We start from the raw sequence: 56,112 nt of genomic DNA on the forward strand, positions 1-56,112 counted from the left end.
GCCACCAGTAGGACCATACACAGCAGCCCGGCGCGCCTTGCGTGCCGGGCTTCCTACATACTGCGAAAGGAGTCGACCTTCATGAAGACCATCGCCGCCCGCATCCTCGATCAGAAGAAGATCCCCTACGAGCTGGTTTCGTTTCCGTGGAGCGAGGAGGAGATGGATGCCGTCAGCGTGGCCCGGCGGATCGGCCTGCCCCCTGAGCAGGTCTTCAAGACCCTGGTGGTGCGGGGCGACCGGACCGGCGTGCTGGTCGCATCCATCCCCGGCAACGGCGAGCTGGACCTGAAGCGGCTGGCGGCCGTCAGCGGCAACAAGAAGGTGGAGATGGTCCACGTGAAGGAGATCCATGGTCTCACCGGCTATATCCGGGGCGGCGTCTCGCCCCTGGGGATGAAGAAGCAATACCCGTACTACCTGGACGAGACGGCGGAGATCATCGACCGGCTGGCCGTCAGCGCCGGGCAGCGGGGGCTCCAGCTGGTGCTGACCGGGCCTGACCTGATCCGGGCGACGGGGGCCACACTTGCCCCGCTGACGAGGTGAAGTGGTACCGATCACTCCCACCGGAACAGCCGGGCGGCCAGCAGGGCAAACACCGCCAGGCAGCCGGCGAGCACGGCGCAATCCAGCCAGAGGGGGTGGAGGCCGGGGGCGCCCAGCATCGCCTGCTTCAGGGCGTCGTTCAGGTAGGTCAGCGGCATCGCCGCTGCGACCGGCCGCAGGAAGTCAGGCAGCATCTCCAGCGGGAAGAGCGTGCCGGAGAGGAACATCATCGGAAACTGCACCACCTGACCCAGCGCGATGACCGCCTCGTTGGTGCGGGCCAGGGCGGCCAGCAGGCAGCCCAGCGCGACGAAGAGCAGCGAGCCCAGCAGCACGACCAGGATGAGCGCCGCCCAGCTTCCCTGCACCCGCATGCCCTGGGCGAGCATGCCGTAGGCCAGCAGGAGGGCCGCCTGCAGGGCGCCGGTGATCACCCGGAAGGCCAGCTGGCCCGCCAGCAGCACCGCCGGCCTGAGCGGCGTCGCGCCGACCCGGCGAAATACCTTCTGCACCCTGAGCTGCACCAGCGGCGGGGCGGTGCCGAAGACCCCCAGCCAGAGGATGCCGAGCGACAGCATCCCGGGCACGTAGAGCTGGGCAGGGGGCACGCCGCCCGCGCCGGCGGGGTCCCCGGCGAAGAGCATGGTGAAGAAGGCGGCCATCACCACGGGCAGCAGCAGCGTAAAGAGGAGAGCCATCCAGTCACGGCGAAACTGTCGGGCAGTGGCAGTGTAAATCGCTCCCAGCGCGTGCATCACGCGGCACCTCCTGTCTCAGCCTGGAGCCGGCGGCCGGTCAGCCGCAGGAAGAGGTCTTCCAGGGTGGCCTGCCGCACCGTGAAGCGCTCCAGCGGGAAGTTCTGCTTGCGGCTCAGCTCCAGCAGGCCGGCCACCATGTCGGGGATCTGGGTGGAGTAGAGGGTGCAGGTGCCGTTCTCTGCCACCAGCCGGGTGACCCCCGGCAGGGCCTGCAGGCGGGAGGGCTCGAGACCCGGGTGCGCCGCGAACTCCACGGCAGCCTCCGCGAAGGCCTCCCGCACCAGGTCGTCGGGGCGGCCCTCGGCGAGCATCCGCCCGCGGTCGATGACCGCCACCCGGTCGCAGAGCCGCGCCGCCTCCTCCATGTAGTGCGTGGTGAGCACCACCGTCTTGCCCCGGCCCTGCAGCGTGCGGACCAGATCCCACACGTCCCGGCGGGCGGCAGGGTCGAGGCCCGTGGTCGGCTCGTCCAGGAAGATCACGTCGGGGTCGTTGACCAGGGCCAGGGCCAGCGTGAGCCGCTGCCGCCAGCCGCCCGACAATCGGGCCGGATCTGTCTTCTGGAACTCGTTGAGGCCCAGCAGCTGCAGCACCTCCGCGGTGGGCAGGGCGCGGGGGAAGAACGAGCGGTAGAGGTCGATGGTCTCCCGCACCGTCAGCCCCGGGAAGAGGCCGGTGGACTGCAGTTGCACGCCCAGCCGGGCCTTGATGGCGCTGCTCTGCGTCGCGTGCGACATCCCCAGCACCTCGACGACGCCCGCGTCGGGCTGCTGGATGCCCTCGATGCACTCCACCGTGGTGGTCTTTCCGGCCCCGTTGGGGCCCAGGAGGCCGTAGACTTCGCCCCGCGCGACTGCGAACGAGAGGCCGTCCACGGCCCGCCTGTCGCCGAAACTCTTGGTCAGCTGGTGGCAGCGGATGACGGGCTGATTCACGTCGGGCTTCCTCCTTGTGTGTGCTTTCACAAGGCAAGTATCGCATGCTCCCCGCCCCCCGACATCGTACGTCCATCTGTACTTTCGTACACTGTACGGCCGTTCAGCCGAAGGGAGGAGCCGCCATGGCCCGCCACACCCGCGTGTTCTTTTACTCGGTCTACCTGGTGCTGGGTCTGATCTGGGTGTCGACCGTGGCCTGGCCTGCATGGCGCCCCGCCTCCGAGGCCGTGCCCTTCACGCTGCTGCTCCTGCTGCACGGCGTCCTGCACGCCCTGATGGACCGGCTGGAGGCCCGGGGGTGGGCCGCGCCGTACCTGGTGGTGCAGATCTTGCTGGCGGGCGTGCTGGTGTGGCTGGGCGAGGGCTCGCCGATGACTGAGGTGCTCTTTGCCCCCATTGCCGGAGAGGCGATCGGCCTGTTTCCGGACGGGTGGCGGCGCAGCCTCGCCCTGGGCGGGGTCGTCGCGGGGCTGGCGGGGGCCATCGCGGCGCTGCAGGATCCCCTGCCGATCCTGACGCGGCTCCCCTTTACGGGGCTCGCCTTCGGGTTTGCCGCGCTCTACGTCGTCCTCTACCTGCGGCAGATGCGGGAGCGGGAGCGGGCCGAGTCGCTGGTGGCGCAGCTGCAGGAGGCGCACGTTCAGCTCCAGGCCTACGCCGCCCGCATCCAGTCGCTGCGCCTGCCGGTGGAGCGGCTTGACCTCGCGGCCGAACTGCGCCGCGAGCTGGAGCGGGCGCAGGTCGACGGCGGCTTCACCGGCGCCCTGGAGGTGGGCCCGGGGGACACGGCGCCGGAAGGAGAGGCCGCGGTGCAGCATTACTACATCGCCCGGAAAGCCATCGCCAACGCCGTGCGGCACAGCCGGGCGAGCCAGCTGCGGGTGCGGCTCTGGGGCGAGGACGGGCGCGTCTGCCTCAGCGTCGCCGACGACGGCGTCGGCTTCGACCCGGAGGCCCCGCGCCTGCCGGGCCACTTCGGCCTGACCGGCGCCCGGGAGCGCGCCCGCGCGGTGGGGGGCGAGCTGCACATCGAGAGCAGCCCGGGTCAGGGCACGACGCTGTTTGCCGCCGTGCCGCTGCGCCCGGCCGGAGGCGCCCGGGCGGACGGGGCTGCCGGCGGCGGAGACGCCGGACGCTTCGGAGAGGAGGCTGGGCCGTGATCCAGGTGCTGATTGCCGACGACCACGAGGTGGTGCGGGAGGGGCTGCGGGCGCTCCTGGAGATCCAGCCCGACATGGCGGTGGTGGCCGAGGCCGCGGACGGCCAGGAGGCCGTGGAGCTGTGCGAGCGGCTGTCGCCGGACGTGGTGCTGATGGACCTGCGCATGCCCCGAATGGACGGCCTGGCCGCCATCCGGGCCCTGCAGCAGCGTTGCCCGCAGGCGGCGGTGGTGATTCTGACCACCTACGACGACGACCAGCTCATCGTGGAGGGACTCCGCGCCGGCGCCCGGGGTTACCTCCTGAAGGATGCGAGCCGGGATGCGATCCTGGAGGCGGTGCGCGCGGCCGCCCGGCGCGAGGCGGTGCTCTCGGCCGAGGTCATGGCCCGGCTGGTGGAGCGGCTGGATCCGGCTGCGGCACGCCCGCCCGCCGGGGAGCCGTCGCCGCTCTCGGAGCGGGAGACCGAGGTGCTCCGCCTGGCTGCCGACGGCCTGCGCTCGAAGGAGATCGCCGACCGGCTCCTCATCACGGAGCGCACGGTGAAGGCGCACCTCACGGCAATCTTCACCAAGCTCGACGTGACCAGCCGGGCGGAGGCGGTGGCCCGGGCGATGGCGCGGGGATGGCTGTGAAGGGAGATGGCGAGATGAGCAAGGCATGGACGTACCTGGAGCGGCTCACCCGGTATCCTCACCGGGCGGTCGGCAGCGCGGAGGAGGCGGCCGCGGCCGAGGAGGCGGCGGGCTGGCTGCGGGACATGGGCTACGACGTGGAGATCCAGCGCTTCCGGGCGCCGCGCGACACGCTCTACCTCGGGCCCGCCGTGATCATGGCCGGCTACCTGGCCGCCGCGGCGATCGCGGCCTGGTGGCAGCCCTGGGTCGGCCTGCTGCTGGCCGTGCTGCTCCTGATCCCCCTGGTCGGGGAGATGTCCGGGAAGGGGCTGGATCTGGATGCCTACACACCCAAGGTGGGCTCGCAGAACGTGATCGCCCGGGCGGCGGGGCAGGGCGATGAGCGGCTCACGGTGGTGGTCTCGGGCCACCTGGACACCCAGCACGCCACCTGGCTCTTCCACCCCCGGATTGCCCCTCACGTGCAGACTTACCTGAACCTGGCCTACGGGTCGCTGGGGCTGATGTTGCTGGGGCTGGTGCTCCGGGCGGTGTTTCCCGGGGCCGGCTGGCCGCTGTGGCTTCTGGGCGCGGGCGCCGCTGTGCTGTCCCTGCACATCGCCTTTCTGCTCGCCTGCGCCTTCAGCGGGGGCTACATCAACGGCGCCAACGACAACACCACGGGCGCGGCCCTGACGCTGGCCCTGGCGGAGCATTTCGCGGCGCATCCGCTGCCGGGGGTTCGCTTCCACTTCGTGCTCACCGGTGCGGAGGAGGTGGGCACGCGGGGCATGAAGGCCTTCCTGCGGGCGTACCGCTACGACTCGGCGTCCACCTATTTCATCAACCTGGACAACCTGGGCGGCGGCACCCTGACCTACCTGGAAGGCGAGGGGATGACGCTCTACCACCGGTTCGGGAAGGACCTGGTGGAGCTTGCCCGCGCCATGGCCGCCGAGCGGCCCGGGCAGGTGAAGGCGCGCCCCAACCTGCTCCTGCCCACCGACGCGATGATTCCCGCTGCGCACGGCTATCAGGCCATCAGCTTCCTCGCGTTCCTGGAGGACGGCTCGCTGCCCAACTACCACTGGTACACGGACACGCCGGAGCACGTGGACCGGGAGCTGCTCTCCTTCACCGAGGACTTCATGAAGGAGTACATCCGGCGGCTGGCTGAGGTCAGGGCCGCCTCCTGACGGCGCCCCGACACAAATAAAGAAGGCGAGCGGCAGGATCGCTCGCCGTTTCTTGTTGCGGGGGAAGGAGGGCTACACGCGCTCCGGCGCCGCTTCGGCCATGGACTTCAGCAAGGTGGCCCGCTCGTCCCGGGCCGCCGGCGCGCCGATGTTGAACCGGTCCAGCAGCGTTCGGATCTCCTCCGGGCTCTCCAGCCTTCCGATGAGCACCTGCACCAGGAGGCTCAGGCAGCTGCCCCGCGACATGGGCAGGCCGCGGCGCCGGTCATCCCGGTAGATCTGGTGCGCCAGCGACCGCACCAGCTCCTGCGACTGTTCGAGGGCGTCGGCCAGGTCTCGCAGGTTCCTGACGCCCAGGTACTGGAGTTCCTCGACCCGGGCCTCGAGCACCGCCTTGGTCGGGCCCATGAGCGGCCGGCCGCGCATCTCGGAGATCTCTGCATCCAGGGCCTGAATCAGTGCGGAGCGCCGGATGAACGTCTCCAGCGAGATCGGATCGAGGGCCACGTCCTCGGGATGGTCGTGCATCTTCGCGACCACCTGCGTGGAGTAGAGGCTCAGCTCGTCCCGCAGCCGCATGAACTGGTCATCGGCCAGCTCCAGCAGGCCTGCCAGCATGGAGAACCGCCGCCGGAGGCTGTTGGGAATGCCGCCAGCGACCTTGTAGCCCAGGTCGTGCTCGATCTCGGCCCAGGCGTGCTGGAGGATCGAGCGCACCTGAATCTCGCAGCGCAGGCCGGCGAAGCGGGCGTACTCCGGTCTTTCCAGCATCTCCGGGGGCAGGCAGCAGACACGGTGGACGGAGGAGTAGCCGAACCAGTGCGGGTCGTAGGGGCGCTTGTCCTCAGAGTGGTCGGGATCGACGTCCAGGTGGCGGTCGATCACCCGCACCACCCGGTCGACGTCATCGGCGAAGTTGGTGACGACGCGCACGCCCACGAGGTCGGTCACCTCGGTGAGGTGCTCGTAGTCCTTGCCCGGGCGGGTCAGCTTTTCCGCCAGGGCGTCGACACTCTTGACCCGATAGGTGATGCTGTTGATCGGTATGTTCGCCTCGGCGAGGAGCTGGCCCAGCATCTGCCGCACACACTGACCGAAGGCGCGATACAGCGCTTGCTGCGAGCGAAAAGTCTCGACCCATTCCCGCTGCTTGCCATTCATGAGCCGCACCACCTCCTCTGCGCAGCCGACGTGCACCGGGGGATAAGTTCAATGGATGCCGGGCAATCTCCTGCGCGCAAAAAGGGGGCGGTCCTGCCGGACCGCCGGAGAAAGAGAAGCAGAAATCACACAGAGGGGGTTCAACACACAAGTTCAATGTACCGCAGCTCTGTTACAGTCCTGTAACAATTTCGCGACGATGTGATGAAAAGTGAGTTAGCAGTTCATGTCACGCGTCAAACCCAACGGCTGTACGGCGCCGCAGAATGTACCAGCCGAGCACCGGATGATCGCATGCTATACTGGTTATGCTCATGAGATTAAACCTTTGGCGTTAAAGATGTGACGGCCACGAAGCGCGCCTTCGTGGCTGCCATTTATCCGCGCATGGGTAGGGGGGATGCGTAGTGAACCTGCGGCAGTTTCGGTGGCCGGTCGCGCTCGTGACCCTGGCCGTCACGCTTGCCGGGCTGTTCGGCGCGGGCCGGCTGGTGCGCAGCCAGACGATCGACCAGCCGCTCATGACGGCCCTCGCGGGCCTGGAGGGGCTGGTCTCCTACCAGGTCGTCCAGGCAGGGGATGTTCCGGAAGTTGAGATCCACCCCGCCCCCGATGCGAACCTGCGGGAGATCTACACCGAGGTGGACCGGCGGCTGCGCCAGATCCTGAAGGGCAGCCCGTATGGGATTACCGTGCTCGGCAGCCCCACCGCAGCGCTGGAGCGTGCGGCGGAGCGGATGAACCTGTACCTGCAGGAGGCGGTGGCCACCGGCGCGTTCGCGGCCATGGCCGACCGGATTGCCGCAGAGGCCGCCTCCATGGGGGCTGAGGCACAGGTGGCGGTGGACGAGCGGCGGGTCTACCTGACCGTGCGCCAGGGCGACGCCTACCTGTACCGGGTCGTCGAGCGGCCTGCCTGGCCGCCCGTCGTGCCCGCGGGAGGAGGGATGGGGCTGTGAAGAGCTTTCCCGTGAAGGAGGTCCTCCTGGGCGCGGCCGCGGCGGTGCTCGCCTATCTGGGCATCAGCGGGGTGAACGTGCTGCCCGTGGTGTTCCTGGCGGGCCTGGCCTGGCTGATGTACCAGTCCGCCAGCCTTCGCAGCCCCTCTGCGACCGCGGTGCGCAGCCCCCGCACCGTGGCGGTGCCTGAGGTCAGGTTCGAGGACATCGGCGGACAGGCCGCCGCGAAGAAGGAGTTGCTGGAGGCGATTCAGTTCATCGCGGACCGGGAGCGAATCGCCCACATGGGCATCCGGCCCCTCAAGGGCATCCTGCTCACCGGCCCGCCCGGCACGGGCAAGACGCTGCTGGCCAAGGCGGCGGCGCACCACACGGACTCGGTCTTCCTGGCGGCTGCCGGCTCCGAGTTCGTGGAGATGTACGCGGGCGTTGGGGCGCAGCGCGTGCGGGAGCTGTTCCGGCGGGCGCGCGAGACCGCCCGGAAGGAGCGGAAGCGGTCGGCCATCATCTTCATCGACGAGATGGAGGTCCTCGGCGCTCGACGGGGCTCCCACAGCACCCACATGGAGTACGATCAGACGCTCAACCAGCTGCTCACCGAGATGGACGGCATCGCGGTGGACGAGGACGTGCAGGTGCTGGTGATGGGCGCCACCAACCGGGTCGACATGATGGACCCGGCGCTGCTCCGCCCCGGCCGGTTCGACCGTACAGTCAACGTGGACCTGCCGGACAGGGAGGCGCGGCTGGCCATCCTCCGGCTGCACACCCGCAAGAAGCCGCTGGGCGCAGACGTGGACCTGGAGGCCATTGCCAGGCAGACCTTCGGCTTCTCCGGCGCCCACCTGGAGTCGCTGGCCAACGAGGCGGCGATTCTGGCCCTGCGGGAGGGGCTCACCGAGGTGCGGCAGCGCCACCTCGTGGAGGCCGTGGACAAGGTGATGCTGGGCGAGAAGCTGGACCGCAGGCCGACCCCGGCGGAGAAGCGGCGGGTGGCCGTCCACGAGGCCGGCCACGCCCTGGTGGGCGAGTGGGTGGATCCGGGCTCGGTGGCCACCGTCACCATCACCCCGCGGGGGCGGGCGATGGGCTACGTCCGCACCAGCCCTGCCGACGACAAGTACCTGTACACCCGCTCGCAGCTGGAGGCCCGCATCCAGGTGGCCCTGGCGGGCTTCCTCGCGGAGGAGCTGGTGTTCGGCGAGGCGTCGACGGGCGCATCCAACGACTTCGAGCAGGCGGTGGGCATGGCCCGGCACATCCTGCACGCCGGCCTGAGCCCGCTGGGCATCGTCGACGCCGAGAACCTGAACAGGGGGCTGGAGGGGGCGGTGGTCCAGCAGATCATCGCCGACCAGCGGGAGCTGGTGGCCTGGTTCCTGGCCGAGCGGCGGCCTGTGTTGGAGCAGGTGGCGGACACCCTCGTCGACGTCGAGGTGATCGACGGCGAGGAGATCCGGCGGCTGCTGGCCGACGCCCCGCCCCTGCCTCCCGTGCAGGGGCCGGTTCTGCCCGAAAGCGCATAGATGCTGTTGACGCGAGCGGCGCCTGTGTGCGCCGCTTTTCCGCGGCCGCCTAGTGCGGTCCGGGGGGCTGCCACGGGGCCCAGCTCATCTCCCCCTGCGGGTCCGGCGGCTGCCAGGGCGGCGGGGACTGTGCCGCTCCGCCGCGGGGTCCGGCCTCGGTGGAGGATGCCGCCGCCGGCTGTCCGTCTTGCTGGCTCTGTCCGCGCTGTCCGCCCGGCGCGGTCTGTCGGGACTGTGCGGATTGCCCCGGCTGTTGGCCCCGGCCGGCTTGCTGTTGTGCCGGCTGCGGGCGGTTTCCCCGGGTCTTGGGCGCGCCGGCGCCGGTGGCCGGGTTCTGCTGCTGCGCCTGCCCCGCCGCCTTCTCCTGCAGTCGCGCCTCCGCGCGCGCCTCCTTCAGCACGGCTTCCATCTGCTTCTGGATGCGCTGGGTCTCCTCGAGCACCGTCTTCAGCTGCTTCAGGTTGGCCTCGAGCTCCTCGGCCAGCTCCTGCTTGGCAGCGTGCAGGGCCGTCAGCATGCATGCGGCCGCATCGCCGTACAGTTCGGGCAGCCAGGGCTGCTGCTGGCCCTCCTGCGGGCCTGCCCCCTGCTGGCTTGCGCCCTGCTGGTTTGCGCCCTGCTGGTTTGCGCCCTGCTGGCCAGAGCCTTGCTGACCAGAGCCTTGCTGACCAGAGCCCTGCTGGCCCCCAGCCTGCTGGGTTCCGGCTTGCTGCGGACATCCGGCGGGCTGGCCGCCGGCTGCGTTCTGCTGCTGTGGGTCGCCGGCATCCTGGCCGGGCCTCCTGATCAGGCGGCGCACCGGCCGCTGACGGCTGTTGTTCTGCACGTGACCGCCTCCTCAGACTCCGATGTTTCTGGTTCACGCCTGCATGTCCGGCTGCCGGCACTGCCTTCCTCTGAGCCAGGAGGCGGCCAGCAGCAGGGCCGGTATGCCCAGCCCCAGGCTGAGCGAAAACGGGGTCCACAAGGTGGTGGAGAAGAGGAACAACCAGGGCAGATTGGGGATGAGCGCCATCAGGATCAGCGCAACGGCGGCCAGGGCGGGCAGGAGCGGCCTTTCGTTGGCCATCCCGAGGGCGAAGCCCGCGGCGTTGGCCGCCAGCCACAGATGGGTGGCCGTCTTCACTATCATTCCCAGCAGCCAGATGGAGATCAGGATCACATCGAGCCGTTCGACGAATTCGCCGATGGTGATCTGCTGAAACAGGGAGTAGACCGGAAAGTTGAAGTCGGCCACGAACTGGTGCCCGAACACGGCGAGCGAGAGGGCCGTGAACAGCATGAGGGCGAGGGTGGCCAGGGCCGCCCCCGCCGCGAGCCCTCTGCCCGCGCGGTGCGCCTGGTCGACCAGTGCGGCAAGGGCCAGGAACGTCCACGACTCCGCATACCAGCCGATCGGGGGCCAGGCGGCGACGAAGAGTTGCAGCGGTGAGTGCTCGTAGAGGGGGAGGAGGCGCAGCGGGTGGACGAGCCCGGAGAGCGTCGCCAGGGCCAGCAGGAAGATGACGACGTTGGCGAGCACGAAGAACACGGAGAGGCGCGCCAGCACCTCTGCGCCGCAGTAGGCGCCGTACACAGCCACCACTGTGAACGGCACGGCCAGAGCCAGGAGCGGTGTGGCCGGCAGGATCGCCACCGGGATGACCTCCGCGACGTCCCGCAGGCTCAGGGCCGTGAGCGCCGTGCTGATCAGGGCCACAAGCAGCGCCAGCGCCCGCCCGAAGAACGGGCCCAGGAGGTGGCAGGCCAGCTCACCCAAAGCCTGGTGGGGGTGGCGGCGGGCCAGGAGGCCGAGCATCAGCGCAATGGGAAGGGCGGCCACGAGGAAGGAGGCCAGCGGCGCGAGCCAGCCGCCGCTCTGCCCGGTCTTCGCCAGGTTGGCGGGCAGAACCAGCTCCGCCGCCGCAAAGTGCAGCGTGAAGGCCAGGGCAGCGAGTTGCTGGTGGCTGATGCGTGCCTGCCGCACCCGGGACCCCTCCTTTCCGCGCTACAGGGGATTGCTCATCAGCCCCGTGGTCTGCAGCCGCAGGTCGACCGAGACGGTGACGGGCGTCTCCCGCCAGGTCTCGCCCCACCGCCTCTCACCCAGCTGCCGCCACACCGCCGGGTAGAGGGCGCGCACCTGCTCGCCGAAAAACAGCGGGTCGGCCTCGGCGGCCTGGAGCTTTTCGATGACCCTGACGATGAGGTTGTGCAACTCTTCCTCAGCGCGCCGGACCAGCTGTTCATGGACCTCGTGCTGCATAAGGGGGCGAGTGCACTGGATCTCCGTCACCCGCAACCGCCCCGTGAGCGACACCGTAAATGCGGGTCGGCCGCCCTGCAGAGTCGGCCGGATCCGGCGGCCGGCCTGGAGGATGCGAAACGAGACGTCCTCCTGGCCGGGCTCCTCCCCGCAGGGGACGGTGAGCACCCCCTCGCGGCCGTGGCCCCGCAGCCACTTGATCGCCCGCACCTCGCGGGCGTCCAGGTATTCGATCACACGGTCGTTCCGCAGGAGCACGGCGCCGCCCAGTTTCGCCGCGTAGCGCTGGCCTTCCGGCCCGGTGTCCGGGTTCTGGATCAGGTCCACCACCGGCAGCATGGGGGTCCGGTAGGTGGTCGCCCGGGCGGAGAAGAACTCCCAGAGCCGCATTTCCAGGCCGACGCGCGCGTGGGCGATCTCCGAGAGGGCCTTGGTCTGCAGCGATTCCATGATTGGTTCGGTCTCCAGCAGGGTCCGGACGGAGCCGCCCCGCACCATCATGATGTTCCCCTGCAGGCGGAACTCAGGCGCACGCAGGATGAAGTCCAGGGTGTTGCCCAGGCCCTGCTCCGCCAACCGCTCGCCGACCACGACGATCACCGTGTGGGTGAGATTGATCCGCCTGGGAAGGCGCAGTTCGATGTCGCGGAGGACGCCGGCGAAACTGCGCCCCTGTCCGGAAACCACGATCCGGCTGGGCAGCGACTCGCCTCCCTGCTGGCCCTTGCCCCCGCCCGCAGCGCCGGACCCGGCCACGCCCAGGGTGACCTCGTAAACGCCCTCCTCCACCAGGTCGATGCCCAGCGCGATGACCAGTGCAGTGTCGTTGAGCTCGCGCCGGCTCCAGCACCCCGTGAGGAGCGGCAGGAGCAGCAGGAGCGCGATGGCCCGCCTCATGGCGACCCTCCCCGGCCCGGCCGGGGTCCGGGCTGCGGCTTCAGCCCCTGCCCGGCCCTGTGGGCGTCCAGCTGTTCCACCGCGGCGGAGCGGCGCCGCTGCAGCCAGTGGGGGATTCGCAGGAAGGTGTCGCCCATGTCGGCGGGGAGCAGCGGGCCGAAGGGCGCCAGGTACGGCGTGCCGAAAGAGCGCAGGCTGAGCAGGTGGATGAGCAGGGCCGCCCCGCCCAGCGCGAGGCCGTAGGCGCCGTAGGTGCCGGCGAGCAGCAGCAGGGGAAACCGGAGAATCCGGAGGGCCACCGTGGCGGAGAAGTCGGACAGCATCAGCACCGCCAGGGCGGTGACCGCCACCGTGATGATCATGGGGGCGGAGACGATGCCGGCCTGAATCGCGGACTCGCCCAGGATCAGGGCCCCCACGATGGAGACCGACTGCCCCAACTGCGAGGGCATGCGTACACCGGCCTCCCGGATGATTTCGAAGCCCAACTCCATGATAAAGGCCTCCAGCACGGCCGGGAAGGGCACCCCTTCGCGCGCCGCCATGATTGAGAGCAGCAGGTTGGTCGGGATCATCTCGCGGTGAAAGGTCGTCAGGGCCACGTAGAGAGAGGGGGCGAAGAGCGCCACCAGGGCGAACAGGACGCGCAGCCCCCGCACCAGGACCACGGCGGGGAAGCGTTCGAAGTAGTCCTCGGGGGAGTGGATCAGGTCGATCAGGGTCGAGGGGGCCAGCAGCACCCAGGGGCTCCCGTCGACGATCACGGCGAAGCGCCCCTCCAGCAGCCCCCCGGCCACCGCGTCCGGCCGCTCGGTGGCGCGGATCAGCGGAAAGATGGTCCAGGGGGTGTCCTCTATGAACTCCATGAGCTGGCCGCTGTCCAGCACGCCGTCGACCTTCACCCGGCGGATGCGCCGCTTGGCCTCTTCGACGAGCGACGGCTTGCAGATCGTGGCGAGGTAGGCGACGGCCACCCGCGTGCGGGTGAGCTCGCCCACGGTCAGCAGGTCGACGCGCAGCCGCGGATCGCGGATGCGCCGGCGGATGAGCGTCAGGTTCACGTTGAGCGACTCGACGAAGCCCTCACGGGGGCCCCGCACCACCCGCTGGGTCTTGGATTCGCTGATGGCCCGCTGCGGGCCGCCGGCCACGTCGAAGCCCAGCGCCCGGGGGGCCCCCTGAATGAAGAGCACGGCCTTTCCCTCAGCGATGCCCTGGGCGGCCTCGTGAATCCGCGCAATCTCATCGGTTTCGGGTGCGGGGATCTGGCGCTCCCCGACCCAGCGCACTGCGTCGCCGGCCGCGCCGCCGACCGGGGGCGCGGCGCCCGCGTTCAGCAGCGCGTGCAGGATGCGTTCCAGCAGCTTCTCGTCCGCCATCGTCGGCAGGTAGGCCACCGCCGCCGGCACCGGCCCCGATCCCGGGTCCGGCTGCGGTCCGGGCCCCCGCCCGAGTAAGATGCGGCGGAAGGTCAGATCCTGGCAGTGTCCGAAGTAGAGATGGAGCAGGGCCTCCACCTGGGCAAGGTCGATGGGGACGGGAAGCGCCTGGTTCAGGTGGACGAGTTCAAAGAGCTGCGCCTCTGCGCGGGCCGACACGGCCATCCTGCAGGCAAGGCGGAACTCGCGGGGCAGGCCGAGGGCACGGAAATAGGCCGCAACCTGCTGCGAATGCCGGGCCACCCCGTGTCGTCGCAGGCCCTGCGGCGTGCCGCCGCCGGGCGAAAAGCGGTACCGCACCTCTAACACCCCCAGGCCGCCGCTGCGGGTAGTATGCGTCTGTCGCTGCGGGCCGCATGCTTCCGGCCCGCGGGCGCAGGAGTGGAGGCGTCTCCCGGCGAAACGTCCGTTGGCGGGGGGAGGATGTAACGTGATCGCCGAGCTGGTCTTCGTAGGTACCGAACTGCTCCTGGGCGAGATCCTGAACTCCAACGCCCAGTACCTGGGCCGGCAGATGGCCATGCTGGGCGTCGACGTCTACCACCAGGTGGTGGTGGGCGACAACGCGGCGCGGCTGAGGGCCGTCTTCGAGCAGGCCCTGGGCCGGGCCGACCTGGTGATCGCCTGCGGAGGGCTGGGCCCGACCGACGACGACATCACCCGCGAGGTGGCGGCCGAGGTGGCCGGGCGGCCGCTGGAGTTGGACGAGGGGCTGGTGGCCGAGCTGGAGGCGTGGTTTGCCGGCCGCGGGCGGAAGATGACCGCGAACAACCGCCGCCAGTGCATGGTCCCCAGAGGGGCGACGGTCCTGCCCAACGACCGGGGCACGGCTCCGGGGCTGATCATCCCCGCAGACGGGGGCAAGACGCTCATCCTGCTGCCCGGGCCCCCGGGCGAGATGCGTCCGATGTTCGCCAGCCACGTGGTGCCCTACCTCACCGCCCGGAACGGGGGCCGGCCGCTCAGGCTGGTCACCCGGACCCTGCGCTTCGTGGGCATCGGCGAGTCGGCACTGGCCGACGGGCTGAAGGACCTGCTGGAGAACCAGACCGATCCCACGATCGCGCCTTACGCCAAGACCGGCGAGGTCCACCTGCGGCTCGCGACCCGCGCCGCGGACGAGGCGGAAGGCCGCGCCCGGATCGCCCCGGTGGAGGCGGAGATCAGGGCCCGCTTCGGCCGGTTCCTCTACGGGGTGGACGAGGAGAGCCTGGCGGAGGCGGTGGGCCGGCTGCTGGCGGAGCGGGGGCTTACCCTGAGCACGGCCGAGTCCTGCACCGGCGGGCTGGTGGCCCGGTACATCACGGACGTGCCGGGGTCGTCCCGGTACTTCGGCATGGGTTTCGTCACCTACGCCAACGAGGCGAAGGTGCGCTTCCTCGGCGTGCCCGAAGAGCTGCTCGCCGCGCAGGGCGCGGTGAGCGAGCCGGTCGCGCGGGCAATGGCGGAAGGGGCGCTTCAGCGGTCGGGCGCGGACGTGGCCGTGGCCATCACCGGGATCGCCGGGCCGGACGGCGGCACGCCCGTAAAACCGGTCGGCACCGTCTGGTTTGCCCTGGCCGCGCGAGGCTTCCAGGGAGACGGATCGGGCGAAGTGCCGCTTCCGGCCGGGGTCTGGGCGGAGACCGCGCGGCTTCACGGCGACCGGGACGGGGTGCGGGAGCGGGCGGCGACCCACGCTTTGGCTCTGGTGCGGCGGTACCTGTTGGGATACTTGGGTTGAGCATGGGCGGGCCGTGACCGGGCCCTGCCATTCTTTGTTAAACCCCTTTATGAAGACCCTTGACACAAGCACCAGATTGAGGCAGAATAAGGGCGGAAGCCGCTGGAAAGCGGCTATTCCTCAGCAAACTTCGTTAACCGGCTTTACGAAAGGGTGAAGTGCCGTGCTGGTTGGGCCGGAGCTGATTCGGGCCATCAACAAGCAGCGGGTGCTGCGCCTCGTCCGGTCTGCCGGCGCCATGTCGCGCGCAGACCTGGCCGAGCGCACGGGGCTCACCCGGCCTACCGTCTCCGCCGTGGTGGCCGAGTTGCTGGAGGAGGGCTGGGTGGAGGAGATCGGCACCGGCGAGTCCTCCGGCGGCCGGCCGCCGATCCTGCTCAGGTTCAACCCCCGCGCCCGCTGGGTCATCGGCGCCGAGCTGGGGGCGGGCCACGTGCGGGCGGTCTTGGCCGACCTGGCCGGGAACGTGTTTGACCGCGTGAAACAGCGGGTGGAGTCCCACGACCCCCTGGTGGAGGTCGGACAGCTGGAACGGGCCATGAAGCACCTGCTGGCGCAGGTCCCGAAGAAGGGCCCGCCGATTCCCGTGGCCGGCATCGGCATTGGCATCACCGGGGTCATCGACACCGAGGAGGGCATCTGGCGGTACTCGCCGCACTACAAGGTGCGCGACCTCCCTGTGGCGCAGATGCTCCAGGAGCGGCTGCTGCTGCCGGTGTGGCTCGAGAACGACGCACGGGCGATGGCGTGGGGCGAGCGCTCCTTCGGCGCCGCGAAGGGCGTCGACAATCTGGCCTTCATCCGCGTGGGCGTGGGCCTCGGCGCCGGCATCATCATGGACGGGCGGCTGTACGGCGGCGCCTACCAGGGCGCCGGCGAAATCGGCCACATCATGGTGAAGGAGCGGGGGCTCCGCTGCCGGTGCGGCAGCGACGGCTGCCTGGAAACGGTGGGCAGCGCGGTGGCCATCGCCCGGCGGGCGGTGCAGCGCATGGCCCAGGAGGAGACCCTGATCCGCGACCTCTGCGGCGGCGACCCGTCTCAGGTCATCGCGACGACGGTGATTGAGGCGGCGGATGCAGGCGACCGCGTCGCGCAGGAGATACTAGCCGAGGCAGGTCGGTATCTCGGCATCGGCATCGGCTCCATGATCAACCTGCTCAACCCTGCCATGGTGATCATCGGCGGCGGCACCAGCCGGGCAGGTGACCACCTGATCGAACCGCTGCGGCAGGCCGCCCTGGAGCGCACACTGCCCGCCCTGCGGGAGAAGGTGAAGATCGTCCGCACTGCGCTGGGCGAGGATGCGGGGCCCCTGGGGGGCGCCGCGCTGGTCATCGAAGAGCTCTTCCGGGCACCGACGCTGAAATAGGGAGACCAGTCAAGAAGGAGGAAAATGAGTATGACGCTTCGCATCGGCATTAATGGCTTCGGCTCAATCGGTCGGCGTGTGCTGCGTATCGCCCTGAACCGGCCCGACGTCGAGGTCGTGGCCATCAACGACCTGACGCCGCCGGCCACCTCCGCGCACCTGCTGAAGTACGACTCCAACTACGGCATCCTCGACGCCGAGGTCTCCGCCACCGAAAACTCCATCACCGTGGGCGGGAAGGAGATCCGGGTGTACTCCCACAAGGATCCCGCGCAGATTCCCTGGAAGGAGCACGGCGTCGACATCGTGATGGAGTGCACCGGCCGCTTCCGCGACAAGGAGCAGGCTGAGGTGCACATCACTTCCGGCGGCGCGAAGAAGGTCATCATCTCCGCGCCGGCGAAGAATGAGGACATCACCATCGTGATGGGCGTGAACCATGACAAGTACGACCCGGCGAAGCACCACGTCATCTCCAACGCCTCCTGCACCACCAACTGCCTGGCGCCGGTGGTGAAGGTGCTGAACGACACCTTCGGCGTGGTGAAGGGCATGATGAACACCATCCACGCCTACACCAACGACCAGGTCATCCTGGACTTCCCCCACAAGGACCTGCGCCGGGCCCGGGCCGCGGCCCTCTCCATCATCCCCACCACCACCGGCGCGGCCAAGGCCGTCGCGCTGGTCATCCCCGAGGTGAAGGGCAAGCTGACCGGCTTCGCCATGCGGGTGCCCACCCCGGTGGTCTCGGTGGTGGATTTCACCGCCGAGGTGTCGAGGCCGACCACCGTGGAGGAGGTCAACGCCGCCCTGAAGGCCGCCGCAGAGGGGCCGATGAGGGGCGTGCTGGCCTACGAGGAGGCGCCGCTGGTCTCCACCGACTTCAAGGGGAATCCGCACTCCTCCATCGTCGACGCCCCGTCCACCCTGGTGCTGGGCGACAACATGGTCAAGGTGATCGCCTGGTACGACAACGAGTGGGGCTACTCCAACCGCATGGTCGACCTGGCCGCCTACATCGCCTCCAAGGGCCTGTAGCTGTGTGCGCGCCGCCCCCCATCGACGTGGTGGGGGGCGGAATCCGCGTTTGAGAGGAGGGTTTCTGCCGTGCGCATCGCCCTGATCGCACACGACAACCGCAAGCAGGACATGCTGAAGTTCGTGAAGGAGCACAAGTCGGCCTTTGAGGGGCACGAGCTGTTCGCCACCGGCACCACCGGGCGGCTGATCCGGGAGCAGACGGGCCTGCAGGTCCACTGCTTCCTCTCGGGCCCGTTGGGCGGGGATCAGCAGATCGGGTCCAGGGTGGCCACCGGCGAGATGGACATGGTCATCTTCCTGCGGGACCCGCTGACCGCCATGCCCCACGAACCCGACGTGCAGGGGCTGCTCCGGCTCTGCGACGTGCGGGACATTCCGGTGGCCACCAACCTGGGCTCTGCCCGCATGTTCGCCGACGATCTCATGCGGCTGAAGAACGTGGAGTAGCGGATGGCGAATCGTGGCATCCCCGCGTGAGCCGGTGTGGGGTTTGCGGAGGCGCCGAAAAGGGGAAAGATGCCGTAGGGGCGTTCGCACCGCCGGCGTCGGCCGGTGTATTCCCGGCCGGCCGTGTGGACGAAAGGCGGTGCAGCCGTACCCGATCCTCACGCCGCGGCGTCAACAATACGATCCCCCCAAATGTGAGGACGCGAACGTGGCCCTTCACGAGCGTGAGAGAATGCGTTAAAATGAAGGGAACATTGTGTACGGGCCCGGGAATTGAGGAGAGATTTGTGATGAATGAAACAAAGTTGACCTTCCGAGACCTGGAACTGTCGGAAAAGGTGCTCAGGGCACTGGACGATATGGGGTTCGAGGAGCCTTCGCCCATCCAGGCGCAGGCCATTCCCTCCTTGCTGCAGGGCAAGGACGTCATCGGCCAGGCACAGACCGGAACCGGCAAGACGGCCGCTTTCGGCGTGCCGATCGTGGAGCGGCTGACGCCCGGCCAGCGGGTCGTGCAGGCCCTGGTGCTCACGCCGACCCGTGAGCTGGCGATTCAGGTGGCCGAGGAGATCACCAAGATCGGCCGGCACGCGCGGGTCAAGACCATCGCGATCTACGGCGGCCAGTCCATTGAGCGGCAGATCCGATCGCTCCGGTTCGGGGTGGACGTGGTCATCGGCACGCCCGGCCGCATTCTGGACCACCTGGGGCGGGGCACCCTGGACCTGTCCCAGGTGCGGATGGTGGTGCTGGACGAGGCCGACGAGATGCTGGACATGGGCTTCATCGAAGACATCCAGAAGATCCTGGAGGCCACGCCCGACGACCGGCAGACCCTGCTTTTCTCCGCGACGATGCCCCCCGAGATCCGGCGGCTGGCCGGGCGCTACATGCGCGACCCCATCACCATCTCGGTGACGCCGCAGCAGCTCACCGTACCGCAGATCGACCAGTACTTCTGTGAGGTGCGCCCCTCGTTCAAGACCGAGGCGCTGACACGCATCCTCGACATCGAGGACGTGGAGCGGGGCATCTGCTTCTGCCGCACCAAGAAGGGCGTCGACGAACTGGTGGAGGCGCTGCAGGCGCGCGGCTACCAGGCCGAGGGCATCCACGGGGACATGAACCAGGCTCAGCGGAACCGGGTGATGAGCCGGTTCAAGGAAGGCTATGTGGAGCTCCTGGTCGCGACCGACGTGGCCGCCCGCGGGCTGGACATCTCCGATGTGACCCACGTGTTCAACTACGACATCCCCCAGGACCCGGAGAGCTACGTGCACCGCATCGGCCGCACCGGCCGCGCGGGCCGAACCGGCACCGCCATCACCCTGGTCACGCCCCGGGAGTTCCACCAGCTGCGGCTGATCGAGCGGGTGACCAAGACCCGGCTCCAGCGGCGGCCCGTGCCCTCGCTGACCGACGTGGCCGAGAAGCAGCGGGAGCAGCTGAAGGAGCGGCTGATCAGGATCCTGGAGGAGGATAAGCTGGGCGAGTTCAAGCAGCTGGCCGAGGACCTGATGGCCGAGTACGACCCCAGCGACCTGGTGGCGGCCGCCCTGAAGCTGGTGTCGGGCGACGGCAAGCCCACCCAGCAGGTGCAGACGGAATTCGGCGACACCGGGGCAGAGGCCGGGATGGTCCGCTTCTTCCTCAACGTCGGCCGTTCCCAGATGATCCAGCCGGCGGACATCGTGCGCACCATCGCCCAGGAGGCCAACATTCCCGGGTCTTCCATCGGCCTCATCAACATTTACGACCGGTTCACCTTCGTCGAGGTGCCGAAGGAGGTTGCCGGCCAGGTGATGCAGGCCATGCAGGGCGCCACGATTCGCGGGTACCAGGTGAACATCGAGCCGGCCAAGCCGCGGTAGCGGCGGCCAGGGCGACCTGCGGCCCCTGACCGTTTTCGGACGGTCGGGGGCCGCTTTGTCACTGTTCGGGGCGCCTGCCTCCGGCTACGATGGCGGGGGAGGGATGGCTGTGGAGTCCGTCTACATGATTCGGCTCACCCGCAAGCCGGGGTGCGTGATCACCGAGGAACTCATGCAGGCCCACCGGGCGCACCTGAAGAGGCTGGCCGACGAGGGGCGGCTGGTGCTCTGCGGGCCCTTCGCCGACAAGACCGGCGGCATGACCATCATCCGGGCGGGCTCGCTGGCCGAGGCGGAGGCCGTGGCCGCCCGGGACCCGCTGGTCGCCTCGGGGATGGAGGACTGGGAGGTGCGGGAGTGGGTCGTCACCGGCGGTGAGGGCAGGCCGACGGAGGGGGGCTTCCGTTAGGGATTCAGCAAGGCGCCGGTTGCAGACGACGGACGCCGGGGCGGCCCATGCAACAGCAGGGCCGCCCCGGCGCCGCGCGCCACAGGCATGAGCAGGGCGGGGCCGCAGACCGGATCCTTCTCGATGTACTTACTGCCCCGCCTGGAGAAGATGGCATTCGTCGCCTCCCTGACGCTGACCCTGTTCGTCATCGATTCCTTCCGGTTGCTGGCCTACTGGTCCCTGGACGTGCTGCACCCGCGCCACGTGCTGCTGAGCCTGCTGTGTTCCCCGCTGATGCTGCTGGGCGGCTGGCTGGGAAAGCGCCTCAACGGCCGTCTCTCGGCGCGCGGGTTCGTCACGGCCCTGTCGCTGCTGATCGCCGCGACGGGGTTGGCCCTGCTGCTGTCCTGAGCCCTTTGGCACCTGCCTGTGAGGTGATGTGATGCGGCCTGTGAAACTTCAGATCCGCGGGCTTACCGCCGTCTACCGCACGGCCCGGGAGACCGTCACCGCCCTGGACGGCATCGACCTCGACGTCCACGAGGGGGAGAAGATGGTCATCCTGGGGCCGTCTGGCTGCGGCAAGTCCACGCTGCTCAAGATCGTCGGGGGTTTCGAGGCGGCGGCGAAGGGATCGGTCTTCCTGGACGGCCGGCCCGTCGCCCGCCCCGGCCCCGACCGTGCCTTCGTCTTCCAGGAGTTCGACCAGCTGTTTCCCTGGCAGACGGTGGCCGGCAACCTGGCCTTCGCGCTGCGGGTGGCGCGGGGCACGACGGGCGCTGATGCCCGGCGGCAGATCGCTGAGATCCTGGAGCTGGTGGGACTCAGCCGCTGGGGCGACTTCTACCCGCACCAGCTCTCAGGCGGCATGAAAATGCGGGTGGCCATCGCCCGGGCGTTGGTGCTGAAGCCGAAGGTGCTCCTCATGGATGAACCGTTCGCCGCCCTCGACGCCCAGAGCCGCGCGCAGCTTCAGGCTGAGCTGAACCGGATGCACGCGGAGACCCGGCAGACGCTGCTCTTCGTCACCCACTCCATCGAGGAGGCGATGGTGCTGGGGGATCGCATCGTGGTGCTGTCTGCGGGGCCCGGCCGGGTCAAGCGGACCCTGGAGCCCAGCGTGACTGGCCTCGCCCTGCTGGAGCGCTCAGAGGGGACGGAGCTGCGCCGGCTGATCCGGCAGCTCCTGGAGCAGGAGAAGAATGCGGGTGAGAGGGCCTCATGAGGAGCGGGCTGAACAGGCTGGCGGTCCTCCTGATCCTGCTGCTCCTCTGGGAGGGGTACGTGCGGGCAGCGGGCGTGAGCCCCCTGCTGGTGCCGGCCCCCAGCCGGGTGCTGCTGGGCTTCGGTGAGTACATCCAAAACGGCAGTCTGGTGCGCTACACCCTGCAGACCCTGCAGATGGTGCTGACAGGCATGGCCATCGGCATTCTGATTGCCTTCGGGCTGACGGCCCTGGCCACCGCCAGCCGCTGGGGGCGCGACTTGCTGCTGACCCTGACGTCCATCATGAACCCCCTGCCTGCCATCGCGCTCCTGCCGGTGGCGCTGCTGTGGCTGGGGATCGGCCCACGCTCGCTGCTCTTCGTCATCGCCAACTCGGTGGTCTGGTCCCTGGCGCTCAACATGCACACGGGCTTCGAGACCGTGCCGCTGATCTGGAAGCAGGCGGGGCAGAATCTGGGGCTTCACGGGTGGGGCCTGGTCCGCTACGTGTACCTGCCGGCCGCCCTGCCCTACATACTGACGGGGCTGAAGATCGCCTGGTCGTTCGGCTGGCGCACGGTGATCGCCGCCGAGCTGGTCTTCGGGGCCAGCGGCCAGGCAGGGGGACTGGGCTGGATGATCAACGTGGAGCGCTACAACCTGAACACGACCGGCGTCTTCTGCGGCCTCGTGACGATCATTGGGCTGGGGCTCCTGGCCGAGGGGCTGTTCGAGGCGCTGGAGCGCCGAACCATCCGCAGATGGGGCATGTCCGCCGGTTGAGGAGGAGTGAGGATGCGAGTGCGAGGAGGAGGGCGGGCCGGTGTCGTGCGCCGGACCGTGGCCCTTTTGTGTCTGGGGATCCTGCTCGGCGCGTGCGCTGCAGGAACGCCTGAGGGCGCGGAGGGGCAGGGCGGCGCGGCCGTCGCCCCGGGTTCAACCGTACCGCGCGAGGAGGTCGTGAAGGACTCTGGCGAGATCCGGCTCGGCTACCAGTTTGGCACCAGCTACTTGCCGGTGGAGGTGATGATCGAACACAAGCTGATCGAGAAGCGGCTCCCCCACGTGAAGGTCACGAGGCAGCAACTGGGGGGCGGTGGCGCCCTCACCGAGGCGGTCCTGGCCGGCTCCACGGACGTGGTCTTCATGGGTCTCGGCCCGTTCTTCGTGGGCTGGGGGAAGGGGATCGACTGGAAGATCGCCGCGGCCATGCAGGATATGCCCATCGGCCTGAACAGCGCGAAGCCCGGCGCGACCAGCCTGCGGGACATCGGTCCAGAGGACCGGATCGCCCTGCCGGGGGTCAACTCGATCCAGCACGTGATGCTGGCGATGGAGGCGCAGAAGCAGCTCGGCGACCCCCGGGCCCTGGATGAGCGGCTGGTGGCGATGCCGCACCCGGACGGCGAGCGGGCGCTCCTGGCCGGCAGCGAGATCACCTTCCACTACACGGCGCCCCCTTACCTGCAGCGGGAGCGCCAGCAGCCGGGCATCGTCAAGATCGTCGACTCCTACGAGACCATGGGCCAGAAGCACACCTTCAACGTGATGGTGGTACCGGCCCGCTTCAAAGAGGAGCACCCGGAGCTGTACCAGGCGCTGGTGGACGCGTACACCGAGGCGACCGAGTGGGTGAAGGCCAACCCCGGCAAAGCCGCCGACCTGATGATCCGGCTGGGGGACCGGACGGACCGGGATGAACTCGTCGCGCAGATTACCGACCCGGACGTGGTCTGGACCATCGAACCCCACGGCCTGGTGAAGTTCGCCAACTTCATGAAGGAGGCGGGCTTCCTGGACAGAGCCCCCGCAGACTGGAAGGAGGTCACCTGGGAGAACCTGCACCACCTGAACGGAAACTGAAGGACGCGCAGCAGCCCCACGCCTCACGGCGGGGGCTGCTGCGCGTCCCCAGACTTTATACCCGGCACGCCTCCGGAGGAGACTAGTCAGAGACCCGTGCACAACCGGGGAGGCGCGCCAGTGCGAACCACCAGGCGCCGGCGAACCCCTGCCGGCGCGCCCTGGGGCTGACCCACCTGCAACAGCCTGCTCACCGCGGCGCCGGGGCCGCTCCGGACTGCATCGGCGGCAGGCCACGCCCCGGCGCCCACAGCTCACGGCCCAAGACATCCCTTCCCAGTGGGGGCTTCACCAGTGATTCGCCAGGTCTATGGTCGGATGGCCACCGTGATTCACCGGGATGACGAGCACCGGCTCAACCGCCGGGCGTTCCTCCACATCATGTTCCTGGCCTTTGCGGCCCTGGGGCTCTCCGCGGTGCCGCCGGCCGCGCTCGCCCGCTGGGCGGAGCGGGCGCAGCCCCGGCGCGCTCTGGAGCCGCCGGGCGCCCCCATGGCAGAAGAGGAGGACCTGAAGCCGGTGGAGTCCGTGCCGATCAACCGGCCGATTGCGAGGGACCCGGCGGTGCCGGTCCACCCGCCCGAAGGGGGCTTCGTGGCCTACGACCGGCGGTGCACACACCTGCTCTGCCCGCTGCTGTGGGAACCGGGGCTGGACAGGCTGGTGTGCCCCTGCCACGATGGTCACTTCAGCGCCCGCACCGGCCATGTGCTCTACGGGCCCCCGCGCAGATCGCTGCCGGTGGAAACGAAGATGGATCACCAGCCGTCCCCGAACCAGCGGGGATGATGGGGATCCATGCTCTCAGGGTGTGCTCTTTTCGGGATCGGCGGGCGGGGCCTTTGCCTCGTCGGCCGGCGCACGCCCCCGCGTGCGCTTCCAGGCCCGGCCGCGCTGGCACCGGACCCCGGCCTCCTCGAGCACGAGCCGGATGGTCTCCTTGCTGATGCCCTCGACGATGCCCAGCTTTACCAGGGCCTCCTGCAAGCGGGAGAGCGACCACGTGGTCCACGGGAATCCTTCGTCCCGAGGAGGCGTGAGGGCCAGCCTCACGATCATCGCACGCTTGGCCTTGTCGAAGATGCGGGGGCGGCCGCCACAGTACGCGGGCTTCAGCGAGTCGAGCCCCTGTTCGTTGAAGAGGTGGATGACATGCCTGACGTGATCGACGGAACAGCGGCAGCGCTCCGCGATCTGCGGCGCCGTCAGCCCCTGAGCGGAGGCCAGCACGATGGCGGCCCGCCGGCTGCTCACCACGTTGCGGCGGTTCCGGGCCGCACGCTGAAGTTGAGCCCGCTCCTCAGCCGACAGCTCTCGGACGAAAATCACCCTGCATCCCCCTAGTGAGCGCAGTTCTTAAAGGGTTCTAAACCCCCGTGAAAAGTCCTTCTGAGCGAACTGTACACTCGCAAAAATCCAGGTTAACGTTTTTGGTCAACACGCTGGACAGCGAGATAGGTTTTTGGTATCGTTATTTCGTGAGCTATCGGGAGTAGACTGTTGCGAAGTGAGGGGATGGAAGGCAGCGATGCCACCCGCAGAGGCTCCAGTGCCCCTATGTACAGGGACCTGGGTCTTTTTCTTTGTAAACCGATAATCGGCAGATGTGTGCCTGGGCCGCTGCAAATCGTCAGGAACCCCGCCGTAGCAGTACACGCCTGCCTCGTGGACCGAGGTGAGGAACGCGGAAACTGACTCAGGGAGGTGTTGCTTTGGAGCAAGCACTGGGAGCGGTCGCTCTCCCGTTGGTCGCAGCCTTTCTCATGCCGGTGCTCTACCGGTGGCTCCGCTGGCGGCTGGGGCTGGCGGCGCTGGCGGTCGCGGCTGCGACGTTTATTCTCGTCATTCTGACCCCGAATATGTCGCTGGTCATCCCATGGGTTTCGCAACTGGGGATTGACCTGTCCATACACGTCGATGGGTGGAGCCGGCTCTTTGCCCTGCTCATCGCCGGGATCGGCACCCTCGTCGTGCTGTACAGTATTCCGTACCTGGGATCCCGGGAGGACCTGGGCAAGTTCTATGCCTACCTGCTGATCTTCATGGGCGCCATGCTCGGGGTCGTGTACGCGGGGAACGTCATGCTGCTCTATGTGTTCTGGGAGCTGACCTCGATCAGCTCGTTCCTGCTCATCGGCTTCTGGAACACCCGCGACGACGCGCAGTACGGCGCACTCAAGGCCATCCTGATCACGTTCGGAGGCGGCCTCGCCATGCTGGGCGGTCTGGCGATTCTCGGCACCGTCGGCGGCACCTTCGAGCTTTCTGGGCTGCTGGCGAACCGCACCGAACTCCTGGCCCAGCCGCTCACGACCGTGGCGCTTGTGCTGCTGCTGATCGGGGCCTTCACGAAGTCTGCCCAATTTCCGTTCCACATCTGGCTGCCCGACGCGATGGCGGCCCCGACGCCGGTCTCCGCCTACCTGCACTCGGCCACCATGGTCAAGGCAGGGCTGTTCCTGATCGGCCGTCTTTGGCCGATCTTCCATGTGCACCCGCTCTGGGTGCCCGTGGTGGCCACGGTCGGCATGGTGACGATGGTGGTGGGCTCCTTCCTCGCCATTCAGAAGACCGATCTGAAGGCGGTTCTGGCCCTCTCCACCGTCTCGCAGCTTGGACTCATCATGTGGCTCTTCGGCCTCGCCACGCCCGAAGCTGCGCAGGCGGGGACGTTCCACCTGCTCAACCACTCGACCTTCAAGGCCCTTCTGTTCATGGTCGTCGGTATCGTCGACCACCAGACCGGAACGCGGGAGATCCCGCTGCTGTCGGGCCTGCGCAGGGCGATGCCGGTGTCGGCGGCGCTCGCCATGGTCGGTGCGGCCTCGATGGCCGGCGTACCGCTGTTGAACGGATTCCTCTCCAAGGAGATGTTCCTGACCGCGGTCAACAACTCTTCCATGGGCCTCGCCGGCGCTGTGGTCGCCACGGGCGCCTCGCTCTTCACAACGCTCTACTGCCTCATGCTGGGGCACAAGATCTGGTTCGGCGAGCCGGGCGAAACCCCGGATGAGCCGAAGGAGGGGTCCCGGACCATCCTCGTGCCGCCGCTCATCCTGGCCGTGATCATCGTCGCGGTGGGCGTCTTCCCGGCGCTTGCGGAGTCCGCGGTGGTCGGCCCGGCTGTGGCGGCGGTGCTGCAGGCCCCTGCCGAGCTGCCGCACATCGCCCTCTGGCACGGGTTCACCCCGGCCCTGCTGATGACGGCGCTCGCCCTGGGCGGCGGTCTGCTCGCCTATACCGCGTTGCCCGGCGTGCTGGCCGCCTGCCGCCGGGTCACCCCGCAGCGCTACCATCTGAACGCTCTCTACGACTTCCTCTGGTGGAAGAACCAGGCGGTGGAGAAGGCCGCCAAGTGGATCACCAACCGGCAGATGACCGGGTATCTGCGTGACTACCTGGTGTACACCCTCGGTGCGACGGCCCTGCTCTTCTTCGGCACCATGCTCGTGAAGGGCGTGAGGATCCCTGCGCTCAATCTGTCTCCGGTCGGGCCCTGGGAGTTCCTCCTTGCGGCCATCATCGCCGTCGGCGCGGTGTTTACCGCCCGGGCCAGGACCCGCCTCGCGGCAATCGCGTCCATATCGCTTGTCGGCATGCCGCTGTCGGTGCTCTTCGGCCTCCTGCGGGCGCCGGACCTGGCCCTGACCCAGGTGGTGGTCGAGTCGGTCACCGTCGTGCTGTTCCTGCTGGTTTTCCCCCATCTCCGGCAGATCACCCTCTATCCGCGCAGACGGAGTACGAATGTGAACGTGCTCGTCGCGCTGGCCGTAGGCGCCCTGGGCACGGTGGTTACCCTGCTGGCCAATGGCGCCCGCCTGTTCCCGCCCCAGGTGGCGGAGTGGTTCCTGCGGAACAGCATGGAGCTCGGCGGCGGAAACAATGTGGTCAACGTGATCCTCGTGGACTTCCGCGGCTTTGATACGATGGGCGAAATCACCGTTCTCACGGTCGCGGGGCTCGCCGTCTACATGCTGATCCGGCTCCGCAAGCAGCAGGCCGGAGGGGGGAAGAGCTAGATGGTTCGTGCACGCATCGAACAGAACCCGATCGTCCGAGTCGTTGTCCACACGTCGCTCTACGGCTTGAAGCTCGTCGCCATCTGGATTCTGCTCCGGGGCCACCACGAGCCGGGCGGCGGCTTCATCGCCGGCCTGTTGATCGCCGCTGCGATCGCAATGCAGGGCGTCGCTTTCGGTGCCGACGCGGCACAGGCCATCTTCCCGATTCCACCCGCCTACCTGCTGGGAAGCGGGCTCCTGCTCTCCTTCTCGACGGTGCTGGGTCCGGCCCTCATGGGCAGGGCCTTCATGGAGCACAGCGCAGGCGTCATCGGCCTGCCGCTGTTCGGCGATGTGGTGTGGTCGACGGCGGTGCTCTTTGACATCGGCGTGTTCCTCGTCGTCGTGGGCACGATGAAGACCGTGCTGCTGACTATCGCTTCCGACCGGGTTCAGGTCCGCCCCGCCCAGGGGGAGCAGGATACCAGCGATTCCGAAAGGGAGGTGTCGTAGCCCGTGGAACTCCTGGCAGCGCTGTTGATCGGCCTGCTCCTGGGCGTGGGAACGTACCTGCTTCTGGAGCGGAACATGATTCGGATCGTTCTGGGGACCATGCTCATCACCTATGGCACGAACCTCATGCTGCTCACCTCCGGCCGGCTGAAGACGGGCCGTGCGCCCCTGCTGGGCGGCAGCGACATCCAGACCGCGGCTGAGGGCGGCGGGGGCATCGTGGTGGACGGTATCTCCTACGTCGATCCTGTCCCGCAGGCCCTGATTCTGACGGCGATCGTCATCGGCCTCGCGACGACCGCGTTCTCCTTCGTGCTGGCCTACCGCACCGTTCAGGAATACGGAACGGATGACCTGCTGGAACTGCGGGGGGTGGAGCATGAGTAATCTGGTCGCCTACCCCGTCCTGCTCTGCTTCGGAACCGGCATTCTGCAGCTTCTTCTGCATAAGCGGGTCGTCCTGCAGCGGGCGCTCGCCCTGCTGTCATCGATGGCAGGCATCGTGCTCTCGGTTCTGCTGACATATACGATCTGGACCTCAGGCATTCAGGTGCAGACTGCGGGCGGCTGGCCGGTGCCGTTCGGCATCACGCTCACCGCCGACCTGTTCAGCGGGCTCATGATGATCCTTGCGGCCGTGGTCCTGTTCACGTCCGTGCTTTACATCTTCAAGGACATGGACGCGGCCAGCGAGCGCACCTTCTTCTACCCCGTGCTCTTCTTCATGATGGCCGGCGTCAACCTCAGCTTTGCCACCGGCGACATCTTCAACCTGTATGTCGCCTTCGAGGTGATGCTGATCTCGTCGTACTTCCTGATGGCCCTGGGGAGCAAGGGGCCACAACTGCGGGAAGGCCTGAAGTACCTCCTGCTGAATACGGTCGCCTCAAGCATCTTCCTGGTGGCCGTGGCCCTGCTGTACGGGGTCACCTCGTCGCTGAACATGGCCGACATCGCTGCGAAGGCGGCGATGGATCCCGGCAATCCCTATATCACCCTGGCCGGTATGCTGTTCATGGTGGTCTTCGCCGCCAAGGGCGCGCTCTTTCCCTTCTACTGGTGGCTTCCCCGCTCGTACTACTACGTGCCCAACGGCATCGCACCGCTGTTTGCCTCCATGCTGACCAAGGTGGGGGTGTACGGCCTCATCCGGGTTTTCACGCTGATCTTCGTTCACGACAGCGGCCTGACCCATTCGTTGCTGCTCGTCATCGGCGGCCTGACCATGCTGCTGGGCGTGATCGGGGCGATCTCGCAGTACGACTTCAAGGCGATCCTGAGCTACCACATCATCAGTCAGATCGGGTACATGATCATGGGCCTCGGCCTGTACACCGTCCTCGGGCTGGCCGGCGCCGTCTACTACATCGCCCACCACATCATCGTCAAGTCGGGTCTCTTTCTGCTGTCGGGGGCGACCAGCCGCATCACCGGCAATACGGATTTCAAGCACTACTCCGGCCTGCTGGCCTCCCACCCGGGACTGGCCTTTACATTCTTCGCCACCGCCATCTCCCTGGCTGGGGTGCCGCCCTTCTCGGGCTTCTTCGCCAAGTTCGCGCTGCTGAAGGCCGCGGTGGAGAAAGGGGCCTGGGGCATCGCGGCGGTTTCCCTGGTGGTGTCGTTCTTCACCCTGTTCTCGATGATCAAGATCTTCCGCAAGGCGTACTGGGGCCGTCCTTCCGGCCAGCGCATCCAGCGTGATCGGAAGGACTACATCGCAGCCCTGAGCCCCGCCGTGATTCTGCTGGCGCTCTCTGTGGCGATGGGTCTGGGCGGCGGCTACATGATGGAGTTCGCGCTGGCCACCGCGGATCAGCTGATGAACCCGGCCATCTATATTGAAGCCGTGATGGGGAGGTGAGAACCGTGGAGACCAGCGTCCGCAGGGGTGTGCTCGTCCTGCTGTTCGCCGTCATGTGGATGGTCCTCCAGGAGTCGTACGGGCTCGGCAGCTTTGCCGGCGGCCTGCTGGTGGGTGCGCTGATCCTGCTGATCTTCCCAGCGCCGGTCCACGGGCTCATCAACCCCTATGTGAAGCGCCGTGGCGGGTTCTTCCGCTGGCTGTGGAGTGCAGGCCGCCTGTTCGTGTACTACACCTGGCACTGGCTGAAGGGCAACGCGGAGATGGCGCGCCTCATGCTGCGCCGGGACATGAGCAAGATCACCCCCGGCGTGCTGAAGTTCCCTCTGCGTGTCCGGCAGCCGGGACAGGTCGCGCTGCTGGCCAACCTGATCACCGTGACGCCCGGATCGTACACCCTCGAGGTGTCCGATGACTGGGATGTGCTCTACCTTCACGTCATCGACGCATCAGATGCCGAAGCGGCGCTGGGTCCGATCCGGCACATCGAAGAGCTGATCATGGAGGTGTTGCAGTGATGTTGCAGACCGTCCTGTGGATCAGCCTGGTGGGCCTGGTCGTATCTGTGGGGTTTGCCGCATACCGCACCCTGCGGGGGCCTTCCATAGCCGACCGGATCGCGGCCCTGGATACGCTGGGCACGGTGCTGATCCAGATCCTCATCGTGGCTGCGATCCTGCTGAACGACCCGCAGTACCTGACCTACGCCGTGGTGCTCGCCGCGATCAACTACGTGTCGACCGTTGCACTGGGGAAATACATTCAGAGGGGTGGTGTCATTGGCCACGGAGATCCTGATCAGCCTGCTCGTGCTGCTGGGAACGGTAGCGGCAGTGCTGGGGACACTGGGGCTTGTACGGATGCCTGATGTGTACAATCGCCTGCACGCCGTCACCATGACCATCACCTTCGCCACGGTGGCGTTGGTTCTGGCCGGCACCATCTACTTCTCAACCACGCACGGTCTCACGCTGAAGCTCCTGCTTGTCGTGCCGTTCGTTTTCTGGACCTCCTCGGCCGGCTCGTTCGTGATGGCCCGCGGAGCGCACCGTACCGGTGTGCGCCTGGCCCCGGTAACGGTCCGGGATGACCTGCAGGAGGATATGGGCATCGAGAATGAGCAGGAGTGAGGCCCGGCTCCGAAAGGAGAAAGACCACCGCACGTGTGCAGTGGTCTTTTTCTCTGCCCGCATGCGCTACTCGCAGCCCCGCCCGGCCACCGATTCCAGGAGCGACGTCACCCACTGATGCAGGGAGGCGCGGCGCTCGGCGATCTCAGCCCTGATGCGCTCCTGCTCGGCGGCCAGCTCCGCGAGCCGGGCGGCGTGCTCGTCCTCAAGGTCGGCGATCTCCCGGGCCAGCACCAGGGCCTGAATCGGCGCCATGGCCCGGTTCCGCTCCAGGCCCTTCTGCAGCCGCTCCAGCTTGCGCGCGGCGGCCTCCACCTCGGCCGCCAGGGCCTCGCACTGGGCCGTGAGGTGCCGCTCCTCGGCCTGGGCCTGTTCGACCGCCTCCCGCAGGTGCCTCAGCTCCAGCGCAAAGCGGTCGGCCTGCTCCCGCAGCCGCCGTTCCGCCTCCTGGAGGGAGACGCCCAGCAGCTGCCGGCGCAGCGGCCGCTCCGTGGGTTCCCGCATCAGGGCCGGCCTCCTTCCTGCTCCCGCAGATACGCCTGCAGCTGAAGGAAGGGCTGCACCGCGGACAGGATGCCCTCGGCGATCTGCCGCTCCAGGGCGATCCAGGTGTCGCGCTCGCGCCGCACGGCCTCCAGCTCCGCCTCCCGGTCGGTCAGCTCGCGCCGGTGGCGCGCGGCCACCTCCCGGCGGCGGACCTCAAACTCGGTCTCCGCGCGGTCGAACTCCTCCAGAATCCGCTGGATCTCCTGCTCCAGCCGGTCCCGCTCGGCGGCGAGTTCGGCCCGCCGCTGCCGGAGCTGGGCGTTGCGGGCAGCCACTTCCGATAGCCGGGCCTTCAGGATGTCCACCTGCGCCCGGTGGCTGGTGCGGCGGGCCGCCAGCTCGGCCTCCAGGTCTGCCGGGCTGACCCCCAGCGGCCTCAGGGGCGTCTGCATTGGGCCATTCCCCCCGTGCGATGGGTCTCGTAGATCAACACGACAGAACCGCCGGCAAAGTTCAAGGTCGTACGGTCTATGCATCAAGAAGATCTGGCTCCTGAGCGGCCGTTCGGTGCGTCGGGTTCTGGCAGCATCCTGGCAGGGAACGCGCGATCGGGACGAACGGATGTTTCGGATTTTGCGTCCGACCTGAAGGAATCGGGATTGCAGGCGTCGAACTTGCCGGTGAGGAAGGTGACCAGCGTGCGCTGTTTTGCAGCGGTAGAGGTCTCGTCGCCGGCCGTCCGGCGGGTCCTGGAAGAAGCCCGTGAAGAGATGAGGCGGGCGCTGGGCGCGGACGCCGGGTCTGTCAAGTGGGTGCGCCCGGACCAGTTCCACTTCACGCTCCGGTTCTTCGGCGAGCTCGGTCCGGCGGAGGTGTCGCAGGCGGCCCTGGCCCTGCGCCGTGCGGCGGCTGAGACCGCCCCGTTCCGGCTGGCCGTCGCCGGACTGGGCGCCTTCCCGAGCCTGCGGAATCCGCGGGTGCTCTGGGCGGGCACCGCCGAGGGGCGGGAGCAGCTGGTCGCCCTGGCCCGCAGGCTGGAGGAGGAGCTGGCGGGTGTCGGTCTTGCGCGTGAGACGCGGCCCTTCAGGCCGCACCTGACCCTGGGCCGGGTGCGGCAGGGCGCGGATGTGGCCGCGCCGCTCAGGGACCTGCTTTCGCGGCCGCCGTCGCACTACGGCGCGTGGCAGGTGGAGCGCGTGGTCCTGATGCGCAGCGAGCTGCTGCCGGCCGGCCCGCGCTACACCGTGGTGGAGGCAGCCGAACTGGTGCGCGGTGAATAGCGGCTGCAGGCTTGTCAGGCAGCCACGGGTGTTCTATACTGGAGACGAGCGGTCTGGCAAATAATGGCTGGGAGGATGCGGGGCTTATGGCTTTGGATCCGGGCAAGCAGAAGGCCATAGACATGGCTTTGGCACAGATTGAGAAGCAGTTTGGCAAGGGTTCGATCATGCGGCTTGGCGAGCAGATGTCCAGGCTGAACATCGAGGTCATTCCCACCGGCTCGGTGGCCCTGGACATCGCCCTCGGGGTCGGCGGCCTGCCGCGCGGCCGGGTGACGGAGATCTACGGGCCGGAATCATCCGGTAAGACGACGGTCGCCCTGCACGTCATCGCGGAGGCCCAGAAGATGGGCGGCGTGGCGGCGTTTGTGGACGCCGAGCACGCGCTGGACCCCGTGTACGCCAAGGCTCTCGGGGTGGACATTGACAACCTGCTCATCTCCCAGCCCGACACCGGTGAGCAGGCGCTGGAGATCACCGAGACCCTGGTGCGCTCCGGGGCGGTGGACGTGGTGGTGGTCGACTCGGTCGCGGCGCTGGTGCCCAAGGCCGAGATCGAGGGCGAGATGGGCGACTCGTTTGTGGGTCTGCAGGCGCGCCTCATGTCCCAGGCCCTGCGCAAGCTGACCGGGGCCATCTCCAAGTCGAACTGCGTATGCATCTTCATCAACCAGATCCGCGAGAAGGTCGGCGTCATGTTCGGCAATCCCGAGACCACCCCGGGGGGCCGGGCGCTGAAGTTCTACTCCACGGTCCGCCTGGAAGTGCGCAAGGCCGAGACGCTGAAGAACGGCCAGGAGGTCGTGGGCTCGCGCACCCGGGTGAAGGTGGTGAAGAACAAGGTTGCCCCGCCCTTCAAGCAGGCCGAGTTCGACATTCTCTACGGCCAGGGCATCTCGAAGGAGGGCAGCCTGATCGACATCGGCGTCGAGCTGAACCCGCCCATCATCGTCAAGAGCGGTGCCTGGTACTCCTATGGCGACCAGCGCATCGGGCAGGGCAAGGAGAACGCGCGGGAGTGGCTGCGGCAGCACCCCGAGGTCGCGGCCGAGATCGAGCAGAAGATCAAGGAGCGGCTGCACGTGGGTCCGGTTCCGGCGAAGTCCGCCGACGAGGAGGCCGCGGAGGTCGATGGCTGATCGCGCGGGGAACCGCTCCGCCGGTTCCCGCCGTACCCGGAGGGCATCCAGGCGTCAGGTGGACCTGGAAGCCCTCCGCACCGTCTCAGGGCGCATCACCGCCCTGGCCGGGCAGCGGGATCCCCACCGCCGCTCGGTGTTCGTGGACGGCGAGTTCGTGCTGGGGCTGCACCTGGAAACCATCCTTCGCTGTGGCCTGAAGGTGGGGCAGCCGGTGGACGGCGAGACGCTCCTTCAAGCCTACGGCCTCGACGTGGAGCGGCAGGCGTGGGATGCCGGGCTGCGGCTGCTGGCGGCTGCGCCCCGCACGCGCCTGGAAGTGGCCCGCCGCCTCGGGCGCCGCTACCCGCCGGAGACGGTGGAACGGGTGCTGCAGCGCCTCGCAGACGCGGGCTGGCTCGACGACCGGGCGTACGCCGAAAGCTACGTGCGGAGCCATCCGGATTACGGCAGCCGGCGGCTGCTCGCCGATCTGGCCCGCAAGGGCGTGGCGCGGGAGGTCGCGGCGGCGGTGGTGCGGGCCGCGCGGGGCGAGGAGGAGGCCGTGGAACACGCACGGGCGGTGGCGGAGATGAGGCTCGGCCGCATGACGGGCCTGGACCGCGCCACCGCGGCCCGGCGCCTGGCCGGCTTCCTGGCGCGGCGCGGGTTCGGGCCGGAGACGGTCAGGGCTGCCGTGGAGCCGCTGGTTGCCCACCTGCCCGATCCCCCGGCGGGGCCGCGCAGGGGTGGGCTGCAGCGGCGGTCGGTCCTCGGGCGGAAGCGCACGCCCGGCCGGGATGGCGACTGGCCGGAAGATGAGCACGATAATGCATAATGTCGGTCACCTCCACATAAAATAACCGGGACAGGACATCGGGAGGTGACCGGGGTGGAGCGGCCGACTGCCCGTCCCGAATGGCGGGACGAGGTGGAGAGCGAGGCGTTGGAGTCGTTCCAGGCGCGGCACAGCCGCTTCGCCGACCGGGTGGAGCGGGTTCTCAGGCGCCTGGTGGTGCTGGGGCTGGTGGCCCTCGCCCTGGCCCAGATGCTGGGCATGGGCCGCTTCAGTCTGCTGGCGGCGCTGGAAGGAACGCCCGTACACGAGGTGACCGACTGGAGCCGCAGCCTCAGGTCTGCAAACGCCGAATAACGCCGGAAGGGGGAGCGCTCTGGCGCTCTCTTTTGCACGCATCTGGCAATTTGCCAGTTTGACGTAGCATTTCCAGTCTGCTAATCTTAGGGAAGGAAGTCTCGGGTACTATCGACAAATAAACACAGTAAGGGTTGAGCCCGTTTTCGCACCTCTGGTGCTGCATTACCGGGCATTGGAGTGGTGTCGGACTTTGGCGTTGACAGACGGGACCCGAGAACTCGTGATCGCCATGGACGGCCCCGCCGGGGCCGGCAAGAGCACCGTGGCGAGGATCGTCGCGAATCGGCTCGGGTATCTTTACATCGATACAGGTGCAATGTACCGTGCTCTCGCCCTGAAGGCCCTTCGCCTGGGGATTGCGGAGACCGACCCGGAGGCCCTGGCCGCCATGGCCGAGTCGACGGAGGTCGAACTCCAGCGGGCGCCTGACGGCGGGAACCGTGTGCTGCTGGACGGGGAGGACGTCACCGCTGAAATTCGTTCGCCAGCGGTATCGGCGATCGTCTCGAAGGTTTCGGCGGTGCCCCGGCTCAGGCAGCGTCTCATCGAGGCCCAGCGGGCCCTTGCCCGGGCCGGGGGTGTGGTGATGGACGGCCGCGACATCGGCTCGTACGTCCTGCCCGGCGCGGATCTGAAGTTTTATGTGACTGCTTCGCTGCAGGAACGGGCCCGGCGGCGGCTGGCGCAGCTGCATGAAGAAGGGCACGTGGCTGAGCTGGCGGCCGTCGAGGCGGAAATCGCCCGGCGTGACGAGCAAGATATGAACAAGGGTGTCCACTCGCTGATGCGGCTGCCGGAGTCGATCGTGATCGACACGACCGGTAAGTGCGTCGACGAGGTCGTCGAAGAAATTCTGAGGCACTGCCGGAGGAAATAGCCATGTGGCTCTACGGTTTTGCAAAGGTCGTCCTGGGCCTGGGCTATCGCCTGGTCTACCGCATCCAGGCGGAGGGCCGGGAGAACATTCCGCCCACCGGCGGCGTCATTCTCTGCGGAAACCACATCAACGCACAGGACCCCATCATGATCGGCCTGGCCAGTCCTCGACCGGTCTGCTTCATGGCAAAGGAGGAGCTGTTCCGCTCCCGGTTTCTCAGTTTCATCATCCGGGGCCTGGGCGCCTTCCCCGTGAAGCGGGGCAGCGCCGACCGGGCCGCCCTGAAGCACGCCCTGGCCCTGCTGGAAGCCGGCTGCTGCTTCGGCATCTTCCCGGAGGGCACCCGCTCCCGCAGCGGGGAACTGCAACAGCCAGAGCACGGAACGGCGTATATCGCCCTCAAGTCTGACGTGCCGGTGATTCCCGTCGGCATCACCGGAAGTTATCGATTATTCAGCCCTATTCGCGTCCGCTTCGGGCCGCCAGTTGATCTGGAGCGCTTCCGCGGCGGCAAGCTGAACGGGCCGACCCTGGAAGCGGCGAGCCAGGCCATTGCGGACGCGATCGCTGACTTGCTGAACCCACCTCCTGACCTGCCGCGCGTACGGAAGGGAGCGCCGGCAGGGAACGCCCTTCCGTTCTGGTAATCCGCCGCCCGGGGCTGGTTTCATAATGACGATAATCGGTAATGTATGGTTCGCGTCGGTCGCGCCGGTGCCGCACCTGGTCCGAGCCATCGAGGAGGTCTACGATCGTGCAGGAGTTTGACAACCAGGGTAGGGAGAATCTCGAGACCATGGAAGACATCCAAGCCCGCGCAGAGCTGGAGGCTGCCCTGCGGGTACCGAAGCCTGGGGACATCGTGACGGGGCAAGTGGTTCGCGTGAGCGAGGATTCGATCATGGTCGACGTCGGCTACAAGTCGGAGGGAATCATTCCGCTGAACGAGCTTTCCCACCGTCGGCTCCGCAGTGCCGAGGAAGCCGGGCTCAAGGTTGGAGACGAAGTGCAGGTGGTGGTCCTCAGCGTCGATGCCAAGGGCGAGGGCGGCCTGCGCATCAGCAAGCGCCGTGCCGACGAGCGGCTGGCCTGGGCCGAGATCGAGCGGAAGTTTGAAGCCGAGGAGATCATCGAGGCCGAGGTGACCGAGGCCGTGAAGGGTGGCCTCGTGGTCGACCTTGGACTGCGTGCCTTCCTGCCCGCTTCGCAGGTGGACCGGGGGTATGTCGCCGATCTCTCCAAGTTCGTCGGCCAGAAGGTGCGCGTGAAGATCGTGGAACTGGATCCGTACAAGGGCCGCGTCATCCTCTCCCGCAAGCAGGTGCTGGAGGCGGAGCGCGCGGCGGCCCGCGAGCGGTTCTGGGCGACGGTCTCGGAGGGCGACGTGCTCGAGGGCACCGTCAAGTCCATCACCGACTTCGGCGCTTTCATCGATCTGGGCGGCGTGGATGGGCTGCTGCACATCTCGGAGATGTCGTACGGCCGCATCAAGCATCCGTCGCAGGTCGTCCAGGAGGGCGAGCCCATCAAGGTCAAGGTGCTGCGCCTCGACCGGGAGAAGGGCAAGGTCTCGCTGGGTCTGAAGCAGGTGCTCCCCGATCCGTGGGATACGGTGGAGGAGAAGTATCCGGAAGGCTCCATCATCGAGGGCACCGTGGCCCGTCTCACCACCTTCGGCGCCTTCGTGGAGCTGGAGCCCGGCGTGGACGGCCTGATCCACATCAGCCAGATGGCCGACCGGCGCATCAACAACCCCGCTGAGGTCGTCTCCATCGGCGAGGTCGTGAAGATCAAGGTCCTCAACGTGGACGCCCAGAACCGCCGGATCAGCCTCTCCCTGCGGGCCGCGCAGGAGGAACTGGCAGCGGAGGCGATTGCGGCCCAGGTTTCCACGCCGTACAAGGATGTCGTCGAGTCTGAGGCTGCCGATGCTGAGGCCCCTGCGGAGGCTGATGCGGCGCCGGCCGAGGCCGCCGGGGCGGAGCAGCAGGCTGAGGCGGAGGAAGCCCCCGCTGAGGCTGCGGAGGATGGGGCTGCCGAGGAGGCCAAGTCGGAATAGCATCATGAGCGCATTCGTCCGGCTCCCTGTGGGGAGCCGGACGTTCTCTTTTGGCGCACGGATACTGGCAAGATTTGTCTCCCCAGGAAGGAAAGTGCCGCGCCTTGGGCGAACATGTATTCCGAGGTGGAGTGATATGGCTGGCAAGCCCCTGATCATCGCGGAGAAGCCGTCCGCGGCCGCGGCCATCGCGCAGGCGCTGGGCGGTTTCGCGCGGCGGGAAGGTTACATGGAATCGCGTGACTACCTGCTCTCCTGGGCGGTGGGCCACCTGGTGGAGCTCCTGCCGCCGGAGGCGTACGATCCCCGCTGGAAGCGCTGGGCCATGGGGACACTCCCGATCATGCCCGAGGCGTTCGGCCTGCAGGTGCTGCCCAGGACCCGGTCCCAGTTTCAGACGCTGGCCCGCCTCGGCCGGCAGGCTTCGTTTCTGGTCAATGCCTGCGACGCCGGGCGGGAGGGGGAGCTGATCTTCCGGTACATCTGCGAGGCCGCGGGGCTGCAGAAGCCAGTGCAGCGGCTCTGGGTGTCCGCCCTGACCCCGGCTGCCATCCGTCAGGCCTTTGCCGACATGAAGCCCCAGGCCCACTACGACCGGCTCTACCGCTCGGCCCGGTGCCGCGCGGAGGGCGACTGGCTGGTGGGCATCAACGCCACCCGGGCGTTCACGGTGAAGTGGGGCGAACTGCTCTCGGCCGGGCGCGTGCAGACGCCGACCCTGGCGATGGTGGTCCGCCGGGAGCGGGAGATCGAGTCGTTCCGGCCCGAGGCGTACTGGGAGGTCACCGCCACGTTCCGTACGGCGGACGGGCGGGAGTACGCAGGCAAGTGGTTCGGCCCGGAGGGCGACCGGCTGACCAGGGCCGAACTCGCGGAGGCGGTGGTGCTGCGGGTGCGGGGGCAGACGGGCCGCGTGGAGTCCCACGAGGAGAAGCCGGTGGCCGAGCGGCCGCCGCAGCTCTTCGACCTCACCAGCCTGCAGCGGGAGGCCAACCGCCGCTACGGGCTCACGGCCGCGGCCACCCTGAAGGCGGCGCAGGCGCTCTACGAGGCGAAGCGCATCACCTATCCCCGCACCGACTCCCGCTACCTCTCCCGCGCGCTGGTGCCGCAGCTGCCGGGGCTGGTTCAGGCCCTGTCGGCGGTGCCCGATCTGGCGCCGCTGGCCGCGGGGGCCGACCTGACCCGGGTGGGCTGTGGCACCCGGCGGGTGGTGGACGACGCGAAGGTCACCGACCACCACGCGATCATCCCCACCACCGAGGTTCCCCGGGGCCTTACGGGCGCGCAGGCGAAGATCTACGACCTCATTGCCCGGCGCTTCCTCGCGCAGTTCTACCCCGACGCCCGCTACCTGGAGCAGGAGGTCATCACCTGCGTGGGCGACCTGCCCGACCGGTTCCGGAGCCGGGGCAGGCAGGTGGTGGACCCGGGCTGGCGCCGGGTGGAGCCCGAGCCGGCCCGGAAGCGGCGGAAAGAGTCAGAGGACGGCGACGATGAGACCCCCCAGCTCCTGCCGCCGCTGCAGGCGAATGAGCAAGTCTCGGTCCGGTCCGTCGAGAGCCGGGAGAAGGCCACGCGCCCGCCGCGCCGCTACACTGAGGCCACCCTGCTCTCGGCGATGGAGTACGCGGGGCGGCAGATCACCGATGAGACCCTGAAGGAGGCCATGAAGGGGCACGGGCTGGGCACGCCGGCCACGCGGGCGGCCATCATCGAGCGGCTGAAGCAGATGGGGTATGTTGTTACGGAGAAAAAGAGCCTGGTGCCCACCCCAAAGGGCAGGCGGCTGGTGGAGCTTGCCGAGAGGGCCGGCGTGGAGGTGCTGCTGAGCCCGGAGCTCACCGGCGAGTGGGAGCACCGCATCGCGGGGATTCAGGCCGGGGAGTACGACGACGCCCGCTTCATGCAGGAGATCCGGGAGCTGACCGCCCGGCTGGTCGAGCGGATCAGGGCTGCGGAGGGCGGCGCGGCGGGCGGAGAGATCAGCGGTTCCGGGGGGAGCCGGACGGCGGTCCCGCTCTCGGCCCCGTGCCCCAGGTGCGGCGGCGCGGTCACCCGGGGGAGCCGGGGGTGGACTTGCGCGGCAGAAGGTTGTACACTGCGCGTACCCGGCTTTTTGTGCGGGAAGGTGCTCGACGAGGGCGTCGCGGAGGCGCTCCTCACACGGGGCAGGACCCCGCTCATCACGGGCTTCACCTCGCCCCGCACGGGCCGGTCGTTTTCCGCCTATCTGGTGCTGAAGGAGGACGGCCAGGTGGGCTTTGAGTTTCGGCCGTCGCGCCGGAGAGGGGCGCGCGGCGGTGCGGCCCGCAGGGCGCAGGCCCGCCGAAAGGGGCCCGCGAAATAACCCATTTCTTACACGGAGGAGCCACAATGACTGAACGGCAGCAGCGGAAGCTGGATCATGTACGGCTGGCAGTCGATTGGCTCGGCCTGCCCTCGGGGGCCGCGGCCGGCCGGTCGGGCGCGGGCTGGGAGGACGTGCACCTGGTGAACCACAGCCTCCCGGAACTGTCGCTGGAGGAGATTGACCTCAGCACATCGATCGCCGGGGTTTCCCTGGGTCAGCCGGTGGTCATCAACGCCATGACCGGCGGGGCGGCTGGCGTGACGGCCATCAACCGCGATCTGGCGGAGGTGGCGGCCGACCTCGGCCTCGCCATGGCCGTGGGTTCGCAGACGGCCGGCCTGCGGGATCCCGGCGTGGCGGAGAGTTACCGGGTGGTGCGCAAGGTTAACCCGAAGGGAATCATCCTGGCCAACCTGGGCAGCGACGCCACCCTGGAGCAGGCCAGGGCGGCGGTGGAGATGGTGGAGGCCGACCTCCTCCAGCTTCACCTGAACGCGCCGCAGGAGCTGCGCATGACGGAGGGCGACCGGGACTTCCGGGGTCGGCTGGAGGCCATCGCGCGCATCGTGGACGAGCTGCCGGTGCCCGTGGTGGTAAAGGAGTGCGGCTTCGGCGTCGCGCGCGAGGCAGCCGTCATTCTGCACGAGGCGGGCGTCAGGGCGATCGACGTCTCGGGGCGCGGCGGCACCAACTTCGCCTGGATCGAGGACCGGCGCGCCGGGGTGACCGAGGCCGACCCTGGGCTGGAGAACTGGGGCATTCCCACGGCCTGCGCCCTGGCCGAGGTGGCGGCGGTGGGGCTGCCCGGGCTCGACCTCATCGCCAGCGGCGGCATCCGGTATGGGTCGGAGGCGGCCAAGGCCCTGGCCCTGGGGGCGCGGGCCGTCGGGGTGGCCGGCCCGGTGCTGCTCAGGCAGCAGCGTGAGGGCGCGGAAGGGGCCAGGGCCTACCTGCGGCAGCTCCTGGCCGATCTGCGGACGGCGATGCTCCTCACCGGCGCTGGCAGCGTGGCGGCCATGCATCGGGTGCCCGTGGTCATCACGGGCTTCACGGGCGAGTGGTGCCGCCTGCGCGGGGTGGACCTCGCTGCTCTGGCCGGCCGTTCAGAACCCTAGCCCCTCCCCCGGCGTCTCTGTAAGGGGAGGGAATATTCTGATGGATGACCAGGGTATTGTGCCGAGCGATGGCGCGGAACGACTGCGACGGCGGGGCCGGCGCCGCTTCAGGTTCGTCACCCTCACCGACCGGCCTGTCGCGGTGAGCCTGGGCGTCAGCGTTCCCATGCGCTGGGGTGAGCCTGACCCCGAACTGGAGTTCGAAGTCCTGTCCGTCGAGGAGTGGCATGAGCGGTACTAGACCGGGAAAGGGTGGGTTGCATGCAGCAGCGCACGTTTGAACGGGTTATCGAGAAACGGGTCGGGGCTGACTACCTGCTCTTTCTGCCGCAGGGGTACGGCGATGACCCGGAGCGCCGCTGGCCCCTGATTCTCTTCCTGCACGGCGCCGGCGAGCGGGGAAGCGACCTGAGCCTCGTGAAGCGGCACGGCCTGCCGAAGCTCCTGGAGGAGCGGCCCGGGGATTTTCCCTTCATCGTGGTCTCGCCCCAGTGCCCCGAGGGGGAGATCTGGGATACGGACGTCCTCCTGGCCCTGCTGGATGAGGTCTGCGAAAGTCACGCCGTGGACGGGGACCGCATCTACGTGACGGGCCTCTCCATGGGCGGCATGGGCACCTTCGCCCTGGCCCTGGCGGCGCCGCACCGCTTCGCGGCCGCCGCGCCGGTCTGCGGCGCGGGCGTGCCGCTCCAGGTACGGCCCGAGCATGCGCGGCTTCCGTTCTGGGTTTTCCACGGGGAGATGGACGAGAAGGTTCCGGCCGCGCTGTCAGCGCAGATGGTGGAGGCCCTGAAAGCCGTGGGCGCAGAGGTGCGGTTCACGGTCTACCCCGGCGTCGGCCACGATGCCTGGACCCCGACCTACTCAAACCCCGAGCTCTACCGGTGGTTCCTGCAGCACCGGCGGGCGGGGGCGGCCACGTAGCCCTGGCCGCGGCAGCCCCGGCAGCGGCGGCCCGGCGGCGGCTGTCTAGCGCCAGCCCCGCCAGCCCACGCCGCCCATGCGCACGGCCAGCACCCGGCCGTCGTCCCTGTCGACCAGGACGTCCACCCGCCTGGGCGCTTCGCCCAGGGCCGAGGTGAAGCGGACGACGAGCCCCTCGCCGGCCAGGTCGACCAGCGCGTCGGGCCGGAAGCGCTGCAGCCCCCGGGCCGCGGCGGGGTTCAGCCCCTCCAGGACCAGCGGGGCGGAGTGGGCCGCGTACCAGGCCGAGACCTCGGGATGCGCCAGGGCCGCGGCCACCGCGTCGGCGGGCCGCACGGGCAGGGCCCGGGCCGCGCAGCCGGTCAGCAGCGGGAGTATGAGCAAGAGCAGGGCCAGGCGCCGGTGCGATCTCGCCGGCGCCCTTTCGCGCAGCGGCATCCACATCACTCCCTCGTCCGGGGGGTCTTCACCCAGTGGCTCGGCCCCCTGCCCACCGCGGAGAGCAGCAGGGCGCTGAAGTAGGGCACGGGAAACAGGAAGCCGGCCAGCGGCAGGACGAGAATCTGTCCGACGGCCCCCAGCTGGCCCAGCCACATCAGCGGCCGGCTGGCGGGGTCGACGTAGCGCATGTAACGCAGGAAGATGTAGACGGCGAACCCGATGTAAACGGTGGAGACCGTATGGAGGCCGTAGCGCCAGACCGGCGGCAGCACGGTGGGGTCCACCAGCCCGATCGACCAGAGGAGCAGCACGGTGAGGGGCACCAGGGTGGCCGCCTGGTAGAAGAGCCACTGCCCCTGGCCCTTGAACCAGAGCGACCGGAGCAGGCGGCGCTGCTCGGGCGAGCCGTCCCCTTCGGCCCTGATCTTCCGCATCACCTGAATGTGGCCGCTGGCCCAGCGGAGCCGCTGCCGGTAGAAACCCAGGAAGGTGGGCGGGGTCTGCTCGCTGGAGGGGTAGGGCAGGTACTCCGGCCACGCCCTGGCCTTCAGCCAGGCGCGGGTTCCCAGCTCCAGGTCCTCGGTCAGCGTGGACGAGTCGAAACCGCCGATCTCCTGCAGCAGTCTGGTCTCGACAAAGACGTTGGTGCCGCCGACGAAGGGGATGGTCCGGTAGACCACCGGCAGGTGCCACTCGTGGCTGATGGCGGTGAAGAGGGAGGCCAGCTTGCAGAAGGCGCCCATGTCGTACCAGTTCCGCACCTGGAAGACGGGCCCCTGGAAGATGCGGGGAAGCGTCGCGCCGCTGATGCGGGCCTCCAGCACCCGGTGGGCCAGGTAGAGCAGCACCCGCCCGTCGGGCCGGCTCTCGGCATCGTAGAAGCCGCACCAGGTGGAGCGGCCGTCGATGAACCCCAGGGCCCAGTTCAGGGCGCGGCCCTTCGTGGAGGGCACCGTCACGCCCAGGCAGCGGCCGCCCAGCCTGCCGTCGAAGTCCGGGGGGACCACCACGTGGCGCACCGCAGGCGCCCCCCTGCGCCGGCTGTACTCCGCCACCTTCCGTTCCATGATGTCCTGCGTGGTCGGATAGACCTCCCGGTAGGCCGCGGCGAGCCGTTCCTCCAGATGGGGGTCTGCGGAAAGGGCCTCCAGCCGGCTGGTCAGGTTGGCGGCGAGGGCCGCGCAGAGCGACTGGATCAGCTCCCGGGTGAGGGAGTGGTGCGCCTGGGCGGCCAGCGAGGCCAGCCGTCGCCCCAGGGCGGCCCCATCCTCGCCCCGCAGCGAGGCGAAGGCCACCGCACACGGGATGGCCAGGGAGAGCAGCGCGGCGTAGGCGCGCTGAAGCGGCTCCTGCCCCAGGCCGGGCAGCCGGTTCCGCAGGGACCGCAACAGGTGGTGCTCCGTGCCGCGCGCTCCCTTCTTCAGCAGGCGGCAGGCCGCATCCCAGATGATGGGCCGCAGGAGCGGCGCGGGAATCCGCCGCAGGTAGCGCAGCCCCTCGTTGGGTCCCAGGCGGCGGGAGACCTCGCCGATCCCCTCCAGCGCCATGCCGGCCACCAGGGCCATGATGAGCCCCCCGGCCTGGCTGTCCGGCCCGGGCAGGTCATGCCGGCTGCGGAGCGCGCGGGCTGCCTCGCCCACCGCCGCCGCCCGGCTCTTGTCGGCGGCCAGCGCCTCCTTCTCGTCGGTGACCACCAGCACCTCGTACAGGTGGGGCGGGTAAGCGAGGGCGGCCAGGTGGTCCACGGTGCGCTCGATGACGTCGGCCTCGTTGCGGGCCGGCACGATCAGGGAGAAGCGGGGCAGGGCCTGCCCGTGCTTCCGGGCGAGCGCGGTGAGCCGCTCCAGGGAGAGCGCGGGCCGGCGCTTCCAGTAGCGGGTTTCGGCGTAGCGCTTCCACCAGAGCAGCCGCAGGAAGAGCAGGAAGAACAGGAGGTGGATTCCCACGGCCACCAGGTAGACCCATGCCGCGGTGTCAAGTTGCATCGTGCGGGACCCTCCCACAGGGTGATGACAGCCATAGGTTGGCAGAACCCTGTGGCGATTATGCTCCCGAAGGCCGGTTGCCCGGCGGCGGGTTCTGTATAGCGCTGCCAGACCCGGCCAAAGCTAACGCAATGAAGGTGGAAAGCCCTCCAGTCTCTGCTGGGGGCTCGCCCGGTTCGGGAGGGGTCGCCGCGTGATGCCTGTGGGTCCCATTCTGCTCGTTCTGTTGTCTGTGCTGACCGCCACCGGTTTCCTGACCGGCCCGCTGCGCCGCCTGGGGCTGAGCGAGCGCGGCGCGCTGGCGGTCCTCCTTGCCATGCTGGCGGGGACCTTGGTGGAGCTGAGCCTGACGCCGAGGCTGACGCTCAATCTGGGCAGCGGCCTGCTGCCTCTGTGTCTCACCCTCTACCTGCTGAAGGGCGTGCGCCGCTGGTGGGAGCCCGTGCTGGCCGTGGGCGGGGCGGCCACCGGCGCGGCGAGCCTGGCCCTGATCAGCCTCTACTTCCCGCCCGGCTGGCCCACCGAGCTGAACCTGTTCTACCTGGACGCGCAGTACCTGTATGCGGCAGTCGCGGGCACCCTGGGATGCGTCATCGGCCACACGCGCCCGGCCGCCTTCGCCTCGGCCGTGTGGGGCTCGCTGGCCGCCGACCTGTACCACTACCTGCACTACATCGCGGCGGGGCACCCGGACATCGTCTTCCGGATGGGCGGAGGGGCGTTCCACGGCACGGCGCTGGTGGCAGGCGTGCTCAGCCTGACGCTGACCGAGCTGCTCCAGACCGGCGCGACGGAGAGACGGACGGCTGCGCCGCCGAATCTGCCCACGTCTTGACCGCCGCTGGTCCATCCTGGATAATGTGCAGGGTGGGAGAGACAGGAGGAAAAAGCCCATGAAACCCATCGTAGCGATTGTAGGCCGTCCGAATGTCGGCAAGTCTACGCTGTTCAACCGGCTCACGCAGAGCCGCCAGGCCATTGTGGAGGACCAGCCCGGAGTGACCCGCGACCGGCTCTACGCGGACACCGAGTGGAACGGCCGCGTCCTGACCCTCGTGGACACGGGCGGCATTCAGCTGGACAAGGAAGGCGACACCATCGAGGCGCACGTCACCCGCCAGGCGGAGCTGGCCATCCGGGAGGCCGACGCCATCATCTTTGTGGTCGATGTGACCGATGGCGTGACCGCGCCGGACCTGGACGTGGCCGAGCTGCTTCGCCGGGTGCAGAAGCCGGTGATCGTCGCCGTAAACAAGGTGGAGAACCTGAAGCGCGAGGACCTGGCCCTGGAGTTCTGGGCGCTGGGCCTGGAGCCCCTGATCACGGTCTCCGCCGAGCACGGCCTGGGCACGGGCGACCTTCTGGACGCGGTGGTGGCCGCGCTGCCCGACCTCCCGGACGCGGCGCCGGAGGAGGACGGCCCCATCCGGGTCGCCGTTATCGGCCGGCCGAACGTGGGCAAGTCGTCGCTGGTCAACGCCGTCCTGGGCGAGGAGCGGGTGATCGTCTCCGACGTTCCCGGCACCACCCGTGACGCCATCGACGTGCTGGTGGAGCGGGGGGAGGACCGCTTCCTGCTGATTGACACCGCCGGCATGCGCCGCCGGGCCAAGGTGGACCAGCCGGTGGAGCGGTACTCGGTGATGCGGGCTCTGCGGGCCGTCGAACGGGCGCAGGTGGTGCTGATGGTCATCGACGCGCAGGACGGCGTGACCGAGCAGGACCAGCGCATCGCCGGCTACGCCCACGAAAGCGGCAAGGCGTGCATCGTCGTGGTCAACAAGTGGGACCTGATCGAGAAGGACGACCGCACCATGGCCAAGATGACCGAGGAGGTCCGGGAGCGGCTGGCCTTCATGGACTACGTGATGGTCCACTTTGTCTCCGCGAAGACCCGCGCCCGGGTGCACCGGCTCCTGCCGCTGATCAGGGAGGCCGCGGAGAACCATGCCCGGCGCATTCCCACCCGGGAGCTGAACGACCTGATCCGTGAGGCCGTCGCGCTGAATCCGCCGCCGTCGGACAAGGGGCGGCGACTGAAGGTCCTCTTCGCCACCCAGCCCCACGTGAGCCCGCCGGGGTTCGTCTTCTTCGTCAACGACAGCGAGCTGGTCCACTTCTCGTACCGGAGGTACCTGGAAAACCAGCTCCGGGAGACCTACCGGTTCGAAGGAACGCCCATCAACCTCTACTTCCGGACCCGGGCAAAGGTGAAGCTCTCGGAGCGGCCCGCGCGGGTGCGGCGGGTGCTGCCCGGCGGCAGGACGCAGGAGATCCGCCGGGCTGCGCGCAAGCGCTCCACCGAGTAGCGGGCGGGGAGCCGAAACGCGCGGGGCCTGCATATATTACCTCGTACTAAAACCAGGAATAACCCCACGGACGGCGAATTAGTGATCTCTAACCCGATCGCGGGCCGACCCGCTATGGGTTGTGAGAAGGAGGGCACGGGCCGTGGCGGAGCTAGTCATCGTCGCGATGCTGGGCTACCTACTGGGTTCGATTCCCGTCGGCTTCCTGATGGGCAAGCTGCAGGGCATCGATGTGCGCCGCTACGGCAGCGGCGCGACCGGCGGCACCAACGTGCTACGCACGCTGGGCCCGTGGGCCGCGCTCTTCACCGTGCTGTGCGACATCGGGAAGGGTCTGCTGGCGGCCTACCTGGGGCAGCGCTGGGCGGGCGACTGGGGATTCGCCGCGGCGGGGCTCATGGCGTCTCTGGGCCACTCCTACCCCGTGTGGCTGCGCTTCCGCGGGGGGAAGAGCGTGGCCACCAGCGGCGGCGTGATGCTGCTCCACTACCCGCTGGCGGTGCTGATCGGCATCGCGGCCGGCGCGCTGGCCGTGGCGCCCACGCGCTGGGTCTCCCTGGGCTCGCTGACGGCCACCCTGGCCGTGGTGGTACAGATCTTTCTGATCAGCCCGCCGCTGCCGCACCGGCTGCTGGTGGTGGGCCTCGCCGTCGTGATCTACGTCCGCCACTGGGAGAACATGAAGCGCATTGCCGCCGGAACCGAGAACCGGCTGGGGGCCAAGGCGCGGCCGCGAACCTGAGAAGGCACGCACCGCAAGCAAGGGGGGCGGGTCGTCGGTGTCAACGCAGATTGCCATCCTGCCCGCCGGCGTCTGGGGGACGGCCCTGGCCGTGCCCGCGGCGGCGGGCGGCGGCGCCGTTCGGCTCTGGCGCCGCACGCCGGGGTGGAGCTGGGGCTGGGACCGGGGCCATCCGGCCCTGCCGGGCCTGCGGCTCCCGGACAACGTCGCGGCCTGCGAGCGCCCGGAGGAAGCGGTGGCCGGCGCCGATCTGGTGATCCTGAGCCCGGCCGGCGCCGGACTCCGGTCGGTGTGCCGGCTCGTGCGGCCGCACCTGCGACCGGACGCCATCGTCGTCACCGTGACCAAATCTATCGAGCCCGAGACCCACCTGCTCGTGCACCAGGTGGTAGGGGAGGAGCTCCCGGCGCACCGGGAGCGTATCGTCGCGCTCTCCGGGCCCAACTTCGCGCACGAGGTGGCTGCGGGGCTGCCCACCGGGGCAGTGGCGGCGTGCCCGGACCTCGCGCTGGCCGACCGGGTGCAGGAGGTCCTGATGACCGACCGGTTCCGCATTTACACCAACCCCGACCGCACCGGGGTAGAGCTGGCCGGAGCCCTGAAGAACGTCATCGCCCTGGGGGTCGGGATCTCGGACGGGTTGAACCTGGGCGACAACGCCCGGGCCGCCCTGATCACGCGCGGCCTGGTGGAGATGGCGCGCCTCGGCCGCGCCATGGGGGCCAACCCCCTGACCTTCGCCGGCCTGGCGGGCATGGGCGACCTGGTGCTCTCCTGTACCGGCGACAGCTCGCGCAACCGCAGGGCCGGGCTCGCCATCGGGCGGGGGCAGTCCATCGCCGCCTTCCTGGCTGAAACCGGCCTCACGGTGGAGGGCGTGGTGACGACCCGGGCCGCCTGGCAGCTGGCCCGGCGCTGCGAGGTGCGGATGCCCATCACCGAGGCGATCTACCAGGTGCTCTACGAAGATCTCCCGCCGCTCGCGGCCATGGAACGGCTGATGGCCCGTCCCCGGGCGCATGAACTGGAAGAGGTGGCGGAGGCGAAGCTGGACCCGCCCGAATCCAGGTGAGAAAGGCCTGCAGCAGGATCTGCCCTGCCGCAGGCCTTTGCTGTGCGTCGTCGCCCACCGGGTGTGTTTCGATCACCCCCGGGGCGCGGCCGGCGTAGGATGCCCTCGGACCGGGTTCCGAGGGGGTGCGCCGTACGTGGACTCCGTTTCACTGCTGCTTCTGGCTGCTGCCCTGAGCCTCGACGCCCTGATGGTCGGCCTGCTGTACGGCCTGCGGGGCATCCGCGTCCCCTGGGTGGCGGCCGCCATCGTCAGTCTGGCCACCGGCCTGCTGCTGGCGGCGGCCATGGGGGCGGGGACGCTGCTGGCGGCGCGCCTCTCGCCGCTGGTGGCACAGCGAACCGGTGCGGCCATTCTAGCCCTCACGGGCCTCTGGATCACTGTTCAGACGCTCAGGTCGCGCCCGGGGTCGCCCGCGAGTCCGCGCAGGACCGATCCGCTGCACAGGGTCTGGCGGCTGCGGCTGGGCTCCGTGGGGATTGTGGTGGAGATCCTGCGGGAGCCGGCGGCGGCCGACCTGGACCGCTCCGGCCACATCAACCCGGCCGAGGCGCTTCTGCTGGGGGTGGCGCTTGCGCTGGATTCGGTGGCTGCGGGCCTCGGGGCCGCGATGACCGGCTTCTCTCCGCTCAGCCTGCCCCTGGCCGCCGCGGCCGCCTCGTTTGCGCTGCTGACGGCGGGCTCCCACGCGGCCGGCCTGCTCCCGCTGCGGCTCAACGGCCGCTGGACCGCCGTGCACGGTGTGCTGCTCACCCTGCTCGGACTTTACCGGATGATCGCGTAGACATACCCTCCCGGGGCCGCTCATAGCATTGGCGGTAGGACACGGGACCCGAGCCACATTCTGAGTACGAATGCCGCGGCGAGTGTGCGGCCGCCGGCGTCGCGGCTACCTTAGGGAGGGTACTGGCGTGGAGAGGATTGACATCTTTGAGGACGTCGCGAGGCGGACCGGAGGGGACATCTACATCGGTGTGGTGGGCCCGGTCCGGACCGGAAAGTCCACCTTCATCCGCCGTCTTGCCGAGCAGGTCATCCTTCCGAACATTGAAGACGAGTACGAGCAGGCCCGCATCCGCGACGAGCTGCCGCAGTCCGGGAACGGCCGGACCATCATGACGGTCGAGCCCAAGTTCGTGCCCGACGAGGCGGTCGAGCTCACCCTGGGCGAGGGGCTGACGGTCAGGGTGCGGCTCGTCGACTCGGTAGGCTACGCCGTGGAGGGCGCCCTGGGCTACCTGGATGAGGACGGGTCGCCCCGCATGGTGCGCACGCCGTGGTTTGAAGGCGAGATCCCGTTCCACGACGCGGCCGAGATCGGCACCCGCAAGGTCATTGCCGAGCACTCCACCATCGGCCTGCTGATGACGACCGACGGCACCATCACCGACCTCGCCCGGGGCAAGTACCTGGAGGCCGAGGAGCGGGTGGTGGCCGAACTGCAGTCCCTGGGCAAGCCCTTCGTCATCGTTCTGAACACCACGCGGCCCTACGCGCAGGAGACCATGGAGCTCGCCGGCGAGCTGGAGGTCAAGTACAACGCGCCCGTCATCCCGGTCGATGCCAGCGAGCTGACCCAGGATGACGTCCACCTCATCCTTGAGCAGGCGCTCTTCGAGTTCCCGGTCCGGGAGGCCAACATCGCCCTGCCCCGGTGGGTGGAGGAGCTGGACAGCGCCCATCCGGTGCGCGCCCAGTTCGAGGAGGCCATCGCGGAGGCGCTGCAGGGGATTCAGAAGATCCGCGACGTCGACGCCGCGGTGGAGCGGCTGAGCTCGTACGAGTTCATGGCGGCCGTCAACCTGCAGTCCATCGACATGGGGGCCGGCGTCGCCCACGTGCAGACCGAGGCCCGCGACGACCTCTACTACCAGGTGCTGGAGGAGATCACGGGGGTGCCCCTGGAAGGGAAGCACACCATGGTCCGGCTGCTCCGGGAGTATACCGAGGCAAAGCGGGAGTACGACAAGATCCGGGACGCCCTGGAGGATGTGAAGGCGACCGGCTACGGCGTCGTGACCCCGGCCATCGAGGACATCACCTTCGAGGAGCCGGAGCTGGTGCGGCAGGGCATCATGTACGGCGTGAAGCTCCAGGCCACGGCTCCGAGCCTGCACTTCATCCGCGCGGACATCTCCGCCGAGGTGACGCCGATCATCGGCACCGCCAAGCAGGGCGAGGAGCTGGTTCAGTACCTGCTGGACCGGTTCGAGGACGACCCGCAACAGCTCTGGGAGTTCGACATCTTCGGCAAGTCGCTGCACGAGCTGGTGCAGGAGGGCATCCGGGCCAAGCTGCACCGCATGCCCGACGACGCGCAGGTGAAGCTGCAGGAGACGCTCAGCCGCATCATCAACGAGGGATCAGGCGGGCTGATCTGCATCATTATCTAAGTCGGGAGGGGGGCATCGCCCCCCCTCCCGACTTACCGGGCACCGGAGCTGCTTCGGAGAAGGGGCAGATCCGGCCCGCCCCTGCGGAGGCGGCCTACTTCTTGGTGATCCGCACCTTCCAGGCCTCCGGCCCCTGCTCCTCGTACTCCCATTCAAACTGGCCGGTGAGCTCGGCGGCGAACTGGTAGTACAGCGGCTTGGGGTCGTGGTCGTTGATGAGGCGCATCGCCTCACCGGGGGCCAGCGACTCGAAGGTCTGGAAGATCAGCGGGTGCCGCTGCGCGGGCGGAATCTCGCGAACATCGAGCTCTTTGAGAGCCATGTACCCACACCACCTTTGCCGTTTCTCGCCCTCTATGGTACCCGCTTTCACCCAGGAAAAAGTGATCCGTATCACCGTTCCATGGAAACGAAACCGGCAAGGCGCTTTTCTCGAGGCAAACACTGATCCTGGTATTGACAGCGGTACCGGACTCATGCTACCATCTTCCTCAAACTTCATACGGCGTCCGTCCGGAAGCTTCTTCCGGCGGCTCTTATCCAGAGAGGTGGAGGGAACTGGCCCGATGAAACCCGGCAACCCAGGCGCGTGGCGGCGTCTGAAGGTGCCAATTCCACCGGCGGCAGCCCGCCGGAAGATAAGAGAGCGGATCCACTGAGCAATCCAGCGCTTTGCCAGCCGCTCCCTTATCGGGAGCGGCTTTTTCGATGGTCGGAAATGCGCATGCGTCAGGGGAGGAGTACGCATGCAGTCGTGCTGGGGGGCGTCTCGTTCCTGGGGTTCCTGGCTGTGGTCTGGTGGGGGCTGCATCAGCCACGACACTGACCAGCGCAGCGGCTCTCCTGGGGGTGCAGGCCCTGAACCTGCCCATGCGGGAGACGACGCTTGCCCCGGGCCTCCTGGTACTGGGCGTTGGGTTTGCCGGTCAGGCTCTGGGAATGCTGAGTGCAGCGGCATCCATAAAGTGATGGGGATAGAGGGGGTGGGGGCGTGACCGCGGCAACAGTGTCCACCTTGCTGTCGCGGCGGCAGTACGCACGGGTGGCGTTTCCGGACTTCCCGCTGGTTCTGGAGAGCGGTCGGACCCTCACGGCGGTGACCCTCTGTTACGAGGTCTTCGGTCGGCTGAACGCGACGGCCGACAACGCCATTCTGGTCTGCCACGCCCTGACCGGGGACAGTCACGTGGCCGGCCGGTACAGGCCGGACGACCGGAAGCCGGGCTGGTGGGACGACGCGGTGGGGCCGGGCAAGGCCCTGGATACCGACCGGTACTGCGTGATCTGCTCCAACGTGCTGGGCGGCTGCCAGGGTTCGACGGGGCCCGGGTCCGCGAATCCCGAGACCGGCCGGCCCTACGGTCTGGACTTCCCCGTCGTCACCGTCCGCGACATGGTCCGCGCCCAGGCCAGGCTGCTGGACCTGCTCGGGGTAAGGCGGCTGGTGGCGGTGGTGGGCGGCTCGCTGGGGGCCATGCAGGCGCTGGAGTGGGCAGCGACATATCCGGACCGCATGCGGGGCATCATCCCCATCGGCGGCGCGGGCCGCTTTCACCCGCAGGGCATCGCCTTCAACGAGGTGCAGCGGCAGGCCATCCTGAACGACCCCGACTTCCGGGGCGGGCAGTACTACGGCACGCCGGGCCCTGTGCGGGGGCTGGCCACGGCCCGCATGCTGGGCATGATCACCTATCGGTCCGACGAGTCGATGTGGACCCAGTTCGGCCGAGACGTTCTCGGCGGGGTCAGCCCACTGGAGCAGGGCTTCGGGGTCGCCTACCAGGTGGAGTCGTACCTGCACTACCAGGGGCAGAAGCTGGTGGAGCGGTTCGACGCCAACTCGTACCTCTACCTCACCCGGGCGATGGATCTGATGGACCTGGGACGGGGACGGGGCTCCTACGAGGCGGCCCACGGGCTGATCAAGGCGAAGGTGCTGGCCATCGGGATCCGTTCGGACCTGCTGTTCCCCCCGTACCTGCAGCAGGAGACCGTGGAACTGGTGCGGGCGGCCGGCGGCCAGGCGGAGTACCTGGAGATGGACTCGCCCTGGGGGCACGATGCGTTCCTGGTGGATTTCGCGCTGATCGAGCAGCCGATCCGGCGCTTCCTGCAGGAGCTGGAGGCGGCAGACGGCTCGGAGGCGTAGACGCTCCTGCAGGGCAGGTGTATAATTAAGGTATTATACCTCCACGTGGTGGAGAGGAGGTGGGATCCATGGACAACTCGGGGAAAGCTGGCAAACGGGCTGTCCGGACCGCTCGCGTGGCGCGCGGAGCCCACCTCGTGAGCGCCTGACCTCGCAGAGACACGCTGGTTGATAGAGGAGGAGAGGGCGCTCTTGGGTATTGTCGTGCAAAAGTTTGGCGGCTCGTCGGTTTCCACCGCCGAGAAGTACCGCCGGGTGGCCAGGCGCATCGCCTGGAAGAAGAAGCAGGGAAATGACGTCGTGGTCGTGGTCAGCGCCCCGGGGGACATGACCGATGAGCTCATCGACCGCGCCCGGTCCATCACGGACCGGCCGTCGCCCCGTGAAATGGACGTACTGCTGGCCACCGGTGAGCAGGTCTCCATCGCGCTGCTCACCATGGCCCTGCACGAGCTGGGGGTCGACGCGGTGTCGCTCACCGGGCCCCAGGCCGGGGTGCAGACCGACGACCATCATCGGGCTGCGAAGATCCTGAACATCGACACCGCCCGCATCCGGCGGGAGCTGGGTGAGGGCAGGGTGGTCATCGTCGCGGGCTTCCAGGGGCTCGACGAGCACGGCGACATCACCACGCTCGGCCGCGGCGGCTCTGACGCCTCGGCGATCGCCCTGGCGGCCTACCTGGAGGCGGATGAGTGCCAGATCTTCACGGACGTGGACGGCGTCTACTCCGCCGACCCGCGACTGGTGCCCACCGCCGGCCGGCTGGATGAGATCTCGTACGACGAGATCCTCGAACTGGCCGCCGCCGGGTCGCAGGTGATGCAGCTGCGGTCCGTGGAGCTTGCGAAGCAGTACGGCGTAGAGTTTGAGGTACTTAGTTCCCTCGCCCCGCTGCCCGACGAGGGCGGCGAAGAGCGGGGCACGAAGGTGGTGGCAAAGTTGAGCCCGAACAACCGCCGCGTTGTCTCCGGCGTGGCTGTGGATTCGAAGGTGGCGCACATCACGCTGCTGGGCCTGCCCGACAGGCCGGGCGTGGCGTATAAGGCGTTCAAGGCCCTGGGCGACGCCCGCATCAACCTGGACATGATCGTGCAGTCGGCAGGGACCGGCTGTGGCAACGGCCCGACTGCGGACATCTCGTTCACCTGCGCCCGCGATGACCTGGACGTGGCGCTGGAGGTCTGCAACTCGCTCCTGCCGGAGTTTCCCGGCGCCCGGGTCGTCTACGACACCGACGTGGCCAAGGTCTCCATCGTCGGCTCCGGCGTCGCCTCCAACTACGGCGTCGCGGCGAAGATGTTCGAGGCCCTGGCGGAGAAGGGCATTAACATCGAGCTGATCACCGGCTCCGAGATCAAGATCTCCTGTCTCGTGCGCGCCTCTCAGGCGATGGAGGCCGTGCGGGCGGTGCACGACAAGTTCCAGCTGGGCAAGCTGGAGCCGATCGTGGAATAGTGTACAGCGCGTCAGGCGGCGGGTCCCGGCCAGGGGACCCGCCGCTCGCGCATGCGGCGTCTGCGCGGCGTGGAACCGCGCTCGCAGGAGCTTGCGGGAAAGTGTCGAAATCCTCGCAACGGCGTTCAGACACGCCAACATCATGGGAGGTGGATGACATGGGCGAACTGCTCACGCCCGCGTCCCTGCTGGAGATGATGGAGGGCAACCGCCGGCTGACCCTCCGCACGATCGAGGCGTTTCCCGAGGAAGCGCTGTTCCGCTTCAAGGCCGCTGAAGCGATGAGGCCCTTCGCCGACATGGTGAAGGAGATCCTGGACATCGAGGACGGATACGTGCGCGGGGTGGCCACGGGGGAGTGGGTCTTCAATCCCCACAAGGGGCTGAACACCAAGCAGGCGCTGCTGGATGCCTGCGCCGCCGTGCGCAGGCGGACGCTGGAGCTGTGGCCCAAGATCACCGTGGAGCGGCTGCTGGCCGAGGAGAGCGACCCCTTCTTCGACCCCACGCCGCAGACCAACCTGAGCCGTTTCATCTACGCCCTGGAGAACGAGATCCACCACCGGGGGCAGGGCTACACCTACCTGCGCATGCTGGGCATCGAGCCGCCGCCCTTCTACGAGCGGTAACATTTGAGCGGAAAACCTTGCGGTCCGGCCGGTTTGATCCGGCCGGACCGCCGCGCGCCGGACCGCGGGCCTCTACGGTCGGCCGCAAGACGCAACATGCGCCGCGCTGTGACGCAGGTGGGCTGAGCGCCGCCGGGCGGGCGGTGCTCAGCCCACAGGGGTGATGGCTCGTGAAAGGGGAGAGGGACTAGCGGAACGAGCGCACGGCTTCCGCCAGCACCTCGGTCCCCAGCGCGATCTCCTCCAGCGACGTGAATTCCGCGGGGTTGTGGCTCAGGCCGTCCTTGCTGGGGACGAAGAGCATTGCCGTCGGCGCGATGCGGGCCACGTACATGGCGTCGTGCCCCGCGCGGCTCACGGTGCGCAGGTAGGGAATGCCCTTCTGCTCGCACGCCTGGCAGAGCCGTTCCACCATGCCGGCGTCCAGCGTGACCGGCGCTTCCTCGGAGAGGGTCTCGATCTCGATCTCGATCCCCCGCCTGGCCGACACGTCCGCCACCAGCTTCCGGAAGCCGTCGGTGACCCGGCCGATGCTCTCCTTCTCGATGCCGCGGATATCGACCCCCAGCTCCACCTCGCCGGGGATGACGTTGATGGAGACCGGCTTCACGCTGAAGATCGTCGCCGTGGCCACCACCGCGTCGCCGACCTCCTTGGCAAGACGCTCCAGCCCCAGCACGAGCTCTGAGGCGGCCA

Annotated in this window: 59 protein-coding genes and 1 riboswitch (2 of these 60 only partly in view); of the genes, 45 read left to right on the forward strand and 14 right to left on the reverse strand. The window is 68.6% G+C overall.

Features of this window, described 5'->3' with window-relative positions; all coding sequences use genetic code 11:
• Both rimO and ybaK read left to right on the forward strand, forming a co-directional pair.
• Positions 1-11: the 3' portion of a 30S ribosomal protein S12 methylthiotransferase RimO gene (rimO, locus tag ACZ45O_RS04625; RefSeq protein WP_464856017.1), read on the forward strand. Its footprint begins 1,447 nt before the window's first position; 11 of the gene's 1,458 nt are visible here — the last part of the coding sequence; its start codon lies off the left edge, out of view; it ends in the stop codon at positions 9-11.
• 70 nt (positions 12-81) lie between these two features.
• Positions 82-549, forward strand: a complete 468-nt coding sequence (gene ybaK, locus ACZ45O_RS04630; RefSeq protein WP_464856019.1) for a Cys-tRNA(Pro) deacylase — start codon at positions 82-84, stop codon at positions 547-549.
• Between the two features lie 11 nt (positions 550-560).
• Here ybaK and ACZ45O_RS04635 read toward each other — a convergent pair whose 3' ends face one another.
• Both ACZ45O_RS04635 and ACZ45O_RS04640 read right to left on the reverse strand, forming a co-directional pair.
• A complete protein-coding gene (locus ACZ45O_RS04635) occupies positions 561-1,304 on the reverse strand; it encodes an ABC transporter permease (RefSeq protein WP_464856021.1) in 744 nt (247 codons plus the stop codon).
• Positions 1,304-2,242 carry an ABC transporter ATP-binding protein gene (locus ACZ45O_RS04640; RefSeq protein WP_464856023.1) on the reverse strand — a complete coding sequence of 313 codons (939 nt, stop codon included), beginning with the start codon at positions 2,240-2,242 and terminating at the stop codon, positions 1,304-1,306. The genes ACZ45O_RS04635 and ACZ45O_RS04640 overlap by 1 nt, the downstream gene beginning before the upstream one ends.
• A 125-nt stretch (positions 2,243-2,367) precedes the next feature.
• Here ACZ45O_RS04640 and ACZ45O_RS04645 point away from each other — a divergent pair, with 125 nt between their 5' ends.
• The 3 genes from ACZ45O_RS04645 to ACZ45O_RS04655 are packed head-to-tail and all read left to right on the forward strand — an operon-like array spanning position 2,368 to position 5,218.
• On the forward strand, positions 2,368-3,405 hold the full coding sequence (locus ACZ45O_RS04645; protein WP_464856025.1) for a sensor histidine kinase: 1,038 nt from the start codon (positions 2,368-2,370) through the stop codon (positions 3,403-3,405).
• Positions 3,402-4,040 carry a response regulator transcription factor gene (locus tag ACZ45O_RS04650; protein WP_464856027.1) on the forward strand — a complete coding sequence of 213 codons (639 nt, stop codon included), beginning with the start codon at positions 3,402-3,404 and terminating at the stop codon, positions 4,038-4,040. Before ACZ45O_RS04645 ends, ACZ45O_RS04650 begins: the two co-directional genes overlap by 4 nt.
• Before the next feature lie 14 nt (positions 4,041-4,054).
• The gene (locus ACZ45O_RS04655; protein WP_464856029.1) at positions 4,055-5,218 is read left to right on the forward strand and encodes a M28 family metallopeptidase; all 1,164 of its coding nucleotides are present in this window, start codon (positions 4,055-4,057) and stop codon (positions 5,216-5,218) included.
• Between the two features lie 72 nt (positions 5,219-5,290).
• Here the strand turns inward: ACZ45O_RS04655 and ACZ45O_RS04660 are convergent, their stop codons facing one another.
• Positions 5,291-6,379, reverse strand: a complete 1,089-nt coding sequence (locus ACZ45O_RS04660) for a GTP pyrophosphokinase (RefSeq protein WP_464856031.1) — start codon at positions 6,377-6,379, stop codon at positions 5,291-5,293.
• Between the two features lie 407 nt (positions 6,380-6,786).
• Here ACZ45O_RS04660 and ACZ45O_RS04665 point away from each other — a divergent pair, with 407 nt between their 5' ends.
• Entirely contained in the window at positions 6,787-7,338 is a 552-nt protein-coding gene (locus ACZ45O_RS04665) for a hypothetical protein (RefSeq protein ID WP_464856033.1), read from the forward strand.
• Positions 7,335-8,864, forward strand: coding sequence for an AAA family ATPase (locus ACZ45O_RS04670; protein ID WP_464856035.1), 1,530 nt, complete (start codon positions 7,335-7,337; stop codon positions 8,862-8,864). The genes ACZ45O_RS04665 and ACZ45O_RS04670 overlap by 4 nt, the downstream gene beginning before the upstream one ends.
• 49 nt (positions 8,865-8,913) lie before the next feature.
• On the opposite strand, the gene ACZ45O_RS04675 is transcribed toward ACZ45O_RS04670, so the two are convergent.
• The 4 genes from ACZ45O_RS04675 to ACZ45O_RS04690 are packed head-to-tail and all read right to left on the reverse strand — an operon-like array spanning position 8,914 to position 13,745.
• On the reverse strand, positions 8,914-9,690 hold the full coding sequence (locus ACZ45O_RS04675; RefSeq protein WP_464856037.1) for a hypothetical protein: 777 nt from the start codon (positions 9,688-9,690) through the stop codon (positions 8,914-8,916).
• A gap of 33 nt (positions 9,691-9,723) precedes the next feature.
• Positions 9,724-10,830 (reverse strand): GerAB/ArcD/ProY family transporter, encoded by a 1,107-nt coding sequence (locus ACZ45O_RS04680; RefSeq protein ID WP_464856039.1) that lies wholly within the window; start codon positions 10,828-10,830, stop codon positions 9,724-9,726.
• Positions 10,831-10,851: 21 nt separating this feature from the next.
• Entirely contained in the window at positions 10,852-12,006 is a 1,155-nt protein-coding gene (locus ACZ45O_RS04685) for a Ger(x)C family spore germination protein (RefSeq protein WP_464856041.1), read from the reverse strand.
• Positions 12,003-13,745, reverse strand: a complete 1,743-nt coding sequence (locus ACZ45O_RS04690) for a spore germination protein (protein WP_464856043.1) — start codon at positions 13,743-13,745, stop codon at positions 12,003-12,005. Before ACZ45O_RS04690 ends, ACZ45O_RS04685 begins: the two co-directional genes overlap by 4 nt.
• 130 nt (positions 13,746-13,875) lie before the next feature.
• On the opposite strand from ACZ45O_RS04690, the gene ACZ45O_RS04695 reads away from it, so the two are divergent.
• The 11 genes from ACZ45O_RS04695 (at position 13,876) to ACZ45O_RS04745 (ending at position 24,151) form a co-directional block, all read left to right on the forward strand.
• Positions 13,876-15,168 carry a competence/damage-inducible protein A gene (locus ACZ45O_RS04695; protein WP_464856045.1) on the forward strand — a complete coding sequence of 431 codons (1,293 nt, stop codon included), beginning with the start codon at positions 13,876-13,878 and terminating at the stop codon, positions 15,166-15,168.
• A 163-nt stretch (positions 15,169-15,331) separates the two neighbouring features.
• On the forward strand, positions 15,332-16,540 hold the full coding sequence (locus ACZ45O_RS04700) for an ROK family transcriptional regulator (RefSeq protein WP_464856047.1): 1,209 nt from the start codon (positions 15,332-15,334) through the stop codon (positions 16,538-16,540).
• Between the two features lie 30 nt (positions 16,541-16,570).
• Positions 16,571-17,581 carry a type I glyceraldehyde-3-phosphate dehydrogenase gene (gene gap, locus ACZ45O_RS04705; protein ID WP_464856049.1) on the forward strand — a complete coding sequence of 337 codons (1,011 nt, stop codon included), beginning with the start codon at positions 16,571-16,573 and terminating at the stop codon, positions 17,579-17,581.
• Between the two features lie 69 nt (positions 17,582-17,650).
• The gene (locus tag ACZ45O_RS04710; RefSeq protein ID WP_464856051.1) at positions 17,651-18,031 is read left to right on the forward strand and encodes a methylglyoxal synthase; all 381 of its coding nucleotides are present in this window, start codon (positions 17,651-17,653) and stop codon (positions 18,029-18,031) included.
• A gap of 290 nt (positions 18,032-18,321) precedes the next feature.
• On the forward strand, positions 18,322-19,902 hold the full coding sequence (locus ACZ45O_RS04715; protein WP_464856053.1) for a DEAD/DEAH box helicase: 1,581 nt from the start codon (positions 18,322-18,324) through the stop codon (positions 19,900-19,902).
• Between the two features lie 109 nt (positions 19,903-20,011).
• The gene (locus ACZ45O_RS04720; RefSeq protein WP_464856055.1) at positions 20,012-20,311 is read left to right on the forward strand and encodes a YciI family protein; all 300 of its coding nucleotides are present in this window, start codon (positions 20,012-20,014) and stop codon (positions 20,309-20,311) included.
• 123 nt (positions 20,312-20,434) lie between these two features.
• Complete coding sequence (locus tag ACZ45O_RS04725; protein ID WP_464856057.1) at positions 20,435-20,704, forward strand: hypothetical protein; 270 nt, start codon at positions 20,435-20,437, stop codon at positions 20,702-20,704.
• Between the two features lie 31 nt (positions 20,705-20,735).
• A complete protein-coding gene (locus ACZ45O_RS04730; protein WP_464856059.1) occupies positions 20,736-21,518 on the forward strand; it encodes an ABC transporter ATP-binding protein in 783 nt (260 codons plus the stop codon).
• Positions 21,515-22,282 carry an ABC transporter permease gene (locus ACZ45O_RS04735; protein WP_464856061.1) on the forward strand — a complete coding sequence of 256 codons (768 nt, stop codon included), beginning with the start codon at positions 21,515-21,517 and terminating at the stop codon, positions 22,280-22,282. The genes ACZ45O_RS04730 and ACZ45O_RS04735 overlap by 4 nt, the downstream gene beginning before the upstream one ends.
• A 12-nt stretch (positions 22,283-22,294) precedes the next feature.
• Positions 22,295-23,362, forward strand: a complete 1,068-nt coding sequence (locus tag ACZ45O_RS04740) for an ABC transporter substrate-binding protein (protein ID WP_464856063.1) — start codon at positions 22,295-22,297, stop codon at positions 23,360-23,362.
• Positions 23,363-23,680: 318 nt separating this feature from the next.
• Positions 23,681-24,151: a Rieske (2Fe-2S) protein gene (locus tag ACZ45O_RS04745; RefSeq protein WP_464856065.1), complete on the forward strand. Its 471-nt coding sequence runs from the start codon at positions 23,681-23,683 to the stop codon at positions 24,149-24,151.
• A gap of 15 nt (positions 24,152-24,166) precedes the next feature.
• Here the strand turns inward: ACZ45O_RS04745 and ACZ45O_RS04750 are convergent, their stop codons facing one another.
• The gene (locus tag ACZ45O_RS04750; RefSeq protein ID WP_464856067.1) at positions 24,167-24,691 is read right to left on the reverse strand and encodes a helix-turn-helix domain-containing protein; all 525 of its coding nucleotides are present in this window, start codon (positions 24,689-24,691) and stop codon (positions 24,167-24,169) included.
• Between the two features lie 416 nt (positions 24,692-25,107).
• Between ACZ45O_RS04750 and mbhE the strand changes: the two genes are divergently transcribed.
• Genes mbhE through ACZ45O_RS04785 form a run of 7 tightly spaced genes read left to right on the forward strand, consistent with a single transcriptional unit; the run spans position 25,108 to position 30,870 of the window.
• Positions 25,108-27,381, forward strand: coding sequence for a hydrogen gas-evolving membrane-bound hydrogenase subunit E (mbhE, locus tag ACZ45O_RS04755; RefSeq protein WP_464856069.1), 2,274 nt, complete (start codon positions 25,108-25,110; stop codon positions 27,379-27,381).
• Positions 27,382-27,876, forward strand: a complete 495-nt coding sequence (locus tag ACZ45O_RS04760) for an MnhB domain-containing protein (protein WP_464856071.1) — start codon at positions 27,382-27,384, stop codon at positions 27,874-27,876.
• Positions 27,877-27,879: 3 nt separating this feature from the next.
• Complete coding sequence (locus ACZ45O_RS04765; protein WP_464856073.1) at positions 27,880-28,263, forward strand: sodium:proton antiporter; 384 nt, start codon at positions 27,880-27,882, stop codon at positions 28,261-28,263.
• Positions 28,256-29,740, forward strand: coding sequence for a proton-conducting transporter transmembrane domain-containing protein (locus ACZ45O_RS04770; protein ID WP_464856075.1), 1,485 nt, complete (start codon positions 28,256-28,258; stop codon positions 29,738-29,740). The genes ACZ45O_RS04765 and ACZ45O_RS04770 overlap by 8 nt, the downstream gene beginning before the upstream one ends.
• Before the next feature lie 5 nt (positions 29,741-29,745).
• Positions 29,746-30,258 carry a Na+/H+ antiporter subunit E gene (locus ACZ45O_RS04775; protein ID WP_464856077.1) on the forward strand — a complete coding sequence of 171 codons (513 nt, stop codon included), beginning with the start codon at positions 29,746-29,748 and terminating at the stop codon, positions 30,256-30,258.
• The gene (locus tag ACZ45O_RS04780; RefSeq protein ID WP_464857654.1) at positions 30,258-30,608 is read left to right on the forward strand and encodes an MrpF/PhaF family protein; all 351 of its coding nucleotides are present in this window, start codon (positions 30,258-30,260) and stop codon (positions 30,606-30,608) included. Before ACZ45O_RS04775 ends, ACZ45O_RS04780 begins: the two co-directional genes overlap by 1 nt.
• Positions 30,601-30,870, forward strand: coding sequence for a cation:proton antiporter (locus ACZ45O_RS04785; RefSeq protein WP_464856079.1), 270 nt, complete (start codon positions 30,601-30,603; stop codon positions 30,868-30,870). The genes ACZ45O_RS04780 and ACZ45O_RS04785 overlap by 8 nt, the downstream gene beginning before the upstream one ends.
• 66 nt (positions 30,871-30,936) lie before the next feature.
• Here ACZ45O_RS04785 and ACZ45O_RS04790 read toward each other — a convergent pair whose 3' ends face one another.
• Positions 30,937-31,374: a hypothetical protein gene (locus tag ACZ45O_RS04790; RefSeq protein WP_464856081.1), complete on the reverse strand. Its 438-nt coding sequence runs from the start codon at positions 31,372-31,374 to the stop codon at positions 30,937-30,939.
• Positions 31,374-31,808, reverse strand: a complete 435-nt coding sequence (locus tag ACZ45O_RS04795) for a hypothetical protein (RefSeq protein WP_464856083.1) — start codon at positions 31,806-31,808, stop codon at positions 31,374-31,376. The genes ACZ45O_RS04790 and ACZ45O_RS04795 overlap by 1 nt, the downstream gene beginning before the upstream one ends.
• A 228-nt stretch (positions 31,809-32,036) precedes the next feature.
• Between ACZ45O_RS04795 and thpR the strand changes: the two genes are divergently transcribed.
• The 11 genes from thpR to ACZ45O_RS04850 all read left to right on the forward strand — a co-directional run bounded on the left by thpR (position 32,037) and on the right by ACZ45O_RS04850 (position 42,238).
• Complete coding sequence (thpR, locus tag ACZ45O_RS04800) at positions 32,037-32,636, forward strand: RNA 2',3'-cyclic phosphodiesterase (protein ID WP_464856085.1); 600 nt, start codon at positions 32,037-32,039, stop codon at positions 32,634-32,636.
• An 86-nt stretch (positions 32,637-32,722) separates the two neighbouring features.
• Complete coding sequence (gene recA, locus ACZ45O_RS04805) at positions 32,723-33,775, forward strand: recombinase RecA (protein WP_464856087.1); 1,053 nt, start codon at positions 32,723-32,725, stop codon at positions 33,773-33,775.
• A complete protein-coding gene (locus ACZ45O_RS04810) occupies positions 33,768-34,592 on the forward strand; it encodes a regulatory protein RecX (protein ID WP_464856089.1) in 825 nt (274 codons plus the stop codon). The genes recA and ACZ45O_RS04810 overlap by 8 nt, the downstream gene beginning before the upstream one ends.
• Before the next feature lie 54 nt (positions 34,593-34,646).
• On the forward strand, positions 34,647-34,907 hold the full coding sequence (locus ACZ45O_RS04815; protein WP_464856091.1) for a hypothetical protein: 261 nt from the start codon (positions 34,647-34,649) through the stop codon (positions 34,905-34,907).
• A gap of 199 nt (positions 34,908-35,106) precedes the next feature.
• Complete coding sequence (gene cmk / locus ACZ45O_RS04820; RefSeq protein WP_464856093.1) at positions 35,107-35,787, forward strand: (d)CMP kinase; 681 nt, start codon at positions 35,107-35,109, stop codon at positions 35,785-35,787.
• A gap of 2 nt (positions 35,788-35,789) precedes the next feature.
• A complete protein-coding gene (locus ACZ45O_RS04825; protein ID WP_464856095.1) occupies positions 35,790-36,434 on the forward strand; it encodes a lysophospholipid acyltransferase family protein in 645 nt (214 codons plus the stop codon).
• A gap of 107 nt (positions 36,435-36,541) precedes the next feature.
• Entirely contained in the window at positions 36,542-37,846 is a 1,305-nt protein-coding gene (gene rpsA / locus ACZ45O_RS04830; RefSeq protein WP_464856097.1) for a 30S ribosomal protein S1, read from the forward strand.
• A 136-nt stretch (positions 37,847-37,982) separates the two neighbouring features.
• Positions 37,983-40,196 carry a type IA DNA topoisomerase gene (locus ACZ45O_RS04835; RefSeq protein ID WP_464856099.1) on the forward strand — a complete coding sequence of 738 codons (2,214 nt, stop codon included), beginning with the start codon at positions 37,983-37,985 and terminating at the stop codon, positions 40,194-40,196.
• Positions 40,197-40,222: 26 nt separating this feature from the next.
• Positions 40,223-41,314 (forward strand): type 2 isopentenyl-diphosphate Delta-isomerase, encoded by a 1,092-nt coding sequence (gene fni / locus ACZ45O_RS04840; protein WP_464856101.1) that lies wholly within the window; start codon positions 40,223-40,225, stop codon positions 41,312-41,314.
• A gap of 40 nt (positions 41,315-41,354) precedes the next feature.
• Entirely contained in the window at positions 41,355-41,555 is a 201-nt protein-coding gene (locus ACZ45O_RS04845) for a hypothetical protein (protein WP_464856103.1), read from the forward strand.
• Between the two features lie 20 nt (positions 41,556-41,575).
• Entirely contained in the window at positions 41,576-42,238 is a 663-nt protein-coding gene (locus ACZ45O_RS04850) for a carboxylesterase family protein (RefSeq protein ID WP_464856105.1), read from the forward strand.
• Positions 42,239-42,283: 45 nt separating this feature from the next.
• Here the strand turns inward: ACZ45O_RS04850 and ACZ45O_RS04855 are convergent, their stop codons facing one another.
• Together ACZ45O_RS04855 and ACZ45O_RS04860 are read right to left on the reverse strand one after the other, a co-directional pair.
• Entirely contained in the window at positions 42,284-42,676 is a 393-nt protein-coding gene (locus tag ACZ45O_RS04855; RefSeq protein WP_464856107.1) for a hypothetical protein, read from the reverse strand.
• A gap of 5 nt (positions 42,677-42,681) precedes the next feature.
• Entirely contained in the window at positions 42,682-44,664 is a 1,983-nt protein-coding gene (locus ACZ45O_RS04860; protein WP_464856109.1) for a glycosyltransferase family 2 protein, read from the reverse strand.
• Between the two features lie 193 nt (positions 44,665-44,857).
• On the opposite strand from ACZ45O_RS04860, the gene ACZ45O_RS04865 reads away from it, so the two are divergent.
• The 6 genes from ACZ45O_RS04865 to spoIVA all read left to right on the forward strand — a co-directional run bounded on the left by ACZ45O_RS04865 (position 44,858) and on the right by spoIVA (position 51,180).
• Positions 44,858-45,499 (forward strand): hypothetical protein, encoded by a 642-nt coding sequence (locus ACZ45O_RS04865; RefSeq protein WP_464856111.1) that lies wholly within the window; start codon positions 44,858-44,860, stop codon positions 45,497-45,499.
• A gap of 58 nt (positions 45,500-45,557) precedes the next feature.
• Positions 45,558-46,973, forward strand: a complete 1,416-nt coding sequence (gene der / locus ACZ45O_RS04870; protein WP_464856113.1) for a ribosome biogenesis GTPase Der — start codon at positions 45,558-45,560, stop codon at positions 46,971-46,973.
• Between the two features lie 142 nt (positions 46,974-47,115).
• Positions 47,116-47,715: a glycerol-3-phosphate 1-O-acyltransferase PlsY gene (plsY, locus tag ACZ45O_RS04875; protein ID WP_464856115.1), complete on the forward strand. Its 600-nt coding sequence runs from the start codon at positions 47,116-47,118 to the stop codon at positions 47,713-47,715.
• Between the two features lie 37 nt (positions 47,716-47,752).
• On the forward strand, positions 47,753-48,787 hold the full coding sequence (locus ACZ45O_RS04880; protein ID WP_464856117.1) for an NAD(P)H-dependent glycerol-3-phosphate dehydrogenase: 1,035 nt from the start codon (positions 47,753-47,755) through the stop codon (positions 48,785-48,787).
• A 136-nt stretch (positions 48,788-48,923) separates the two neighbouring features.
• On the forward strand, positions 48,924-49,571 hold the full coding sequence (gene ytaF / locus ACZ45O_RS04885) for a sporulation membrane protein YtaF (protein ID WP_464856119.1): 648 nt from the start codon (positions 48,924-48,926) through the stop codon (positions 49,569-49,571).
• Positions 49,572-49,698: 127 nt separating this feature from the next.
• Positions 49,699-51,180, forward strand: coding sequence for a stage IV sporulation protein A (gene spoIVA / locus ACZ45O_RS04890; RefSeq protein WP_464856121.1), 1,482 nt, complete (start codon positions 49,699-49,701; stop codon positions 51,178-51,180).
• Between the two features lie 94 nt (positions 51,181-51,274).
• On the opposite strand, the gene ACZ45O_RS04895 is transcribed toward spoIVA, so the two are convergent.
• Positions 51,275-51,502 (reverse strand): DUF2249 domain-containing protein, encoded by a 228-nt coding sequence (locus ACZ45O_RS04895; RefSeq protein ID WP_464856123.1) that lies wholly within the window; start codon positions 51,500-51,502, stop codon positions 51,275-51,277.
• A 211-nt stretch (positions 51,503-51,713) separates the two neighbouring features.
• Positions 51,714-51,825: riboswitch (SAM riboswitch) on the forward strand.
• 346 nt (positions 51,826-52,171) lie between these two features.
• On the opposite strand from ACZ45O_RS04895, the gene metX reads away from it, so the two are divergent.
• From metX to ACZ45O_RS04910, 3 genes are all read left to right on the forward strand, one after another.
• Positions 52,172-53,329 (forward strand): homoserine O-acetyltransferase MetX, encoded by a 1,158-nt coding sequence (gene metX / locus ACZ45O_RS04900; protein ID WP_464856124.1) that lies wholly within the window; start codon positions 52,172-52,174, stop codon positions 53,327-53,329.
• Between the two features lie 192 nt (positions 53,330-53,521).
• Positions 53,522-54,787 (forward strand): aspartate kinase, encoded by a 1,266-nt coding sequence (locus tag ACZ45O_RS04905; RefSeq protein WP_464856126.1) that lies wholly within the window; start codon positions 53,522-53,524, stop codon positions 54,785-54,787.
• Between the two features lie 158 nt (positions 54,788-54,945).
• Entirely contained in the window at positions 54,946-55,416 is a 471-nt protein-coding gene (locus tag ACZ45O_RS04910) for a DinB family protein (RefSeq protein WP_464844833.1), read from the forward strand.
• Between the two features lie 187 nt (positions 55,417-55,603).
• On the opposite strand, the gene ACZ45O_RS04915 is transcribed toward ACZ45O_RS04910, so the two are convergent.
• Positions 55,604-56,112 carry the end of a M20 family metallo-hydrolase gene (locus ACZ45O_RS04915; protein ID WP_464856128.1) on the reverse strand. 709 nt of this gene lie beyond the right edge of the window, so 509 of the gene's 1,218 nt are visible here — the last part of the coding sequence; its start codon lies off the right edge, out of view — the gene reads right to left on this strand; it ends in the stop codon at positions 55,604-55,606.

The sequence above is a fragment of the Symbiobacterium turbinis genome, from assembly GCF_055383075.1.

Bases quoted from the DNA above. Each gene is read 5' to 3' on its own strand.
- ACZ45O_RS04660 (WP_464856031.1), bottom strand. From the start codon at position 6,379: ATGAATGGCAAGCAGCGGGAATGGGTCGAGACTTTTCGCTCGCAGCAA.
- ACZ45O_RS04780 (WP_464857654.1), top strand. From the start codon at position 30,258: ATGTTGCAGACCGTCCTGTGGATCAGCCTGGTGGGCCTGGTCGTATCT.
- ACZ45O_RS04685 (WP_464856041.1), bottom strand. From the start codon at position 12,006: ATGAGGCGGGCCATCGCGCTCCTGCTGCTCCTGCCGCTCCTCACGGGG.
- ACZ45O_RS04785 (WP_464856079.1), top strand. From the start codon at position 30,601: ATGCCTGATGTGTACAATCGCCTGCACGCCGTCACCATGACCATCACC.
- ACZ45O_RS04740 (WP_464856063.1), top strand. From the start codon at position 22,295: ATGCGAGTGCGAGGAGGAGGGCGGGCCGGTGTCGTGCGCCGGACCGTG.
- ACZ45O_RS04855 (WP_464856107.1), bottom strand. From the start codon at position 42,676: ATGCCGCTGCGCGAAAGGGCGCCGGCGAGATCGCACCGGCGCCTGGCC.
- ACZ45O_RS04895 (WP_464856123.1), bottom strand. From the start codon at position 51,502: ATGGCTCTCAAAGAGCTCGATGTTCGCGAGATTCCGCCCGCGCAGCGG.
- recA (WP_464856087.1), top strand. From the start codon at position 32,723: ATGGCTTTGGATCCGGGCAAGCAGAAGGCCATAGACATGGCTTTGGCA.
- ACZ45O_RS04645 (WP_464856025.1), top strand. From the start codon at position 2,368: ATGGCCCGCCACACCCGCGTGTTCTTTTACTCGGTCTACCTGGTGCTG.
- ACZ45O_RS04810 (WP_464856089.1), top strand. From the start codon at position 33,768: ATGGCTGATCGCGCGGGGAACCGCTCCGCCGGTTCCCGCCGTACCCGG.
- der (WP_464856113.1), top strand. From the start codon at position 45,558: ATGAAACCCATCGTAGCGATTGTAGGCCGTCCGAATGTCGGCAAGTCT.
- ACZ45O_RS04860 (WP_464856109.1), bottom strand. From the start codon at position 44,664: ATGCAACTTGACACCGCGGCATGGGTCTACCTGGTGGCCGTGGGAATC.
- ACZ45O_RS04725 (WP_464856057.1), top strand. From the start codon at position 20,435: ATGTACTTACTGCCCCGCCTGGAGAAGATGGCATTCGTCGCCTCCCTG.
- ACZ45O_RS04745 (WP_464856065.1), top strand. From the start codon at position 23,681: ATGGCCACCGTGATTCACCGGGATGACGAGCACCGGCTCAACCGCCGG.
- ybaK (WP_464856019.1), top strand. From the start codon at position 82: ATGAAGACCATCGCCGCCCGCATCCTCGATCAGAAGAAGATCCCCTAC.
- ACZ45O_RS04795 (WP_464856083.1), bottom strand. From the start codon at position 31,808: ATGCAGACGCCCCTGAGGCCGCTGGGGGTCAGCCCGGCAGACCTGGAG.
- ACZ45O_RS04730 (WP_464856059.1), top strand. From the start codon at position 20,736: ATGCGGCCTGTGAAACTTCAGATCCGCGGGCTTACCGCCGTCTACCGC.
- ACZ45O_RS04835 (WP_464856099.1), top strand. From the start codon at position 37,983: ATGGCTGGCAAGCCCCTGATCATCGCGGAGAAGCCGTCCGCGGCCGCG.
- ACZ45O_RS04790 (WP_464856081.1), bottom strand. From the start codon at position 31,374: ATGCGGGAACCCACGGAGCGGCCGCTGCGCCGGCAGCTGCTGGGCGTC.
- ACZ45O_RS04760 (WP_464856071.1), top strand. From the start codon at position 27,382: ATGGTTCGTGCACGCATCGAACAGAACCCGATCGTCCGAGTCGTTGTC.
- gap (WP_464856049.1), top strand. From the start codon at position 16,571: ATGACGCTTCGCATCGGCATTAATGGCTTCGGCTCAATCGGTCGGCGT.
- ACZ45O_RS04770 (WP_464856075.1), top strand. From the start codon at position 28,256: ATGAGTAATCTGGTCGCCTACCCCGTCCTGCTCTGCTTCGGAACCGGC.
- ACZ45O_RS04845 (WP_464856103.1), top strand. From the start codon at position 41,355: ATGGATGACCAGGGTATTGTGCCGAGCGATGGCGCGGAACGACTGCGA.
- ACZ45O_RS04635 (WP_464856021.1), bottom strand. From the start codon at position 1,304: ATGCACGCGCTGGGAGCGATTTACACTGCCACTGCCCGACAGTTTCGC.
- ACZ45O_RS04825 (WP_464856095.1), top strand. From the start codon at position 35,790: ATGTGGCTCTACGGTTTTGCAAAGGTCGTCCTGGGCCTGGGCTATCGC.
- ACZ45O_RS04655 (WP_464856029.1), top strand. From the start codon at position 4,055: ATGAGCAAGGCATGGACGTACCTGGAGCGGCTCACCCGGTATCCTCAC.
- ACZ45O_RS04910 (WP_464844833.1), top strand. From the start codon at position 54,946: ATGGGCGAACTGCTCACGCCCGCGTCCCTGCTGGAGATGATGGAGGGC.
- ACZ45O_RS04735 (WP_464856061.1), top strand. From the start codon at position 21,515: ATGAGGAGCGGGCTGAACAGGCTGGCGGTCCTCCTGATCCTGCTGCTC.
- ACZ45O_RS04850 (WP_464856105.1), top strand. From the start codon at position 41,576: ATGCAGCAGCGCACGTTTGAACGGGTTATCGAGAAACGGGTCGGGGCT.
- fni (WP_464856101.1), top strand. From the start codon at position 40,223: ATGACTGAACGGCAGCAGCGGAAGCTGGATCATGTACGGCTGGCAGTC.
- ACZ45O_RS04715 (WP_464856053.1), top strand. From the start codon at position 18,322: ATGAATGAAACAAAGTTGACCTTCCGAGACCTGGAACTGTCGGAAAAG.